This is a genomic window from Kiritimatiellia bacterium, from assembly GCA_026417735.1.
GTDB lineage: Bacteria > Verrucomicrobiota > Kiritimatiellia > PWTM01 > PWTM01 > CAACVY01.
This window is the reverse complement of record JAOACR010000009.1, coordinates 230,030-287,700: the sequence shown is the minus strand read 5'-3', so window position 1 is coordinate 287,700 and position 57,671 is coordinate 230,030. Positions and strand designations below refer to the sequence as shown.

The 57,671-nt window shown below is 68.6% G+C and carries 50 protein-coding genes (2 of these 50 running past the window's edge); 29 read left to right on the top strand and 21 right to left on the bottom strand.

Annotated elements, in window-relative coordinates; translation table 11 throughout:
- The 3 genes from N2652_04880 to N2652_04870 form a co-directional block, all read right to left on the bottom strand.
- A protein-coding gene (locus tag N2652_04880) for a peptidase C39 family protein (protein ID MCX7818531.1) crosses the window boundary here: on the bottom strand, window positions 1-441 show its 5' portion. 171 nt of this gene lie to the left of the window's left edge; the window shows 441 of its 612 coding nt (coding positions 1-441); the start codon lies at window positions 439-441; its stop codon lies beyond the left edge, outside the window.
- Between the two features lie 69 nt (window positions 442-510).
- Window positions 511-1,098, bottom strand: a complete 588-nt coding sequence (locus tag N2652_04875; protein MCX7818530.1) for a M28 family peptidase — start codon at window positions 1,096-1,098, stop codon at window positions 511-513.
- Between the two features lie 42 nt (window positions 1,099-1,140).
- Window positions 1,141-2,526, bottom strand: coding sequence for a Coenzyme F420 hydrogenase/dehydrogenase, beta subunit C-terminal domain (locus tag N2652_04870; protein ID MCX7818529.1), 1,386 nt, complete (start codon window positions 2,524-2,526; stop codon window positions 1,141-1,143).
- 270 nt (window positions 2,527-2,796) lie between these two features.
- Between N2652_04870 and N2652_04865 the strand changes: the two genes are divergently transcribed.
- The 5 genes from N2652_04865 (at window position 2,797) to N2652_04845 (ending at window position 7,998) form a co-directional block, all read left to right on the top strand.
- Window positions 2,797-3,627 carry a hypothetical protein gene (locus N2652_04865; GenBank protein MCX7818528.1) on the top strand — a complete coding sequence of 277 codons (831 nt, stop codon included), beginning with the start codon at window positions 2,797-2,799 and terminating at the stop codon, window positions 3,625-3,627.
- Window positions 3,628-3,751: 124 nt separating this feature from the next.
- The gene (rpoN, locus tag N2652_04860) at window positions 3,752-5,179 is read left to right on the top strand and encodes an RNA polymerase factor sigma-54 (protein MCX7818527.1); all 1,428 of its coding nucleotides are present in this window, start codon (window positions 3,752-3,754) and stop codon (window positions 5,177-5,179) included.
- Entirely contained in the window at window positions 5,176-5,397 is a 222-nt protein-coding gene (locus tag N2652_04855) for a hypothetical protein (GenBank protein MCX7818526.1), read from the top strand. The genes rpoN and N2652_04855 overlap by 4 nt, the downstream gene beginning before the upstream one ends.
- The gene (locus N2652_04850) at window positions 5,381-6,826 is read left to right on the top strand and encodes an efflux transporter outer membrane subunit (GenBank protein ID MCX7818525.1); all 1,446 of its coding nucleotides are present in this window, start codon (window positions 5,381-5,383) and stop codon (window positions 6,824-6,826) included. The genes N2652_04855 and N2652_04850 overlap by 17 nt, the downstream gene beginning before the upstream one ends.
- Entirely contained in the window at window positions 6,823-7,998 is a 1,176-nt protein-coding gene (locus N2652_04845) for an efflux RND transporter periplasmic adaptor subunit (protein ID MCX7818524.1), read from the top strand. The genes N2652_04850 and N2652_04845 overlap by 4 nt, the downstream gene beginning before the upstream one ends.
- Here N2652_04845 and N2652_04840 read toward each other — a convergent pair.
- Window positions 7,992-8,858 carry a polyprenyl synthetase family protein gene (locus N2652_04840; protein ID MCX7818523.1) on the bottom strand — a complete coding sequence of 289 codons (867 nt, stop codon included), beginning with the start codon at window positions 8,856-8,858 and terminating at the stop codon, window positions 7,992-7,994. The two genes, N2652_04845 and N2652_04840, sit on opposite strands and share 7 nt — an antisense overlap.
- A gap of 65 nt (window positions 8,859-8,923) precedes the next feature.
- Between N2652_04840 and N2652_04835 the strand changes: the two genes are divergently transcribed.
- The 11 genes from N2652_04835 (at window position 8,924) to N2652_04785 (ending at window position 24,551) form a co-directional block, all read left to right on the top strand.
- Window positions 8,924-10,042 (top strand): glycosyltransferase, encoded by a 1,119-nt coding sequence (locus tag N2652_04835; protein MCX7818522.1) that lies wholly within the window; start codon window positions 8,924-8,926, stop codon window positions 10,040-10,042.
- Complete coding sequence (gene crtI / locus N2652_04830) at window positions 10,039-11,505, top strand: phytoene desaturase family protein (GenBank protein MCX7818521.1); 1,467 nt, start codon at window positions 10,039-10,041, stop codon at window positions 11,503-11,505. The genes N2652_04835 and crtI overlap by 4 nt, the downstream gene beginning before the upstream one ends.
- A complete protein-coding gene (locus tag N2652_04825; protein ID MCX7818520.1) occupies window positions 11,486-12,247 on the top strand; it encodes a carotenoid biosynthesis protein in 762 nt (253 codons plus the stop codon). Before crtI ends, N2652_04825 begins: the two co-directional genes overlap by 20 nt.
- Before the next feature lie 519 nt (window positions 12,248-12,766).
- Entirely contained in the window at window positions 12,767-13,126 is a 360-nt protein-coding gene (locus tag N2652_04820) for a PadR family transcriptional regulator (GenBank protein ID MCX7818519.1), read from the top strand.
- Window positions 13,110-18,806: an MG2 domain-containing protein gene (locus N2652_04815; GenBank protein ID MCX7818518.1), complete on the top strand. Its 5,697-nt coding sequence runs from the start codon at window positions 13,110-13,112 to the stop codon at window positions 18,804-18,806. Before N2652_04820 ends, N2652_04815 begins: the two co-directional genes overlap by 17 nt.
- The gene (locus N2652_04810) at window positions 18,803-19,702 is read left to right on the top strand and encodes an RsiV family protein (protein ID MCX7818517.1); all 900 of its coding nucleotides are present in this window, start codon (window positions 18,803-18,805) and stop codon (window positions 19,700-19,702) included. The genes N2652_04815 and N2652_04810 overlap by 4 nt, the downstream gene beginning before the upstream one ends.
- Window positions 19,699-21,894, top strand: coding sequence for a penicillin-binding protein 1C (gene pbpC / locus N2652_04805; GenBank protein ID MCX7818516.1), 2,196 nt, complete (start codon window positions 19,699-19,701; stop codon window positions 21,892-21,894). The genes N2652_04810 and pbpC overlap by 4 nt, the downstream gene beginning before the upstream one ends.
- Window positions 21,895-21,952: 58 nt before the next feature.
- Window positions 21,953-22,405: a divergent PAP2 family protein gene (locus tag N2652_04800; GenBank protein ID MCX7818515.1), complete on the top strand. Its 453-nt coding sequence runs from the start codon at window positions 21,953-21,955 to the stop codon at window positions 22,403-22,405.
- Between the two features lie 129 nt (window positions 22,406-22,534).
- Entirely contained in the window at window positions 22,535-22,816 is a 282-nt protein-coding gene (locus N2652_04795) for an HU family DNA-binding protein (GenBank protein ID MCX7818514.1), read from the top strand.
- A gap of 81 nt (window positions 22,817-22,897) precedes the next feature.
- A complete protein-coding gene (locus N2652_04790; protein MCX7818513.1) occupies window positions 22,898-23,377 on the top strand; it encodes an Lrp/AsnC family transcriptional regulator in 480 nt (159 codons plus the stop codon).
- Entirely contained in the window at window positions 23,346-24,551 is a 1,206-nt protein-coding gene (locus tag N2652_04785) for an aminotransferase class I/II-fold pyridoxal phosphate-dependent enzyme (GenBank protein ID MCX7818512.1), read from the top strand. The genes N2652_04790 and N2652_04785 overlap by 32 nt, the downstream gene beginning before the upstream one ends.
- 121 nt (window positions 24,552-24,672) lie before the next feature.
- Here the strand turns inward: N2652_04785 and N2652_04780 are convergent, their stop codons facing one another.
- The 3 genes from N2652_04780 to N2652_04770 all read right to left on the bottom strand — a co-directional run bounded on the left by N2652_04780 (window position 24,673) and on the right by N2652_04770 (window position 27,436).
- Window positions 24,673-25,686 (bottom strand): aspartate-semialdehyde dehydrogenase, encoded by a 1,014-nt coding sequence (locus N2652_04780; protein MCX7818511.1) that lies wholly within the window; start codon window positions 25,684-25,686, stop codon window positions 24,673-24,675.
- Window positions 25,687-25,710: 24 nt separating this feature from the next.
- Window positions 25,711-26,784, bottom strand: coding sequence for a 3-isopropylmalate dehydrogenase (locus tag N2652_04775; protein ID MCX7818510.1), 1,074 nt, complete (start codon window positions 26,782-26,784; stop codon window positions 25,711-25,713).
- A 127-nt stretch (window positions 26,785-26,911) separates the two neighbouring features.
- A complete protein-coding gene (locus N2652_04770) occupies window positions 26,912-27,436 on the bottom strand; it encodes an adenylate cyclase (protein MCX7818509.1) in 525 nt (174 codons plus the stop codon).
- 70 nt (window positions 27,437-27,506) lie between these two features.
- Here N2652_04770 and N2652_04765 point away from each other — a divergent pair, with 70 nt between their 5' ends.
- The 4 genes from N2652_04765 to N2652_04750 are packed head-to-tail and all read left to right on the top strand — an operon-like array spanning window position 27,507 to window position 32,525.
- Window positions 27,507-28,556, top strand: coding sequence for a uroporphyrinogen decarboxylase (locus tag N2652_04765; protein MCX7818508.1), 1,050 nt, complete (start codon window positions 27,507-27,509; stop codon window positions 28,554-28,556).
- 31 nt (window positions 28,557-28,587) lie between these two features.
- The gene (locus N2652_04760; GenBank protein MCX7818507.1) at window positions 28,588-29,202 is read left to right on the top strand and encodes a LysM peptidoglycan-binding domain-containing protein; all 615 of its coding nucleotides are present in this window, start codon (window positions 28,588-28,590) and stop codon (window positions 29,200-29,202) included.
- A gap of 13 nt (window positions 29,203-29,215) precedes the next feature.
- A complete protein-coding gene (locus N2652_04755) occupies window positions 29,216-30,334 on the top strand; it encodes a hypothetical protein (protein ID MCX7818506.1) in 1,119 nt (372 codons plus the stop codon).
- 31 nt (window positions 30,335-30,365) lie between these two features.
- On the top strand, window positions 30,366-32,525 hold the full coding sequence (locus N2652_04750; GenBank protein ID MCX7818505.1) for a carboxy terminal-processing peptidase: 2,160 nt from the start codon (window positions 30,366-30,368) through the stop codon (window positions 32,523-32,525).
- 235 nt (window positions 32,526-32,760) lie between these two features.
- On the opposite strand, the gene N2652_04745 is transcribed toward N2652_04750, so the two are convergent.
- Genes N2652_04745 through nrfH form a run of 4 tightly spaced genes read right to left on the bottom strand, consistent with a single transcriptional unit; the run spans window position 32,761 to window position 35,921 of the window.
- On the bottom strand, window positions 32,761-33,738 hold the full coding sequence (locus tag N2652_04745) for a hypothetical protein (protein MCX7818504.1): 978 nt from the start codon (window positions 33,736-33,738) through the stop codon (window positions 32,761-32,763).
- Window positions 33,735-34,082, bottom strand: a complete 348-nt coding sequence (locus N2652_04740) for a hypothetical protein (protein MCX7818503.1) — start codon at window positions 34,080-34,082, stop codon at window positions 33,735-33,737. The genes N2652_04745 and N2652_04740 overlap by 4 nt, the downstream gene beginning before the upstream one ends.
- Entirely contained in the window at window positions 34,079-35,479 is a 1,401-nt protein-coding gene (locus N2652_04735) for an ammonia-forming cytochrome c nitrite reductase subunit c552 (GenBank protein ID MCX7818502.1), read from the bottom strand. The genes N2652_04740 and N2652_04735 overlap by 4 nt, the downstream gene beginning before the upstream one ends.
- Before the next feature lie 10 nt (window positions 35,480-35,489).
- A complete protein-coding gene (gene nrfH / locus N2652_04730; GenBank protein MCX7818501.1) occupies window positions 35,490-35,921 on the bottom strand; it encodes a cytochrome c nitrite reductase small subunit in 432 nt (143 codons plus the stop codon).
- Between the two features lie 297 nt (window positions 35,922-36,218).
- Between nrfH and N2652_04725 the strand changes: the two genes are divergently transcribed.
- Window positions 36,219-38,660 (top strand): DUF4091 domain-containing protein, encoded by a 2,442-nt coding sequence (locus N2652_04725; GenBank protein MCX7818500.1) that lies wholly within the window; start codon window positions 36,219-36,221, stop codon window positions 38,658-38,660.
- Window positions 38,661-38,684: 24 nt separating this feature from the next.
- Here the strand turns inward: N2652_04725 and N2652_04720 are convergent, their stop codons facing one another.
- From N2652_04720 to N2652_04695, 6 genes are all read right to left on the bottom strand, one after another.
- Window positions 38,685-39,425, bottom strand: coding sequence for a hypothetical protein (locus N2652_04720; GenBank protein MCX7818499.1), 741 nt, complete (start codon window positions 39,423-39,425; stop codon window positions 38,685-38,687).
- Entirely contained in the window at window positions 39,422-39,970 is a 549-nt protein-coding gene (locus N2652_04715) for a hypothetical protein (GenBank protein ID MCX7818498.1), read from the bottom strand. The genes N2652_04720 and N2652_04715 overlap by 4 nt, the downstream gene beginning before the upstream one ends.
- A complete protein-coding gene (locus N2652_04710; GenBank protein MCX7818497.1) occupies window positions 39,960-41,369 on the bottom strand; it encodes a pilus assembly protein TadG-related protein in 1,410 nt (469 codons plus the stop codon). The genes N2652_04715 and N2652_04710 overlap by 11 nt, the downstream gene beginning before the upstream one ends.
- A 6-nt stretch (window positions 41,370-41,375) precedes the next feature.
- A complete protein-coding gene (locus tag N2652_04705) occupies window positions 41,376-42,002 on the bottom strand; it encodes a prepilin-type N-terminal cleavage/methylation domain-containing protein (protein ID MCX7818496.1) in 627 nt (208 codons plus the stop codon).
- 27 nt (window positions 42,003-42,029) lie between these two features.
- Window positions 42,030-42,269 (bottom strand): hypothetical protein, encoded by a 240-nt coding sequence (locus N2652_04700; protein ID MCX7818495.1) that lies wholly within the window; start codon window positions 42,267-42,269, stop codon window positions 42,030-42,032.
- A gap of 85 nt (window positions 42,270-42,354) precedes the next feature.
- Complete coding sequence (locus N2652_04695) at window positions 42,355-42,522, bottom strand: hypothetical protein (protein MCX7818494.1); 168 nt, start codon at window positions 42,520-42,522, stop codon at window positions 42,355-42,357.
- Window positions 42,523-42,608: 86 nt separating this feature from the next.
- Here N2652_04695 and N2652_04690 point away from each other — a divergent pair, with 86 nt between their 5' ends.
- The 6 genes from N2652_04690 (at window position 42,609) to N2652_04665 (ending at window position 50,809) form a co-directional block, all read left to right on the top strand.
- Entirely contained in the window at window positions 42,609-43,799 is a 1,191-nt protein-coding gene (locus tag N2652_04690; GenBank protein ID MCX7818493.1) for a hypothetical protein, read from the top strand.
- A gap of 3 nt (window positions 43,800-43,802) precedes the next feature.
- On the top strand, window positions 43,803-44,909 hold the full coding sequence (gene alr, locus N2652_04685) for an alanine racemase (protein MCX7818492.1): 1,107 nt from the start codon (window positions 43,803-43,805) through the stop codon (window positions 44,907-44,909).
- 364 nt (window positions 44,910-45,273) lie between these two features.
- Window positions 45,274-47,211, top strand: coding sequence for a molecular chaperone DnaK (dnaK, locus tag N2652_04680; protein MCX7818491.1), 1,938 nt, complete (start codon window positions 45,274-45,276; stop codon window positions 47,209-47,211).
- 90 nt (window positions 47,212-47,301) lie between these two features.
- Window positions 47,302-47,592, top strand: a complete 291-nt coding sequence (gene groES / locus N2652_04675; GenBank protein ID MCX7818490.1) for a co-chaperone GroES — start codon at window positions 47,302-47,304, stop codon at window positions 47,590-47,592.
- A 39-nt stretch (window positions 47,593-47,631) separates the two neighbouring features.
- Window positions 47,632-49,248 (top strand): chaperonin GroEL, encoded by a 1,617-nt coding sequence (gene groL, locus N2652_04670; protein ID MCX7818489.1) that lies wholly within the window; start codon window positions 47,632-47,634, stop codon window positions 49,246-49,248.
- Between the two features lie 100 nt (window positions 49,249-49,348).
- Window positions 49,349-50,809 (top strand): B12-binding domain-containing radical SAM protein, encoded by a 1,461-nt coding sequence (locus tag N2652_04665; protein MCX7818488.1) that lies wholly within the window; start codon window positions 49,349-49,351, stop codon window positions 50,807-50,809.
- Here N2652_04665 and N2652_04660 read toward each other — a convergent pair.
- The 4 genes from N2652_04660 to N2652_04645 form a co-directional block, all read right to left on the bottom strand.
- Window positions 50,790-51,293 (bottom strand): hypothetical protein, encoded by a 504-nt coding sequence (locus N2652_04660; GenBank protein MCX7818487.1) that lies wholly within the window; start codon window positions 51,291-51,293, stop codon window positions 50,790-50,792. The genes N2652_04665 and N2652_04660 overlap by 20 nt on opposite strands.
- Complete coding sequence (locus N2652_04655; GenBank protein MCX7818486.1) at window positions 51,293-53,779, bottom strand: tetratricopeptide repeat protein; 2,487 nt, start codon at window positions 53,777-53,779, stop codon at window positions 51,293-51,295. The genes N2652_04660 and N2652_04655 overlap by 1 nt, the downstream gene beginning before the upstream one ends.
- A 103-nt stretch (window positions 53,780-53,882) precedes the next feature.
- Window positions 53,883-55,565 (bottom strand): nucleoside kinase, encoded by a 1,683-nt coding sequence (locus N2652_04650; GenBank protein MCX7818485.1) that lies wholly within the window; start codon window positions 55,563-55,565, stop codon window positions 53,883-53,885.
- A 20-nt stretch (window positions 55,566-55,585) separates the two neighbouring features.
- Window positions 55,586-56,260: a type II secretion system GspH family protein gene (locus N2652_04645; protein MCX7818484.1), complete on the bottom strand. Its 675-nt coding sequence runs from the start codon at window positions 56,258-56,260 to the stop codon at window positions 55,586-55,588.
- Between the two features lie 219 nt (window positions 56,261-56,479).
- Between N2652_04645 and N2652_04640 the strand changes: the two genes are divergently transcribed.
- Window positions 56,480-57,022, top strand: a complete 543-nt coding sequence (locus N2652_04640; GenBank protein ID MCX7818483.1) for a hypothetical protein — start codon at window positions 56,480-56,482, stop codon at window positions 57,020-57,022.
- Window positions 57,019-57,671: the 5' end (the start) of a D-aminoacylase gene (locus N2652_04635; GenBank protein ID MCX7818482.1), read on the top strand. The gene runs 925 nt beyond the window's last position; the window shows 653 of its 1,578 coding nt (coding positions 1-653); it begins with the start codon at window positions 57,019-57,021; its stop codon lies beyond the right edge, outside the window. Before N2652_04640 ends, N2652_04635 begins: the two co-directional genes overlap by 4 nt.

Below are 57,671 nucleotides of genomic sequence, written 5' to 3'. Positions count from 1 at the left end.
GTGAAGATCGTGGTCTTCCACCTCGACAAGCAGCAGCATCCGTGCCCCGGGCCGCCCGATGAGCCGCCGAAGCGGCTCGGCCGGTTCCCGAATCCGCTCAACCGTCAATCCCCGCTCGAGCAGACGCTCCACCGCCAGGAGATATCGGTAGAAGAGCCGAAGACCCGGCGGGCACCGCTGCAGCTGGGACCGAAACGCCGTCGGCTCGACCAGCAACGTCGCGTCGCATCCCTCATGCCGCGCCCTCCGTGCCAGCGCGGCGGGAAGGCAACCGGTGTAGAAGGGAGGGTGCGCTGCCCGCCAGATATCCAGCTCGCGCTGCTCGGACAGCTCACCGCGCCCCAGCTCGTGCAGCGCGACCATCAGACACGCCGCACCGCAAGTGAAGTCGCGTTGCTGAGCGTATCCGACGATCCGTGGCTCGCCCTGGTTCGTCGGCATGCGTGTATGCTACGCCCGGTCGTCAGTGCGCGCGAGATCTGCGCTGCTGCACCGGCCCGATGCGCGCCTTCAGTCGGGGTTCGCGGACGCCCTCTCCCACCGGCTCGCAAATCGGATGAGCGCCTCGGCCGCGGTGTCGATGCTCGAGCGACTGCATTCGACCGGTCCCTCGTTGTAGTCACCGCCGCGGCAGGGGATTCCAAGGAAGACGACGTTGTCAGTCACCTTGCGGTACACATCGCTCTCGTCAAGGTTAGCGACCGGATCGGGGCAATCCTCAAAGAGCACGTACCGCAGCCCGTTGAGAGCCTCGCGCACAAAGCGCTGCATCTGCGGCGCTTTGCATTTCTCGATGGTGATGTCCGCACCCGTCTCGACGCCGGTGACGTCGACCACCACCACCGCGTCGTTCGGCGAAACGGTTCTCGCCACCTCGTACGCACCGTCCATGCCGCGTTCTTCGCCACAGGTCAGTTCGATGCGCACACACTGCTGCGTGAGCCGGCCGCTGAAGTAGGCGGTCATCACTGCGTACACGCCCGCGAAGTTGTCGAGCAGCCCGAAATAGCGGCCGTTCTCGCGGCGCAGCCAATGACGGCGGAAACCGGTATCGGCGTGACATGAAATGACCAACGTCGCCCGACGATTCGGTCGCATCTGCGTGGCCTCCCCCGTAGGGTCCGCCTCAACGGCCGTCCGTCAGGTGCCGGCCTCGGCGGCTTCACGAGCCCGTCGTTGGGCTGCCCGTTCGCGGCGGGCGTCGCGCCAGCGGACCAGCCACAAGCCGACCGGACCGCAGGCAATCCGCAACAGCAACCTCTGCCACGGCGGCCACAGCGTGTTCAGCCGCGTGAGCAGAAACGTCAGTTCCTTCCACACCTGCGCGGGCGGGGTGGGGGGCAGCGGCATTGGGTAGCGGGGCACCGGCCAACCGAGCCGACGGCGCATTCTCAGGCGCCACGCGACGCGGTATTTTTTCTCGGTCATCATCGCCGCCTGCCCCTCGGCGGGCTCGTGTGCGGGGATTTCGAACGCGCGGATCGCGCCCTCCTCCATCAGCTCGCGCCACAGCCGTTCGCCATGCGCAGTGTGGATGAGCACCGCGGAATAGCCTTCCGGCGCCTCGTACTTCCAGCGGCCGTCCGGCCCTCGGATCCAAGGGTCGCCAACCGCGAAATCGGAAAACTCCGCCGCCGCATCCAAGCACAGAAGACAACGGCCGATGGGCGCAATGCGGGAAACGACGTTGAAAATGCCGCGCGGCGACAGCGCGGTCCGCCACTGGGCGCCGTTGTCGTACCAGATGTGCAACGTGTTGTGGGGCCATCCGCGTTCGTCGCGCTCGCGCGAGCGAATCCGCACCGGCTTCGCGCCGCGGGGGGCGAACGTTTCTGCGGCCAGCCGGATCGCCTCCCACGGCAGGTTGTAGTGGCACAAGAGTCCGATCAGGATCGGCAACCGTGGCCCCCAGCGGGGATCCATCAGCTGGCGCTTCCGAATCGCGTGGATCTGGCAGGGCAGACCGACGGCCGCGAAGGGTCCGTCTTCGTTCTGGATTTGCTGCAGCGCGGCGAGCGTCGGCGCGGTGGTGTAGCGCGACTGTTGTGTGCGCCGAAGGTCCTCCTCGGTGCGAGCGACGGTGCCAATGCCACGGGCCGGTTCCTCAGGATCCCCATCGGTGACCACGGCGCCACGGATCCGCCCGGTGCGGAGCCAGTGGATCAGCGCGGCGGTCACCACCCCGCCGCTGGACCCGTTGCGGCGCAACGTTTCATCGGTGGCGTGCGCGATCCATGCGCTGCGGACCGGCCCAGCGATCGCCCCGAACTGGTACCCCTCTCCGTAGAGCGCGCGGCCGATCTCCGGGTAGTCCACCTCAAGGCCGGAACACACCCGCACGCAGATGTTGCAGTGGATGCACTCGCGGGCGGGGTGGGGATAGCCGCCGCGGGTGTCGTAGGTGTTGACGGGACAGAACCCCACGCAGGCGCCACACCGATGGCACAGCCCCTCGCGGACGACGCGGAGGATGCCATCGGTGTCGCGATACCCATCACCCGCAAAATGTGGCAGCCGATCAGTCACGCGCCGGACTTTACGGGACAACTTTCTGGTCTGCAACAATTGCCTGGCGGGCGTTGCGATCGGTGGCCTCGCCTCTGCCCGGCCGCCGCCTGCCGTTGAATCTTGCCGGGCGTAGCGAGCCGGTGACCGCGAGGTACGACCTCCCCCGGACGCAACGCGATGCGGATTGACACGATGGATCGTTCGGGGCTATTCGAGGCTTGAACGGGCCGGGAGGCGGTGGCGCCGGCGGCGCCGGAGGGTTCGGAGCGTCGCGAAGGAGGAGCCCCGATGAAACGGATCCTTTACGTCGACCGCGATCTAACTGATAGGTTCTCGCGACAGTTCGTCGCCGCTCTGGCCAAGCTCGGAGAGATCAGCACCGTCGAATGGCTTACCAGTGAGGTGCCGGAGATGGTCAAGCGCGCGCGGGCGCAGGTTCCGTTTGACGCGGTCGTCAGCCATCTGCCACCGGCCCGTCGGTTCGCAGACGGCGAGTCCGTGGCCGCCGGCGGTCTCTCGTTCATTGGTGCAAAGATTGCGATCTACGGTCCCGCGTTCGACCTACTGCAGAAAGTGAAACGAGCCGCCGACATTCCGGTGGTCGTCTACACCGGCGCCTGTCGTGAACACATTCCGCCGGCCAAATGGGACGAGTCCGGCGTGGATGAGATCGTCGAGAAAACGAGGGATCCCGAGGAGGACGCCCGACGGGTGGCCACGATCCTCCGCGACGCATGGGCGCTGTATGCGTCGCTCCCGCCGCGGGCCGATTTTGAGTTCGAGCGCTCCGACGAAGCGCTCACGTGCGATGTAGTCGTGCGCATCAACGGAGGAGTGGGTCTGTACGTGTTGGGTCGCTTCTGGCGGCTGCTCGGGCCGTACGAGGAGGGCTTCGTGCTGACGCCGATTGGCGCGGGGGGCAAACCGGATGTGGCGCGGGAGTGTCGCAGTTTTCTCGATTGTTTGGGACTGCCGCTGGACTGCGGGCGGAAGGTCCGTCTGCGAATCGCACCGCCGGACGAGGGGGCGGTGGAGACGCTTCGACGGCTTCACCGGCTGCTGAATTCGCGATACTGGTGGGAAGCGGAACCGGCCGAGACGGATCCAGCGGGGCGCTGAGCGGCACGCCTCGCACCCGTGTCGGCCCCTGCCCTTCGCCAGAGGCAAAAAGGGCACGCGGTGAGAGAGACGGAACTGCGGCGGCTTCTTGTTCGGGGTCGGCCACGGTCCTATGATGGGGCGCGTGAGCGATCCTTCGCAGCCGTTGCTGACGCAGACGCAGGACCAACGCCTGCAGCAGGTGCTGGCGCCACAGCTGCGCCAATCACTCGAAGTGTTGCAGGCGCCGGTGCTCGAACTGCAGACGTTGATCCGTCAACATCTCGAACAAAATCCCGCGCTCGAGGAAAAACTGGAGCCGCACGAGACGATCGAACTCGAGGCACCGCCGGTGCCGGCCGCAGAGGAACTCAGCGAGGAGGAGCTGCAGCGTTGGATCGCGTATGACGAGGCCTGGCGGGAACGCTACCAGCGCTCGCGCACGTTGGGAGGGGCGCCGGCGGAGGAGGAAGAGCGGCATCAGCGCCTTCTGGAATCGCTGTCCCGGCCTGAGTCGCTGCAGGACCATCTGCTGCGGCAGATCGAGTTCTCCGAGGCGTCGCGGGAGGAGCGGGAGATCGCCCGTCTGCTCATCGGCAGTCTGAACGACGACGGCTATCTGAACGTCACGTTGGGCGAGCTTTCGGAAACCACCGGCATTCCGGTGGAAAAGTTCGAGGCGGCGCTCAGGCTGGTGCAGGATCTGGAGCCGGCCGGCATTGGCGCGCGCGACCTGAAAGAGTGCCTGCGTCTGCAGCTCGCCCGTCGCGGACTGGCGGACAGTCTGGCGGCCCGCATTGTGGAGGCGCACCTCGAGGACCTTGCCAAACAGCGGCACTTCGGGATTGCCCGCGCGCTCGGCGTCCCGGTTTCTGCGGTCTACGCGGCGGCGAAGGTGATTCAGTCGCTCGACCCGAAACCGGGGCGGGATTTCGGCGCGGAGCTGCCGGTGGAGGTGGTGCCAGACGCCGCGATTGTGAAGACCGACAACGGCTATTCGGTCGTGCTGAACCGCGAGCGGCTGCCCCGCGTGAAGATCAACCGCGAGTACCTCAAGTTGCTCGACGATCCCTCGACATCGCCGGAGACGCGGGAGTATGTGCGGGAGAAGGTCCGGGCCGGTCTCGCGCTGATCCGGAGTCTCCACCAGCGGCAGAGCACGCTGGGAGCGATCGTACAGGAGATCGCCGAACAGCAGCGCGAGTTTTTTGAACGCGGGCCGGAGGCGCTGCGGCCGATGACGATGGCTCAGTTGGCGCAAAAGATCGGTGTGCACGAAACGACGGTGAGTCGCGCGGTGGCGGGCAAGTTCGTCGAGACCCCGCGCGGCGTGTTTCCGCTGAGGTATTTCTTTTCCACCGGCTATCAGGCGGCGGACGGGCGGGACGTGGCCGCCACGAGTGTGAAGGACGCGATCCGCGCGATGATCGAGGAAGAGGACCCTGCTGCGCCGCTGTCGGACGAAGCCATTGCGCGACGGTTGGGGGAACGGGGGCTGCGAATTGCGCGGCGGACGGTCGCGAAATACCGCGAACAGATGGGCATTCCGCCCTCTCACGAGCGTCGCGCATGAGCACGACGGTACTGAACACTGCGCGGGCGGCGCCCGAGGCGCCCGTCTGCCCGCCCGATCCGGTGGCGATGCGAGACGCGCAGGCCTTCGTGCATACCGTGCTGCTGCTGGGGGCGGGATGGGCTGCCTGGAGCGGGTGGCGCTGGTGGCGGCGGCGGCCCCAGCCCTCGCCCCAGCGTCGGCGGACGGCGCGCAAACCTGATGAGCGCGCTCGCTAGCCGGCGATGGACCGCGACCGCCGCTCTGGTGCTGGCGGTTGCGGCTGGAGGGTGGACCATAGGCTGTGCGCACCGTCCGCCCGTGATGCGGCCGGCATCTGCACCGCTGCCGTCGCAGTATCTTCATGGGGGCTCCTCCGGTCCTGGCGCCGCGCCGGCACGATGGTGGGAGCTGCTCGGCGATCCGGAGCTGGTCGAGTGGATCGACCGGGTGCTCTCCAACAACCTCTCGCTGGCGCGCGCGTGGGCGCGGGTCGAGCAGGCACGGCAGGCGGTGCGGATCGCGGGCGCGGACGAGCTGCCCGCGTTGACGCTCGACGGCCTTGCGCGACGATCGCGCTCCGCGACGGTGATCTCCGGCCGCGAAACACCCCCGGCGACGTTCAGCTTTTTTTCGTTGAATGCGGCCGCCTCGTATGAGCTGGATCTTTGGGGCCGGGTCGCCGCGCAGGTCCGTGCTGCACAGGCGGAGTGGGCGGCGTCCCGCCATGACCTGGAGGCGGCGGCCATCAGTCTGGCGGCAGAGACGGCGGAGGCGTGGTGGTCGTTGCGCGAACAGGAGGCATTGCTGCGGCTGCTGCAGCGACAGGTGGAGGTCAGCGAGGAGTATCGCCGGCTTGTCGAGCTGCGGTTCGGCGCCGGACTGGCTGGCGCGCTGGAGGTGTATCAGCAGCGGCAGCAGACTGCGACGGTGGCGGCGCTGATTCCGCCGGTCCAAGCACGGGCCGACGTGCTGCGACATCAGCTGGCCGTGCTCGCCGGGGTGCCCCCTGGCGCGATGTGTCCCCCGCCGGGGACGGAGGAGGAGCTGCCCGTGCCGCCACCGGCGCCGCCCACTGGCCTGCCGGCCGAGCTGCTGCGTCAGCGCCCCGACGTCGCGGCGGCGTGGGAGCGCCTGTGTGCGGCGGATCAGCGGTGGGCGGCCGCGGTCGCGAATCGGTGGCCTGCGGTGCGACTCTCCGGCGGCGCGGGAACGCAGGCGCGAGAGATGTCGGCGCTGTTCGACGAATGGCTCTGGAACCTCGCGGCCGGGCTCACCGCGCCCTTGTTCGATGGCGGGCGCCGGACCGCCGAAGCGGAGCGGGCACGCGCGGCGCGCGAGGAGGCCTGGCACGCCTGGCGGCAGGCTGTGCTGCAAGCGGTGCGCGAGGTCGAGGATGCGCTCGCCGCGGAGCAACGCGTGCGGGAGCTCGCCGCACGTCTTGACGAACAGCGAGCGGCTGCGGTGGCGACGCTGACGGAGGCCCGAGAATCTTATCTGCATGGTCTGACCGAGTATCTTTCGGTGCTGTCCGCGCTTGACCGTCTGCAGCAGACTGAACGGGCACGCGTGTCGGTGCGGCGGCAGTGGCTGTCGGCCCGCGTGCAGCTGCACCGTGCGCTCGGGGGCGGTTGGGCGCCGACGGGGACGGGGAAGGCGGAGCAATGACGTCGATGCGGCGAATGGTTGTGCGCTGGCTGCCGGTACTGATCCTGGCGGGGGCGGGGGCGGTCGCATGGCATCTGATCCGGACCCGACCGCGGGCGCAGCCCCGGCCACAGCCGGAGCTTTCCGCGACGGTGGAGCTGCTCTCGGTGGCGCCGACGTCGCTGCCGGTGCGAATTCGCGCGCTCGGCGTGATCACGGCGGCGCGGGAAGTGGTGATGATGCCGGAGGTGGCCGGGCGGATTGTGGAACGTCACCGGAACCTGGAGCCGGGCGGCCGGGTGAGGGCCGGCGAAGAGCTGGTGCGGATCGACCCGCGCGACTACGAGGCGGCCGTCGCACAGGCGGTGGCGGCGGTGGAGAAGGCGAAATTCGACCTTGCGGTGGAGGAGGGGCGCCGCACCGTCGCCGAAGCGGAATGGCGCCGACTCGGTGCGGAGGTTCCCTCCAGCGAGGCGGGCCGGGCACTCGCGTTGCGGGAACCGCATTTGCGCGCTGCCCGCGCCGCGCTGGCGGCGGCGGAGAGCTCGCTGGATCGCGCGCGTCTGAATCTCGAGCGCACCTCGATTCGAGCGCCGTTCGACGCGGTCGTGCTGGAGAAGACCGCGGACGTGGGGCAGGTGGTGGGTCCGCAGTCGCGGCTCGCCCGGTTGGCGGACGTCGCGGTTGCGTGGGCGCAGCTGTCGTTGCCGGTCGCGGACTTGGAGTGGTTGGTGCATCCGGATTCGGACGGCGAGGGGGGATCCCTGGCGACGGTCTGGCTGGAACAGGGCGGCGGACGCCGAGCGTCGCGCCAGGGGCGCGTGGTGCGCGTGCTTGCGGATGTCGAGCCGGCGGGCCGGCTGGCGCGGGTTCTGGTGGCCGTGCCGGCCGCGCTCGTCGGCGGCGACGGTGCTCCGCCCTTTCCGCTGGGCGTGTCAGTGGAGGCGGAGATCATCGGCCGCGTGGCGACCAACGTCGTGGTGTTGCCGCGGGAGGCGCTGCGGGAAGGGGATCAGGTTTGGCTGGCCAGTGCTCAGGATCGCCTTGAACTGCGCGCCGTGAAAGTGGCGCGCCGCCTACCCGAGACGGTGCTCATCGCCGACGGTCTCCGAGAGGGCGATCGGGTGGTGCTGGGGCGGATCGCGCTCGCGATCCCGGGCATGCGACTGCGCACCGCGCCCGCCGCTCAATGATCGCGTGCGACGACGTATCGGGCGATCGCCGCCAGCGGCTCGACGGGGCCCGGCAGACCCTGCAGCTCCGCGACCGCCCGCTCGACCAGCTCGCGTGCGTCCGCCGCGGCGCGCTCCAGGCCGTGCACGGCGACCCACGTCAGTTTTCCACGTTCGCGGTCACTGCCCGCCGCCTTGCCGAGCTGCTTCGCCGTCGAGGTCGCATTCAGGATGTCGTCCGTAATCTGGAAGGCCAGGCCTGCGGCCTCTCCGTAGCGGCCGAGCGGGCCGAGGTAGGCGTCGCCATCGGCCGCGATCGCGCCCATCCGACAGGCGGCCTCGATCAGTCGTGCGGTTTTGTGCAGATGGATGCGACGGACGCGTTGCGCATCGGGCGGCGCGCGCTCGGCCGCGATGTCCTCGTACTGACCGCCGGCGACGCCTCGGCTGCCGGCCGCGCGCGCCAGCTCCAGCGCGAGCGGGCCCGGGCGCGCCGACTGCGCCAGCAGCTCAAAGGCGACCGTCAGCAGACAGTCGCCGGCGAGGATCGCGTTGGCCTCGCCGAACACCTTATGCGAGGTCGGCCGTCCGCGCCGCAGGTCGTCGTTGTCCATCGCGGGCAGGTCATCGTGGATCAGCGTGTAGGTGTGCAGACACTCGATCGCAACCGCTGGCAGCGCGGCATCCTCGCGGCGCCCGCCGACCGCCTCCGCCGCGGCCACACACAGAATCGGCCGCAACCGTTTGCCGCCACCGAAGAGGCTGTAGCGCATCGCCGCGTGGAGTCCTTCGGGCCACTCGTCCGCGCGCGGCAGGCGCCGGTCCATCTCGGCCTCCACCCACGCGCGCGTCCGCTCGAGGTATTCCCGCAGATCGAACATGGTGTCAGCATAGCGCGGCATCCGCACCGTACCAAACGGGACGTGCGCCGGAGGATCGCTCGGCCATGCTGATCGTGCTGGTGGTGGCGCTCGCGCTGCTCCTGGTGGCGCTCTGGAACGCAATCGCATGGCCGGCCGTCGGCGCGGCGGAACCGGTGGGAGAGGAGCGGGTCTCGGTGTTGATCCCCGCGCGCAACGAAGAGCGGACGATTCGCGCCGCGGTGACCCGCGCGCTCGAAGCCGACCGGGACGGCATCGTGGCGGAGGTGCTCGTTTATGACGATCACTCCGAGGACCGCACCGCCGACGAGGTCGCCGCGATCGCATGTCGCGATGTCCGCGTCCGGCTGCTCGCACCGGTTCGGCTGCCGCCGGACTGGTGTGGCAAGCCGTTCGCGTGCGCGCAGCTCGCCGCGGCCGCGACGGCGCCGTGGCTACTGTTTCTGGATGCGGACGCTCGTCTGGAGCCGGGCGCGCCCGCTCGACTTGTCGCCGAGGCCCGGCGACGCGGCGCGACGCTGCTGTCGGCGTGGCCGGCGTTGGAGATGTGCGGCTTCGCGGAGCGCGTGTTCATGCCGTTGCTGAACTTTGTCGTCTTCACGCTCTATCCGGCGCCGCTTTCGCTGAGGATGCCGCTGCGGTCGCTCGGCCTCGCCCACGGTGCCTGCCTGCTCGCCCGGCGCGACGAGTACCAGCGCACCGGCGGTCACGCGATGGTGCGCGGGGAGCTCTTCGAGGACACCGCGCTGGCCCGCGCCTGGCGCGAGCGCGGACTGAGGTCGCTGTGTCTGGACGGGCGCGGCGTGGTTCGTGTACGGATGTACGAGTCCGCGCGGGCGATGTGGAGCGGTTTTCAGAAGATCCTCTATCCGGCGTTTCGGCGGGAGGCAAGTTTCTGGGCGTTTGTGCTGCTGCAGGCGGTGGTGTACGTGGGGCCGTGGGCGGTGGCGCTGGCCGGCGCGGCGCGCGGCACGCTCCAGGCCGCCAGCGTGTGCGCCGCCGCCGCCGGTGTGCTGACACGGCTGGTGCTCGCCGCACGGTTCCGGCATCCGCTCTGGTCGGCATGTCTGCACCCGCTGGCGGTGCTGGGAATGCTGGCCGCGGCGATGGCGGCCTGGTGGCGCTGCCGGTTCGGGCGGGGTGTCGAGTGGCGGGGGCGCCGCTACCGGGGGAGGCGACATTGAGCCACGCGGTGGTGATCGGTGCCGGTCTCGGCGGGCTGGCGAGCGCGCTTCGGCTGGCGCACCGCGGCTGGCGTGTCACCGTTTGCGAGCGGGCCAGAACAATCGGCGGCAAAATGAACCGTTGGATCGGAGGGGGCGCTCGGTTCGACACCGGTCCGTCACTGATCACGCTGCGTTGGGTGTTCGATGCATTGTTCGAATCGGTCGGCGAGCGGATCGCGGACCATCTGGAATGGATGCGCGTCGAGCCGGCCGCGCAATACCGCTTCGCGAACGGACGCGAACTTGAGCAGACGGCATCGCTGCCCGGCTGGTTGGCGACAGTGCGCGAACTGGAGGGGGGCGGTGCGGAGGGGTGGCTTTCGCTGCTGGCGCTGGGCGCGCGGCTCTACGCGGTCTCCCGAACGGCCTTCTTCGAGCGCGCACCGGGCGAACCGCCCGACCGCGCGCTGCTGGCGGCGGCGCGGAGGCTGCGCTGGAGCGCGCTGGTCGGCACGTTCGACGAGCTCGTCCGCCGCCATGTTCGCAGCGCGGAGCTGCGTCAGCTGCTCTGGCGTTACGCCACCTACGTCGGCTCTTCACCGTTCCGCACGCCGGCGATGATGGCGGTGATCCCGTACATCGAAACCGCGTTTGGTGTGTGGCACGTCCGCGGCGGACTCTACCGGCTCATCGAGGTGATCGCCGCGCTCGCCAAGCGCCGTGGTGCGGAGGTCCGCACATCTGCGGAGGTGGTTCGCATCCTACATCAGGACGGTCGCGTTTGCGGTGTGGAGCTGGCGGACGGCGAACGGATCGGCACGGACGTCGTCGTGATGAACGGCGATGCGTCCCGCACAAACCGGCTGCTCGGCCGTCCGGACGCGAGGCCACCGGCCACGCGGCTCTCCACCTCGGGGTTCATTCTGCTGCTCGCGTTGCGTCGCCGGCCGGCAGGGCTGCCGCACCATCTGGTCTGTTTTTCGGCGGACTACGAGCGCGAGTTCGCGGACCTGTGGGAGCGGCGCCTCTTTCCAGAGGATCCGACCGTGTACGTGAACGCGCCGGCAACCGATGACCCGACGATCGCGGCTGGTGGCGCCGAACCGCTGTTCGTGATGGCGAATGCACCGGCCTTTGAGCACGCTGCGGAGTGGGATGCGGCGATGGTTGAAGAGGCGCGGCGCCGGGTGCTCGCGCGGCTGTCGGCGTCCGGCGTGCGGATCGAAGAGCGGGAGCTGGTGGCGCAGGATGTTTGGACGCCGCGCCGGCTTGCGGAGACCTATGATATGCCCGGTGGGGCGATCTACGGGATTGCGTCGCACGGACCACGCGGCGCGTTCCTGCGGCCACCGAACCGCGTGCGCGGGATACGGGGCCTGTACCAAGTGGGGGGTAGCTCGCATCCCGGCGGCGGCACGCCGATGGTGGTGTTGTCATCGGGGATTGTCAGCCGGATGATCCGTGAAGACACGGGCCTTTGATGCGCTTCGTCGGGCGCTGATCGTCGTGCACGTGGTGCTCACGGTCGGCGGGGTGATGTCATATGCGGGGATGGGGGGGGCACCGCCCGACGGAGGGTGGGCTGCCCCTGCGTACCTGGCGAGCGCGGGGCTGCTGGCGCTGGCGGTGACACCGCGCGCGGAATGGCCGGCGCTGCTCGGTGGTGGCGCGATCGGGTGGGTGGCAGAGGCGGCCGGAGTGGCCTGGGGGGTGCCCTTTGGCGTGTATCGGTACACCGCTGCGCTCGGACCGGCGGTCGCCGGTGTGCCGGTGGTGATGGCGGCCGCCTGGATGGTCCTGCTCGCCTATGTGCGTCAGTGGGGGCTGCGCCCGTGGACCGCCGCGGTGGCGCTGACCGCGCTCGACCTGGTGATTGACCCACTGGCGGCCGGCCCGCTCAGTTTCTGGGTGTGGGAGCGTGCCGGTCCATACCACGGCGTGCCGCTGGTGAACTACGGGGGATGGCTGCTGGTCTCCGCGGCGTTGATGGCGTGGTCATCGCGCTGGCCGTGCGCGCGCTCACCCGGCGCGCGCTGGCTCGGGCGCAGCGTGCTAGGTTTTTTCACCGCTCTGGCCGCGCTGCTGCAGCGGCCGGGACCAGCGGTGACGGGTCTGGGGCTGCTGGCGCTGGAGGCGCTGCTGGATCGCCGAGCAGCCGATCAATTTCTCCGAAACAGGCGCGCAAATTCTCCAGCGTCGCAGCGCCCTCCCAGCGCTGTCTGACCAGGCCGGTCGCATCCACCAGCAGCACGTTCGCGCGACCGGGCGCAAAGCGCAGCTGCTCGGCAATTTCGCCGGACCAGTCCAGCAGCACCGGGTGCGGCACATGCCGCCGAAACAGCGCGCGCACCAACGGCCGCGCCGGGCCCGGCACACCCGCCAACCGCGCGACACCGTGCAGCGACAGCCGCTCCCCGTAGCGCTCGCAGAGCGCCTGGATCCATCCATCCAGCTGCACAGAGCCGGGCCGGTCCGCCAGCAGCAGAATGTTCGCGGCCCTCAGTCCCGCTCCGAGCATGTGCCGGCGTCCGTGCTGGTCCTCCAGCTCCACACGCGGCACCCGCACGACGCTGGCGGCCGCCGCCAGCTGCCAGCTTGCCGCGACCAGCGCCACCCATGACCGCCGCTGCCGCATCGCGCGAAACGATACGGATTCGCGCTACGGCCGCAAGCCGCGATGCTGGACAGGCAAGCCTGCGGCGAGGTATTCTGTTTTGCATAGTACATCCAGCCAACCTCCCGATGCACACGTGGATCCCGCAGTTTCGAAAGGGGCTCGTTGAACTCGCGATCCTGCACGTGCTGCGGCGCGGCGAAACCTACGGTTATGAGATTGTGCAGTCGCTGCGCGGTCTGGACGCGCTGGCGGTTTCCGAGAGCACGGTGTATCCGGCGCTGATGCGACTGCGGGAAGAGGGCTGCGTACGGGTGCGCGAGGCGCCCTCCGTCGAGGGGCCGCCCCGCCGGTACTTTTCACTGACCAGCACCGGTCGGCTGCGGCTGGCCGCGATGAGCGCCTACTGGGACATGGTCGTGCGCGAGATCGAACATTTGCGCGAGGGCGGTCCCGGGGGGAGACCTCACCATGCCGATACCCGATGAGCTTCGCGTTCGCCTCGCTGCATGGTTGACGGAGACGATCGCCCGCTCGGGCCTCTCCGGGCCGGCGGCCGCGGAACTGCGGCGGGACCTCGAGTCGCACGTCTTCGAGGCGCTCGCCCGCCGCACTGATCATCCCACCGCCGCCGATTTGGAGGCGGTGCTCGCCGAGATGGAGCCGCCGGAGCCCCTGCGAGCCGAGGCACCGGCGCGGGCCGTTCCGCGCGGCGAACACCGCCGTTGGTGGTATCTGGCGCTGGCCGCGCTGGCACTGAACGCGGCGGGGCTCTGGTACCTCGGCCGCGGCCGCTCACCCCGCGCGTCGCCGCCGCCGCGAATCTGGGTGGCGCAACCGGCGGGCGACGGCGTCGTTACCGGCCAGATGGCGGTGGTCTGGCGATTCGATGCCGACGTGGCGGGCGCCGCCGCGGGCGCGCGCGCCGAAGGGGTTGTGCGCATCGTCCCGCCCCTGCCGGGCCGCGCGGAATGGATGGGACCGCGCGAATTGCGCTTTCAACCCGACGCAGCTTGGCCGGCGGCCTCGGCGTGGACGGTATCCCTCGCGGAACTGCCGATGGCGGCGGACGGCCGCGCGTTCGAGCCGCCGCCTCCGTTGCGGGTGCGGACCGCGCCGCTCATGCTGCTCGGGGTGGAACAGGCGGGTCTGTCTGCGGCCCGCGAGCTGACGCTGCGGCTGCGCTTCAACGCGCCGCCCGATCCCGCGGCGCTCCGCCGGCACGTGGAGATTCGCGGGTCCGACGGTAACATGGTGGACTTCGCACCGGTTGGCGAGGTCGCCTCGGCCGAGGTGCTGCTGCGCACCGGCACGCTCGCGGCCGACCGTGTGAGTGTGCGCGTACGTGCCGGCCTGCCACCGGCGACCGGCCAGCTGTCGCTGCAGGAGACGGTTGAGCAGGAAATCGCCGTCTCGGCGCGGCCGCGCCTTTCCCGGCTGCGCGCGCAGATCGAGCCCCACGGTCCCGCCCGCCTGCTGGCGAACTTCACCGCCGAGATCACCGCCGGCTCCGCGGCTGCCCACATCTCGATCGAACCGCCGGTCCGCTTCGCGGTCGAGCCGTTCGACTCCTGGGAGGGGGCCGGCCTACGCATCGTCGGCGATTTCCGTCCGGGCGCGGTGTACACGGTGACGTTTGGCGCCGGCCTAACCACGCCCGATGGGGTCGCCTTGGGAGCGCCGGAGGTGCGCCGCGTGCAGGTTCCGCACCGGCCGGCGGCGATCGAATTTTCTGCAGGCGGCCGATACCTGGCCCCCGCTGGTCCATTGCCGATACGGCTGACTGCGGTCAACCTGACCTCGTGCCGACTGGAGGCGCGCCCGTTGCTGCGGCCCAATCTCGTGTACTTTGCGCTCCGCGAAGAGGGGCGGCTGCAGGGCTCCTATACCTGGAACGTGGGTGTCGCCGCCGACAGCCTTACTGGACCGGCCACGAATCTCACGCTGCGCTTTCCGGATGTGCGCGATGAACCGCAGGAGGTGGTCGCGGATCTGCGCGATCTCGCCGGTGCGGGCGCGCGAGGCGCCTGGTTGCTGACTGCGACCGCTCGTGATCTGCCGGCGGCACACCACCTCGTGGTGGTCACTGATCTGGGCCTGACGGTGAAACGAACCCGCGACGGCGCACTGGTGTGGGTGACGTCGCTGACCGGGGCGACGCCGGTCGCGGGGGCGACGGTCACCCTGTATGGCCGCAACAGCGCGGAACTGGGGCGAGGGGTGACCGATCCTGACGGTGTCGCGATGCTCACGTTCCCCACGCCGCCCCCCGAGGCGGAGCCATTTCTGGTCACCGCCGAGTCCGCGGGTGACCTCTCCTTTTTGCGCCTGCCCGGTTCGGAAGTTCGGCCGGAGGCGGAAATCGACGGGCGGCCGTATTTGCGCGAGGGCATTGAGGCGTATGTGTTTGCTGACCGCGGAATCTACCGCCCTGGCGAGACCGCCCGCGTACATGCGGTTGTCCGCAACTCGCACGGCGAGCCTCCCGAGCCGTTCCCCGTCGCGCTGCAGGTGGTGCTGCCCGACGGCCGCCCGCTGCGCCGCCTCAACGCAATGCTGGACGCGCTGGGTGCGGCGGACTTCGCCGTCGCACTGCCGGATCACCTGCCGACCGGTGTGTACGGAATGCGACTCCAGGTGCCGGGCGCGGACGAGGCGATCGGCGCCTGCTCGTTGGCGCTCGAGGACTTTGTGCCGCCGCGGGTGGAATGCGCGGTGGAGCTGCCCGAGGGCCGTCTCTTGGCGGGCAGCGCCGTCTCCATCCGCGCGCGGGCGCGTCACATGTTCGGTCGTGCCGCGGAAGGGTTGGTGGCGGAGGCGTCGCTCATGGTGGAGCCGGCGGCGTTTTCACCCGGCGGCTACGAGGGTTGGATCTTCGGCGACCCGGGGCGCCAGTTTTCTCCTGTGCGTCTTTCGCTGGGCCGGCGCACGCTCGATGCGGACGGCCGGGCGGAGTGGTCTGCCGCCACCGGGCGCGACTGGCGGCCACCGGCGGCGCTGCGCGCAGTGGCCACGGTGACGGTGATCGAGGCGGGCGGGCGGCCGCTCAGCGCGGTGGCCAGTGTGCCGCTGGACCCGGTGCCGGAATACATCGGGCTGCGGCCCGCGCGCGCTGGTGGCCACCTCGCGCCCGGTGAGCCGCTTCGCCTTGAAGTGGCACTGGTGGCACCGGACGGCACTGCCCGCGCCCGCGATGAGACGCTGCGCGCGACGGTGGCGCGCGAGGAGTGGGCCCACGCCATGCGGCGGGATGCTTCGGGCGTCTGGTCGTGGCGCTCCGAGCGCGTGCTGACGACAGTGGCGGAGTTCCCCGTTGCGCTAACCGCGGGGCAGGGAGTCTGCGAGATTCGTCTGGACCGGCCCGGCGCCCACGTGGTCAGCCTTGCGTCGGCGGCGGGCGCGGCCAGCTCGCTGCGGCTGCTTGTCGCCGCACCTGCCAGCAGCCCCGTCGAGCGTTCGCGCGAACGCCCGGACGTCGTCGAGCTGGAACCGGACCGTTCCGCCGGATCGCCGGGCGATCGCATCCGCATCGCGGTGCGTGCGCCCTTTGCGGGGCTGGCGCTCGTCACGCTCGAGTCCGACACGGTTCTCGATCGCCGCGTGATCCCCATCGGGGATTCCGTGCACCTGCTGGAGTACGAGCTGCGGGAGGAGTACGCGCCGACAGTGTACGCGGTGGTGACAATGGTCCGGCCCGCCCGACCCGAGGCGGTGTGGTCCGCCCGTCGGGCGATCGGTGCGGTCGCGCTGGACGTGGTTCCGCGTGACCGCCGGCTGGGTGTGGACATTCGTACGCCGGAGGAAACGCGGCCCGGTACGGTGATGACGGTGGACCTGGGGGTGCGCGATGAACACGACCGGCCCGCGCCTGGTGCCGCAGTCGTCGTCGCCGCGGTGGACGAGGCGGTGCTGCGGCTCACCGACTTCACCACGCCCGACCCCTGGGCATTCTTCCATGGCCGTCGCAAGCTGGCGGTGAATCTGTTCGATCTGTTTTCCGAGCTGGTGCCGCTGCTGGCGGAGTCCACCGCCGCCCCCTCGCACCCCGCCGGCGGCGAGAGTGCCACGCTGCGGCGGCGGCTCAGCCCTGTGCGGAGTTCGCGGTTCCGGCCGCTGGCGCTTCGCGCGGACGTCGTGAGGACCGATTCGAACGGCACGGCCCGGGTCGCGTTCCAGCTGCCGGAGTTTGCGGGCCGTCTGCGCGTGTTCGCGGTCGCGTACGACTATCGCCGTTGCGGCGCGGCCGAAAGGGCCGTCACAGTTCGGCGTCCGCTGGTGGTTCAAACTTCGCTGCCCCGGTTTCTGGCGCCGGGCGACCGCTGCGCGATGGCGGTGCATTTGTACAACGAGACCGACCGGCCGCGGAGCGCGCAGGTGCGCGTGATGTCGCGCGGGCCGCTGCAGGTCGAGGACGAGGATCGCACGGTGCCGCTGGAACCGAAGGGACGGGCAACGCTGGAGATCCCCGTTGTGGCCGCGCGCTCGCCAGGTGTTGCGCTGTGCTCGGTCGAGGTCGTCGCGGAGGAGGAGCGGATCGTGGAAGCGCTCGAGCTGCCGGTGCGGCCCGCCGTGCCGCGTCATTCGCTATCGTTTGCGGGCGTGCTGGCGGGCGGCGAGAGCGCGCGAATCGAGCCGCCCGCGGACTGGCTGCCCAACTCGCTTGAGGCCGGCCTCTGGTTCGGTGCGCAACCCTCGCTGCGGTTCAGTGCCGCACTCGATGAGCTGCTGCGTTACCCCTACGGTTGCCTCGAGCAGACCGTCAGCGCCGCGTGGCCGTGGCTGGCGCTCCCCGATCTGGAGCGCGCCGCAGATGCTGGCGCGCTGCCGTCCGCCCGCAGCGCGGCGGAGATTGTCGCCGCCGCGATTGAACGCGTGCTTTCGATGCAGACCGCCGACGGCGCATTCCGCGAGTGGCCGGATTCCCCCCGGTTGGCGAACTGGAGCGGCGTGTACGCGGTGCATTTTCTGCTCGAGGCTCGCCGCGCCGGCCATCTGGTGCCGGCCGACCGGCTCGATGTGGCATTGGACCGCCTGCGTGCTCGCCTCGACGCCGGCGGTCCGGTCGACGCCACCCCGTCCAACCCCGCCTGGCAGGACCACCAGGAGATCCGTGCCTACATCCTCGAACTGCTGGCGCTCGCGGGTCGGCCGGAGGCGTCATGGACCGCGCGGCTGCTGGAGCTGGCCCACTCGCTGCGCCCCTCCACGCGAGCGCATTTGGCGGCCGCGCTCGCCCTCGGCGGCCGCCCGCGCGACGCGCTGACGCTGCTCCGCACCGTGGAACCGCCCGCTGGGATCGAGCGCAGCGCCATCCGCCGCGTCGGTGGCTGCCTCAACTCGCGCGTGCGCGATGCGGCGCTGCTGTTGGGCGCCTGGACACGACTGGCGCCCGATGCCGCCGAGGCGGCCGCGTGGGCGCGCCGGCTCACCGATGCCGCCGATCAGGGCCGCTGGGCAACCACGTTGGAAAATGCCAGCGCGCTGGTCGCGCTCGGCCGTTGGATCGCCGCGCAGCCGGCGCCGACGGAGGGGCTCAACGCGGAGCTGTACTCGGGCGGGTCGCTCGTTGCGCGCACCGAGAGCGCCGACCAGCCCGTCCGCTGGTCCTCCAGTGACCCCGCCGCAGTGCGTCAACTGCGGCTGCAGAACCACGGTCCAGCCCGCTGCCACTACGGCGGCCGTCTTTCGGGAGTGCCTGCGCGGCTCGCGGAGACGAGCGAGGACGACCGCGGTCTGATCGTCCGCCGGCGGTGGCTGCGCCCCGATGGCACGCCGTGGCCGGGCGGCCCGCTCCGACAGGGCGATGCGCTGGTTGTGCGGATTGAGCTCGCCGTGGATCCGGCGCTCGCGCCGCTCGAGAACGTCGTCGTCGAGGACCTGTTACCGGCAGGGCTTGAGATCGAGGACGCGGCGCTCGAAACGGCGCGGCGGCTGCCGTGGCTTGGCGAACGGCGAAACTGGCTGGCCAGTCGCGAAGCGCGGGACGACCGGATGCTGCTGTTCAGTGAACCGCTCACCGCGCCGCCGGGCTCGCCGGCGACCTGGCACTACGCGGTGCGCGCGGTGACACCGGGCCGGTATGTGGTGCCGCCGATCCGGGCGGAGGCGATGTACGATCCGGCGATCCGCAGTATGCACGGCGGCGGCGAACTGGAGGTGCTGCGATGAACCGGCGCGGTCGCCAAGTTCGCTGCGCCGGGGAGCGCGGCGTCCATCGGTGGGAAGCCGCGCGGGTGTTGGCGTCCAATCCTTGGATGCTGATCGCGGCGGCGCTGGCGTGCGGGCTCGTCGCGGCGGCCACCGCTGACGCCCCCGAAACGGCAGATCCCGTCGGTGCGGCGAACGCGTTTCGACCGCACGAACTGATCCGCGCAGCCCGCGAAGAGCCGCCCGCGCCCCGTATCGAGTATCGACTGCTCTGGCCTGAGGCCGGCGAGCCGCCCGAAGCGCTCGCCGCGGTGCGCGCGGCCGTATGGCGCGCATGGGCTGAAGACCCGCAGGGGGCCGGCGTCGTGCCGCCCCCGCCGCCGCCCGAGGAGGTGGGCCGCGCGATGGCCCAGCTGGCCGACCGTGTGACGGAACATTTCCAGGCGCTCCGCCGCGCGCATCCGCAGATGCCCGGCCCCGGCCACGACGTGCGGCGGGTGGACATGGTCGCCCGCGTCGAACCGTGGCTTTCCGTCACAGTCAGGCGCGAGTGGTTCTTCGGCGGTGCGCATCCGAACCGGCAGATCCGGCACTTCGTTTTTGATCTGGACACCGGCCGCGAACTGACGGCCGGCGATCTCTTCGGCCCGGCCGGTCGCGAGGAATTCGCGCGTCGCGTGCGGCGTGCGCTACTGGCCGAACGTGCCGGTTCGCCGGACGCGTCACCGGAAAACGCCGGCCTGTTCCCGGCTGTGGTGATCGCGCCCACCAACTTCTGCGTGGACCACCGCGGCTTCGCCGTGACGTTCAATGAGGGGGAGGTTGCGCCGCGTGCGATCGGGCCGATCACGGTCCGTCTTTCCCGCAGCGAGTTGGAGGACCTTCTGCGCGGCGCGGCGGGAGAGGCGCCGCGATGAGCCCGCGCGCCGCACGTGGCGCGGTGGCCGGCCTCGCCGCAGCGTTGCTCGCCACACCGTCGGCGCTCGATGCGATCTGGCCGCCGCCGTTGGAGGCGCTGCGAGCGGCACCCACCGCGACGGTGCTGCTGGACGTGCGCGGGGAACCGCTTCGGGTGCGGCTGGGACCGGGCGATCTCGACTGTCGGCCCATCGACGACCTGCAGCCGGACGACTGGATCGTGCGCGCGATCGTCGCAGCGGAGGACCGGCGGTTCTGGTGGCACCGCGGCGTGGACCCGATCGCGATTGCGCGAGCGGCGGTGCAAAACCTCCAGCACGGACGCATTGTGTCCGGCGCCTCGACGCTGTCCACGCAATTGATTCGCTTGGTCGAACCGCGTCCGCGCACCTGGCTCACGAAGCTGGTGGAGGCGATGCGCGCGATGCAGTTGGAGCGGCGGCTCGGCAAGATGGAGATTCTGCGGCACTACCTGAACCGTGCGCCGTTCGGCGGCAATCTGGTGGGCGTGGAGGCCGCGGCGCGGCGATACTTCGGCAAGGGTGCGCGCGAGCTGAGTCTGGCGGAGGCGGCGATGCTCGCAGGGCTGCCCCAATCGCCGGCGCGACTGCGGCCGGACCGCCACTTCGAGCGCGCTCATGCGCGCCAGTGCCGCGTGCTTGAGCGGATGCGCGCCAACGGCGTGATCACGCCGGACCAGTTCGCAGCGGCGCGGGCGGAAGCGCTTGCGATCCGCCGGCAGATCCGTCCGTTTGTCGCACCGCACTTCGCGGAGATGGCGCTGCGCGGCGCGCCGGCCGGCACGGTGCGCACCACGCTCGATCCCGCCCTGCAGACGGCGCTCGAGGCCGCGGTGAAGCGGCACGCGGAGCCGCTGGGCGCGATCGGTGTTGACGGGTTCGCCGCAGTCGTCATTGACGTGCCCGCCGCGGCAGTGCGCGCGCTGGTTGGCTCGCCGGACTGGAATGCGCCCGGCGCCGGCCAGCTGAATGGCGCCACCGTCCGGCGCAGTGCAGGTTCCACGCTGAAACCGTTCATTTTCGCGCTCGCGATCGAGCAGGGCAGGCTCACGCCCGCTCGCATGCTGGCGGATGAGCCGCGGCGCTGGCCCGGGCTGGAGCCTTCCAATTTCGACGGCGCCTACCGGGGCCTCGTCTCCGCTCGTGAGGCGCTGGTGCTGTCGCTGAACCTCCCCGCACTCGAGCTGACCGCGATGGTCGGCTTGGAGCCCCTCGCGGCAGTGTTTCGTCGCGCGGGGCTCTCCGCGCCCGGCAACGACGTGGCTCGGTACGGTCTGGGTGTCGCGCTCGGCAGCTCGCCGGTCACCCTGCTGGAGCTCGCCAACGCATACGCGGCGCTGGCGCGCGGTGGCGAATGGCGGCCGTTGCGGTGGCGGGAGGACCAGCCGCTCCTCAGCGGCCGTCGGGTGGTGAGCGACGCCACCGCGTGGCTGATCGCGGACATGCTCACCGGCGAGGAGCGCTCGCTGGAGCTCTGGCGGCACAACGCGGAGGCCCGAACGCCGCGCATCGCGTGGAAGACCGGCACCTCCGCGGGTTTTCGTGACGCGTGGGCGGTGGGCTACAACCCGCGCCACGTGATCGCGGTGTGGTGCGGCCGCTCCGATGGCCGCGGTGACCCGCACCTTGTTGGCGGACGTGTCGCCGCACCGCTGGTTGCCGAGATGTTCCGCGTGGCCGACCCGGCGCGGGACTCGCCGTGGTTTCCCCGGCCTCCGGAGGTGTGCGAACGGCCGGTCTGCGCGCTGAGCGGCTGCACACCGGGCCCTTGGTGCGGCGAGCTTCGTGGCGATTTCGCAGTGGCGGGCGTTACGCTCGCGGAGCAGTGCGACGTCCACAGACCGGTTTTCGCCGGGCGGCCGCTTCGAGGCGAGAGCTCGGCGGTACGCAAGGCGGTTGGGGCGCCGCCCCAGTCAGGCGGGCCGGGACCCCGCATTCTCTCGCCGATGCCCGGCGAGGTGATTCGGCGGCTCGGTGTTGCGGGCGAGCGGCTGGCGCTGACCGCTGTGGCGCCGGGGTCCACCGGTCTGTGGTGGTTTGTCGGCACGCGGCCCTTGGGCCGAGCGCCGCCGGGGCGGCCCCTCTTGTGGACGCCCGAGCCCGGTATGCATCTGCTGATCTGTGCGGACGAGGCCGGCCGTGCCGCCCGCTGCGTGATCCGCGTGGAGTGAGCCCAGCCGCAGCTTGCGGCGCTTGCCGACTGCGGTTTTGCGGCCGATGATGGCGTCGATGTCCACCCGAAGCTCGCCAGCGTTCAACATTACGATCGTCGCGGGGCTGATTGCCTGGACGCTGGCGCAGGCGATCAAGCTGACGCGGGGCGGTCTGGCGACCCGCCGGCTCGACTTCCGATTGCTGTTCAGCACCGGCGGAATGCCGAGTGCGCATACGGCGATGGTGTGTGCGATGGCGACCTCCGTCGGATTGCGGGAGGGGTTTCACAGCCCGGTGTTCGCGCTTGCGTTGGCCTTTGCGGCGGTGGTGATGTTCGACGCACAAAGCGTGCGCCACGCAGCGGGCCAGCAGGCAAGACTGCTGAATCAGATCGTGGACGAGCTGTTCCGCGAGCATCGCCTTTCCGAACACAAGCTCGCCGAACTGCTCGGGCACACCCGACTGGAGGTGTTTGCGGGACTGCTCATGGGTATCCTCGTAGCGCTGGCGGTGCATTACTGGTGGTGAGGGCGGGCGGAAACGCCGCGAAAGGGGGGGCGCTCAACGGTTGGCGATTGCATTTTCAGTCATGACCGCTATGATGAGGACCACAGGGTTAGGCCGCAGCACCGCGGCCGAGGACAGAAAGGGACGGACATGCCGAAGATGACGAAGTCGAAGATGCTGGCCGAGATCGCCGAGGCGGCGGGCATCACCCGCAAGCAGGCCGCGGCTGCCGTGGACAAGCTCGTCTCCCTCGCTTACAAGAACGCGAAGGACGGCTTCACGATTCCCGGACTGGGCAAGCTGGTGCTGGTCAACCGCAAGGCGCGCATGGGGCGCAACCCTGCGACCGGTGAGCAGATCAAGATTCCGGCGAAGAGGGTGCTGAAGTTCCGCATCGCGAAGGCCGCGAAGGAGGCCGTGCTGGGCAAGTAGGTCGGGCGACCAGCACACCCATGGAATCGCGGCCCGGCCCGGGTCGCGATTCTGTTTTGCAGCCCGGCGCGGGAGAGGACGATGGATCCACTGCTGAAGTTGTTGAAGGTACGCGCGCGGGAATCGGTGGAGAATCTCGCCGCAATGCTCGAGCTCACCCCGGAGGAGGTGCGCGCCCGGATCGCCGACTACGAGCGGCGCGGCATCATCCGCGGCTACCGCGCGGTGCTGAACGAGGAGTCGCTCGAGGAGGACAAGGTCGTCGCGGTGATCGAGGTGAAAGTGGTGCCGGAGCGCGAGGGCGGTTTCGATCGCATCGCGCAGCGCATCTGTCGTTTTCCGGAAGTCGTCTCCGCGTACCTGATGAGCGGCCAGGCCGACCTTCTGCTGTTCATCGAGGGGCCCGACCTGCGGACCGTCGCGCGGTTCGTCAGTGAGAAGCTCGCGCTGATCCCGGGGGTGACCTCAACGACGACCTCGTTCATGCTGAAGACGTACAAAAGCCACGGGTTCTTGATGGACGCGCCCGATGAGCACGAGCGCCTTTCGATCTCCCCCTGAGCGCGTTGCCGCGCATGTGCGCGCGCTGCCGCGCTCTGGTATTCGCGATTTTTTCGACATCGTCAGCACGATGCGCGACGTGATCAGCCTTGGCATCGGCGAGCCGGACTTCGACACGCCCTGGAGGGTCCGCGAGGCGGCGATCTATGCGCTGGAGCGTGGCGCGACACACTACACCTCGAACCTGGGGCTGCTGCGGCTGCGCCGCGCAATCTGCGAGTTCGTGCGCCAGACCTACGGCGTCGAGTACGACCCGGAGACCGAATGCATCGTCACCGTCGGCGTGAGCGAGGCGGTGGACCTCGCGGTGCGCGCATTGGTGAGCCCCGGCGACGGCGTGATGTTCCACCAGCCGTGTTACGTCTCGTACGAGCCGCTGGTGCGGCTGGCGCACGGGGATCCGCTGCCGGTGCCCACCACCCGCGAGACCGGCTTCCGGCTCACCCGCCAGTTGCTCGAGGAGCACACCGCGACGCACGCGCGGCTGCTGGTGCTGAACTTCCCGAACAATCCAACCGGCGCCGCGCTGGACCGGACCGAGCTTGAGGAGGTTGCCCGTTTTGCAATTGAGCGCGACCTGATCGTGCTCACCGACGAGATCTACGGCGAGCTTCGCTACGAGGGCGAACCGGTCAGCATCGCGGCAATACCCGGCATGCGGGAGCGCTGTGTCTTTCTGCACGGCTTTTCGAAGGCGTTTGCGATGACCGGCTTCCGGCTCGGTTTCGCTTGCGCGCCCGCGCCGCTGGTGGAGGCAATGATGAAGATCCACCAGTACACGATGCTCTGCGCCCCGACGCTGAGCCAGGAGGCGGCGATCGAAGCGCTGAACGAGCCGGAGCGCGATGTCGCGCCGATGCGCGAGGAGTATCGCGCACGGCGCAACTTTCTGCTGCACGCGTTCAGCGAGATTGGGCTGCCGGTGGTGGAGCCGCGGGGGGCGTTCTACATGTTCCCGTACGTCGGCCACCTCGGGCTGAGTTCCCGCGAGTTTGCGCTGAAACTGCTCGAAGAGGAGCGCGTCGCGGTGGTGCCCGGCGATGTGTTCGGCCCCACCGGCGCCGGTCATGTGCGATGTTCCTACGCGACCGCGATGGACGATCTGCAGGAGGCGGTGCGTCGCATCGGCGCGTTCGTCGCGCGGCTCGCACCGGTGTGCCGGCTCACCGTCTGAACGATCCGCCTCGCCGCGCGCGCCATCCTCTTGTGGCACCGTTTGAGGCGGTCTGACTGCCGGGGTCCCCCGCGCCTCGAACGACCTCGCCGGCCGCCGGAATCGGGCCGACGCGGTCGGTTCAGACCAGTCCTCGCCGGATCATCTCCTCTGCGATCTGGATCGCGTTTTGTGCGGCGCCTTTCCAGATGTTGTCGCCGCTGCACCACATCGCCAGGCCATGGTCGGTGCTCGGGTCGCGTCGGATGCGCCCCACCAGCACGTCGTACTGGCCCGACGCGGCCACCGGCATCGGATACTCGGCTTTCGCCGGGTCGTCGACCACGCGCACGCCCGGCGCTCTCTCCAGCAGCGCCCGCGCCTCGGACGGTTCGATCGGGCGTTCGAACTCCGCGTGGACCGCGATGCTGTGGCCGTTGAACACCGGCACGCGAACGCAGGTGGTCGAGATGCGGATCGAGGAATCGCCCAGGATCTTGTGGGTTTCGCGCCGCATTTTCTGCTCTTCGGTGCTCTCGCCCGAGTCGTCCTTGAACGAGCCCACCGAGGGCAGCAGGTTGAACGCAATGCGGTGCGGGTACACTTGCGGCGCGGTGGAGCGGCCCTCCGCCCACGCGCGCGCCTGCTCCTCGAGTTCGCGGATCGCGGCGCTGCCGGTCCCCGAGACCGCCTGGTACGTACAGGCGACGAACCGCCGCAGTCGCGCGGCGCGGTGCAGCGGCGCCAGCGGCATCAGCGCAATGATCGTGCTGCAGTTCGGGTTCGCGATGAACCCCTGGTGCGCATCGAGCGCTTCCGGATTGATCTCCGGAATCACCAGCGGAACCCGCGGGTCCATCCGAAAGTCATCGCCGTTGTCGATCACGATCACACCGCGACGAACCGCTTCCCAGCCGAGCGTCTGCGACGCGCCTTTTTCGCCTTCGGTGCCAGCGAAAAAGGCGAACTGTGCGCCGTCGAACTCGGCGGGCTCCGCGGCGCGCACCTCGACCGGTTCGCCGTCAATGATCTCGGTCCGGGGCCGCCGGGCGAGCACCTTCAGCGAGCGCACCGGGAACTTTCGCGCGCGCAACAGCCGTACCATTTCGGCGCCGACCGCGCCGATGCCCACCACCACCACATCGTAGGCTCGCATGGGCGTCTCCTTGTGGTTGTTCGATCAGGTGCCTCCGGACGCGACGTGAGCGGCGACCATGTCGCCCACCTCCGTGGTCGTGTAGCCCATCCGGCCGGCGGCCAGACTCTTCAGCTTGTGCCCGGTCACGTACATCACCGCGCGTTCGATGCCGTCTGCGGCCGGTTCTTCGCCGAGATGGCGCAGCATCATCCCCGCCGCGCAGATCGCCGCGAGCGGATTGATCACGTTCTTGCCGGTGTACTTCGGCGCGGAACCGCCGATCGGTTCGAACATGCTGACGCCTTCGGGATTGATGTTACCGCCGGCCGCAATCCCCATACCGCCCTGCGTGATCGCAGCCAGGTCGGTGATGATGTCGCCGAACATGTTGCCGGTGACGATGACGTCGAACCACTCGGGGTTTTTCACCATCCACATGCAGGTCGCGTCCACGTGGTAGTACTCGCGTTTGATGTCGGGGAACTCCCGGGCGCCCATCTCGTGGAACGCCCGCTCCCACAGGTCGTACACGTAGGTCAGCACGTTCGTCTTCCCGCACAGCGCCAGCGTCTTGCGCGGCCGCCGGCGCGCGAGCTCGAACGCGTACCGCAGACAGCGGTCCACTTGAAACCGCGTGTAGATGCTGGTCTGGATTGCCACCTCGTGGGGTGTGCCGCGCAGGCTGAACCCGCCGGCGCCGCAGTACAGGTCGCCGGTGTTTTCGCGCACGACCACGTAGTCGATGTGCTCCGGCCCCTTGTCCTTCAGGGGGCACTCGACGCCCGGGTACAGCTTCACCGGTCGGAGGTTGATGTACTGGTCCAACTCGAATCGCAGGCGCAGCAGGATGCCCTTCTCGAGGATTCCAGGTTTCACGTCGGGGTGGCCGATCGCGCCCAGCAGAATCGCGTCGCTGCGGCGCAGCTCGTCAAGGACGGAGTCGGGCACCAGCTCGCCCGTGCGAAGATAGCGGTCGCCGCCCAGATCGTAATCGCGGAGGTCCAGCCCAAACGCGAAGCGTTTCGCGGCCGCCCGCAGCACCTTCACCGCCTCGCGCACGACCTCCGGCCCCGTGCCGTCTCCGCCGATCACCGCCACCTTGTAGGTCCGACTCATGTTCGCCTCGTGTTTAACCGCGCGCGCCGGCGCGCAAAGGCGGAGTATTCTACCGGCCGGCCGGCCGATTTCAACGCGGTCGACCGGCGTCGGGCGGTCGCGGTCGGCCGGCGCTACGGTGGACTCATCACCCGGGGGGCGGAGGGCGGGTGACGGCATCCCCCAGCACCGCCCGCCGCTCCGCGGCCGGCCACTGGCCAAAGGGGCGCACGGCCAGCGAGACGTTGGCGAATCGGGGATCCAACGTCACCTCGCGCACGACCCATGGCGGCAGCGCGACGGCGTCCGACGCGCGCCGAAGTTCCACTTCCGCGAGGATGAGACCACGGTTGGCACCCTCGAACACATCCACCTCCCACTGGCGGCCGCGATAGCGGCGGCGGTAGCGTCGCTTCACTACCGGTGCGCTCGCCGCCGCCAGTCCGAGCAGCTCGCGGCCCAGCTCCACCGGAATCTCCGCTTCGATCTCCGTTCGCGCCGGTCCCCGCCGGTCTCGCTTCACGGCCAGCCATGCCCGACCGCCGGCCATTCGTACGCGCGCAATTCCGCCACTCTTCAGCCACAGGTAGACCTGTCGGATCCGCAGCGGCCGAGCGCGCATCGGTACCGCCGTCGGCCGGGCCACAAACTTGCGCTCGATCTCCACCGGCATGCGATCAGATTGACGCCTGGGCGGGTGACGGGCAAGCTCGCTTGATCGTTGGCGCGGCGGACGTGCGACGATGGCGGTGACCCAGGCCGAAGCGATTGACCGGTTCGTTCAGACCGTGCGCGGTCGCGACCGCGATGCGCGGCTGGTTGCGTGGATTGTCGATTCCCCCTGGCTGCCCGGTTGGATCGGTGCCGACACGCTCGATTTCTTTTTCGACGCGACCGTCTGGATGCGCGCCTATGAGCGTGCGCAGTGCGAGCTGGACGGCTCCGTGCTGATCCCGGGCGGATGGATCGAGCTGGGGATGGCGGCGGAGCCCTCCGGTTTCGGCGCGCCGGTCCGCTGGAATCGATGTGAACCACCCAACGTGCTGCCGCATCCGGCCGGCCTCGAGGCGCTCCGCCGCGTTGATCCGCCCGACCCCGAATCCGACGGCCTGATGCCGGTGATCTTGGCGATGTATGAGCAGCGGCTGCCCGCGATGACCGCCGCCGGCTTTCCGCCCCGCATTGCGGCGGCCCGCGGTCCGCTGGCGGTGGCCGGCCATCTGCTCGGCATCACGGAGCTCTTGCTGGCGACGCAGACCGAGCCCGATGCGGTGCGCGACCTGCTCGCGCGCACGACCGCGCTGTGTATCGCGTGGCTCCGCGCCCAGCTCGCCCGCATGGACCGGCCTGTCGGCGTGCTGGTGCTCGATGACCTCGTCGGCATGCTGGGACCGGCGGATGCGGAGACATTTGCGTTCCCTTTTCTGCGGCAGGTGTTCCGCGCGTTCCCGGACCTGATCCACCTTTTTCACAACGACACCCCGAACCCCGAGGTCTACTACGGCCTGCGCGACTGCGGCGTGGATGTGTTCAACTTTTCGCACGAGGTCGACCCGGCCGACGCCCGTGCGCGAGTGGGTCCGGACATCGTGCTGATGGGCAACCTGCCACCGGTGGAACTGCTGGTTCGCGGGGCTCCGGAGGAGTGTCGCGCCGCGGTCCATTCGCTGCTGGACCGCTGGTCGGAGCTGGCGCCGTGGGTGCTCTCCGCCGGTGGTGGTGTTTCGCCCGGCACGCCGCTGGCCAACCTTCGCGCCGTGATCGAGGCCGCCGGCGTCGCCGGGACGGCTTGAAAAGGGCTGCGGGTTCGATACGGTTGACCGGATGAGCGAACCCGACTTTTTTTGCGTCCGATGCTGGCGCGTCGTCGCGGCGGGTGCGCTGGCGGTCGCCGCAGGATGTGTGACGTACACGCACCCCGATGACATCGCGGCGATGCAGCTTCGGCATCAGGAGGACTTGCGCCTGTTGCAGGAGCAGATTCGCACCGTTCAGGGTCGCGTCGAAGGCGTCGAGATGGAGGCGCAGCGTCTTGCGGGCGAGGTGGAGGCGCTGCGGCGCGCCCTCGCCGCCTCTGCGGACGGCGGCGCGCGGCTTCTCCAGCCGAAGCTGCAGGAGCTGGAGACGCGACTGGCGCGGCTGGACGCAGCGCGCGAGCAGGACCGGCAGGCGATCGTTGACGAGCTCAGCAAACGGATGGCGGAGGCGATCCGCCGCGCGATGGGAGGCGCCGCGCCCGCAGCGGCCAGCAGCCGTTCGCCCGCACGGCGCACGCCGGGCCCGACGAGCGGCTATGAACATGTCGTGCAGCCGGGCGAAACGCTGTCCGCGATTGCTGCGGCCTACGGCGTGAGTGCCGCGGTGATTGCTCAGGAAAACAACATAGCGGACCCTTCGAAGCTGCGTGCGGGCCAGAAACTCTTCATTCCGGAGCGCTGAGGATGCGCCGCTGGTGAATGCCACCTCCCCGATGTGGTTTCTCCGCAAAGAGAGTGGCGCGGTGTACGGGCCCGTCGCGGAGGAGACATTGCAGCAGTGGGCCCGGGATGGCCGCGTGGCACCAGAAGACTACGTTTCGGCCGACCAGGTGAACTGGGTACCGCCCTTCGAGATCGCGTCGCTCGAAATGGTGTGGTTCGTCGAGCTGCCGGACGGTCTGGAGTACGGGCCGGCGCACCGTGCGGCGATCGAAGAGCTGGTGGCGGAGGGCTCGCTTGCCTCGCCAGTGCGGCTGCGGCATGCAACCAGCGGGGAACGCATCGTGCTGGGCGACTCGGGCGTCGAGGCGGCGCCCCCCTCAGCGGCTGAGCCGGTGCACAAAGGGGACACGCAGCGGATCTCCGATCTGGTGACGGCGGAGTCGCCACCGACAGACGCCGTGGCGCCGGCGCCCCAGCCCGCGGCGGCGACGGAAGGGGCAGGCGAGCCCGAACGCACGGTCGGCTGGCGAGCGCTTGCGCTCGAACGCGATCGCTGGGAACAGGAGGCGCTGAAATGGAAGGGGCTCTACGAGCGAACCCTCGCGCGCCTGGAGGAGCAGACCGCACGCGTCGAGGAACTCTCGCGCGCCGCAGAGCAGGACCGGCTGGCGTTCGACGCGGAACGCGAGGAGCTGCGGCGCCGGGTTGAGGAGCTGGCCGCAGAGCTCGACCGCGCCGCCCGGGCGGGCCGTCCGGACGCGCAAATCGTCGAGGCCTACCACGAGCTGGTGCGCAACTACGATGTGCTCGCGGCGCAGCTCAACGCGAAGGGGGAGGGTGAGCGCCGCCTCCACGAGGAGCTGGCCGCGCTGCGCGCGGAGCACGAGGCCGCGCTCGCGACCGCTGCGGAACGCAGCCGCCGCGAGCGCGAGCTCGCCGAACAGGTCCAGCGGCGGCTGAGTGAGCTCGAACGCGCGCACCTCGAACTGGTCCGCTCGTACCGGGAGCTGAACGACCGGTACATTCGGTTGCGCGATTCGGTCCCACCCACGCCGGAATCCGCGCATGCCACCGGCGCTGCGCCCGAGGCGACGACGCCGGCGGCGGAACCCCCGGCCGGCGGCACCGGCCGGCTCAGACTCTGGCGATGAGTCCCCGCGGTTCGAACCTCAGGAGTGCACGATGAACTTCACTGGACGCCTCCTCCATCGGCGCATGAGCATCGTGGTGGTGCTGCTGTCCGCCGCGTTCGCCGGCGCGCAGCCCGCCGCACCGCCCGGCAGTTCGGAGGACATTGTCGCGACCGGCCGCAAAGCGGCGCGCGTGTTGGCCGCGCTGCTGCCTCGCACGCACCTCCAGCGCATCGAGCTCGATGACACCATCGCCGCGCGCGCGTTCGAGCTGTTCGTGGATTCGCTCGACTTTGACCGCACCTGGCTGATGGCCTCGGACGTGGACGAGTTCCGCCGCGACGTCGCGCAGCTGGACGACATGCTTCGCGCCGGCGACCTCTCTTTCGCGTTTCGCGTGCACGAACGATTTATGGCGCGGATGCGGGATCGCATTGAGTTCGTGAACCGCCTGCTGGACCAGGGCATTGTGACCTCCAACCGGGATAGCTACGTCTGGCGCCGCCGCGATGCGCCGCGGGCGGCCGATACGAACGAGTGGAACGAGCTATGGCGGCGGAAGGTGACGAACGAGTACATCTCGCGGCTGGTCGCGGTCGAGCTGGCGCGATCCGGCGTGACGAACGGCGCGGCGACCAATGCAACCGCCGCCGCGGCCGGCAACACCCGCAAGGTGGAGCCCGACCTCGCGGATGTCGAGGGTGACCGGCGCGATCCCCACCTCACACCGGAGGAGTTCATCCGCCGGCGGTACCGGCAGTTTCGCACCGTGCTCGAGGACAGCGACGAGGAATCGTTGATCGATCGCTTCCTGTCCGCATTTTCTCAGGCCTTCGACCCGCACTCTGAGTACATGACGGCCGCCCGCACTGAAGACTTCGATATTTCGATGCGGCTGTCGCTGGTTGGCATCGGCGCGCAGCTCAGCAGCGAGGACGGCGCCGCGAAGATTGAGCGACTGATTCCCGGCGGCCCCGCGGAGCGCGATGGCCGGTTGCAGGTGGGGGACCGCATCATTGCGGTGGGCCAGGGCGACGAGGAGCCGGTGGATGTGCTGCACTGGCCGCTCTACAAGGTCGTACGACTGATTCGCGGCGAGAAGGGCACGCGGGTCACGCTGGTCTACTGGCCCGCTTCCGACGTGTCGGGTGCGACGGAGCGTCGCATTACGCTGGTGCGCGACGAGGTGAAGCTTGAGGAGCAGGCCGCGAAAAGCCGGGTGCGCGAGGTCGAAGGGCCCGGCGGCCGCCGGTACCGATTCGGCGTGATTTCCCTGCCGGAGTTCTATGCCGATTTCAAAGCGCGCGGCGGCGAGGCGCGACGGTCCGCGACCGATGTGCGGAACCGCCTGCAGGACCTCATGCGGCAGGAGGTGCAGGGCATCGCGCTGGACCTGCGCAACAACGGCGGCGGCTCCCTCCCCGATGCGATCGAAATCGCCGGCCTTTTCATTCGCGGCGGCCCGATCGTGCAGGTGCGCGATGCACGCGGCGTGCAGGTGCTCAGCGATCCCGATCCCGAGCTGGTCTACGGCGGACCGCTAGTGGTGCTCGTGAACCGGTCCAGTGCGTCGGCCTCGGAGATCGTCGCCGCCGCGCTTCAGGACTACGGCCGCGCAGTGATCATTGGCGACCGCAAGACGCACGGGAAGGGCACGGTGCAGACCTTGCTGCCGCTGGACAACCGCAATTCCGCGCTCGGTTCGCTCAAGGTCACCACCGCCGCGTTCTACCGCATCGCGGGGGGGTCGACGCAGATGCGGGGGGTTGCGCCGGACATTGTTCTGCCCTCCTTCCTCGATGCGATGGAAATCGGCGAGGAGTTCTTGCCCCACGCCCTCCCCTGGTCGGTGGTCGATCCCGCCTACTATGCGGTGCTGCTCGACATGGTCCCGCCGCTCGATGTGCTCCGTGAGCGCTCCGAGCGCCGCCGGGCCGAGTCCCCCGCTTTCCAGGTGCGCGCGGAGCTGATTGCGCGGTTCCAGCGGCGGATGAACACGGCGGAGATCTCGCTGAACTTGGCGGAACGGCTGGCGACCGCGCGCGCGGACCGGGAGTTGGACGAGGCGCAGCGGGCCGCGAGTCGTGCCGGCAGCGAAGAGTCGGATGATGCGGCCGACCTCGTGCTGCAGGAAGCCCTCCAGGTACTGCTGGACATTGCGCGCTGGCGCGAAGTCAGCCGGTCCGCAGAACCGGTGGCTCGCGCACCCTGATCTGTGCCGGCGGGCTCCCGCAACCCGCACCCGAGCGCTTCGCCGGGATCGTTCGTCGCGGGCGGTTCGCGCCACCTGTGGCACTGCGATGGGTTGCGTCCACTGCCGGTCTGCGCGGCAAGTACCGCGGACCTGTACGCCGTTGCTCGAATCACCCGACGGCGGGAGGCGGGTTCCGCAGGCGGCGATCTTCATTGGCCAGTGGGGTGTGACGCGTGCGGACAACAGCGGCGCGTCAGCGCGGGTCTCGCGAGGCGGCCGCCCGAATCTCGTCCGATGGAAACTCCAGCCGCACCAGCGGTGGATTGCGACCCTCCGTGGTGAGCAATGCGGCATCGCCATCGGTCGTCCACGCGATCGCCTCCCGACGGCGCAACCAGCCGCTGCGGGGGTCCGGCAGCGACACGCGCCGCCAGACAGCCGTGCAGATCGATGACCAGTCCTCGTTTTGGGGTGCAGTCCAGAGCCACGCGTCTGTGTAGGTCAGGATCAGCAACCGGCGGTGGACGGGATCAAAGTCCATCGCGGTGGGCTGCGCGCCGAGCAGGCCGGTCACGCCGTGTTCGAGCACGCCGGCCGGCCCTGGCCAGGTTTGCAGTTTCGCGAGCGGCCGTGCGGTGGCCACCGCAATCTGGCCAGTCCACGGGCCGGCCGGCAGCGGCACTGTGTAGAGGCGGGGCGGTACATCGCGTTTGCTGAGCAACAACACCTCGGCTGTCGCCTCGTCCACCGCGACGGCCTCCACGTCGCGCGGGCCATCCGGGAACCGGACCTGCAGTTCAAGCGCGGGTGTCACCGCGACCGTTGCGGCGCCGGGGCCGCAGTGCGGTTCCGGTACCGTCCAGAGGGTAATGTGCGGGCGCTGGCCGAGGTTGTCGCCACAGTCGGCGATGAGCAGCCAGGGGTGACCGTCGTGTCGGAACGCCGCGAGGTCTTCCCAGTCGTCATTACGGGCGGGGGCCACCTCGATGCGGGCGAGCACGCTGCCGTTGGTGCCGGCCGCATACAGCATCGGCGGGTTGCCGCTGTCGTTGATCGCCCAGATCACATCTGGCCGACGTCGCGAGGCCGCCAGCCCCGAGATTTCGCGGAGCTCATCGTGTGCGAGCGTCGCGAGCATCGCCGGCAGAGGCTCGGCCCGCACCAGCGCCGGGATCGTCACCGCCAACTTGAGCGCGAAGCGATGACGCCGGACATGCGCTCCGGCGCTCACGGCGCCGGCGGCAACGGTGTGGCGCCCGGCGGAAGGCCCGGCAGCGTCGGCATCGCGGTGGAGGGTGGAGTGTTCGTTGGCTCGCCGCTGACGATACCCGACACCGGCGTCACCACGATATTCGTCGTCGGCTCTCCCGCGGGGGGTTCAACGACCGTTGTGCGGCGCACCGCCGGGGCGCCGGCCGCGGTCACCGCGGGCTCCTCGTACACAGAGCGGACGGACCCGTCCTGAAGGACCTCGCGGGAGACCAGCCGCTCACTACCTCCCTCGTCCACCGCTTCGCAGCCGAGCGAAATCAGCGCCGCGCCCAGCGTACCGATCAAGTGTGGCGCGCGTTTCACGGTTCTTCTCGAGTACCGGCCCTCGCGTTGCCGATACCACCGCGTAACAATATCTGCCCCTGGCGCGCCAAATCAATCGCCTCGGCGAGAATTCGGGCGGCTTCCTGGGGCGCGTGAAACCCCATCGAATTCTCCGCATTCACAAAGTCCAGTCGCCATTGCGCCGAACGCTGGTGCCGGCGGGCGTCGGCGATGGCGGGAGGAGGCTGTGGGGCCGTGGACGCCTCCCCGAGGTCACGGATCAGGGCCGCGACTGCTTCCATCGCGCGGTCCATCAGTGCTTTGGTGCGTCCCTGGATGATGTCGACGCGCGCGGCCATCTCGGCCTCATCCACCGGGTGACAGGGCAGACAGGCGCGGCGGACGTGCAGCATCGGACTACGCACGTGGTGATCGGTGACCTTCATCGCGCCGTCACGGAGATAGGGCATGTGACAGTCCGCGCAGGCCACACCCGCACGCGCGTGCACCCCTTGATTCCACATTTCGAACTCAGGGTGCTGGGCTTTCAGAACCGTCGCGGTGCTCACCGCGTGCACCCAGTCGACATGGCCGACGCGGTCGTAGTAGGCCTCGATCTGCTCGGCCTTCAAGCCGTCATGCCAGGGGAAGGTCACCAGCCGACCGTCACCCTTGAAGTAGTACTCCACGTGGCACTGTGCGCAGACCATCGAGCGCATCTCCTGCCGCGAGGCTTCGCGGTTCGGGTCGTAAACGCCCTTGCGGCCGGCCGCGCGCCACCGTGCGATGCTGGGGGCGGAGGGCACCTCCGCATCGGACGCGGCGAGTACCGCAATCCCCTGCAGGAACGCGGGGTGCTGCACGCGCAGTGCCATCGTCCTCGGATCGTGGCAGTCAACGCAGGTGACGGGGTGGGAGACGAGCTCCCACGCCTGCGTCAGCGGCATTCGGCAGACGTTGGTGAAACCGACAAAAAGGTCACCGCCCCCCTGCTGCCGGTAGACGTGCGCCATGCCGCCGGCGTGGCAGTGGAGACAGGCGCCGGGCTGCCGGAACTGCCGTGTCCGCTCGCTCAGTTTCTGGTCGGCCAGCGAGTACATGTGCCCGCGGTCCTCCCGGTAGTCCACACCGAACGGATAGCCGGCAAAGATCGTGCGCAGCAGGGGATGCGCCTCGAGATGCGAAAACGCCTCACTGCCGCCGTAGCGGGTGCGATTGGTGTCGGCGGTGCGGCGCCAGCCGTCGTACTCGCGGGGGAAATTCCGCCCCCAGACCGCCGCATCGAGTGTGCTGTCGTCCAGCTCGACCAGCCGGAGGACCGTCTGTCGCGCCTCAAGCTTCCGGTGGTGAATGTTGATGAGCAGCGCCGTCACGGCCGCGGTCGCCGCGGCGGTGAGCGCGACGGTGAGCAGAACCGCAGGGGTGGAGGTGCGCATCGGGGATCTCCTAGTCGAGTTCGAAGTGCCCCGCCGAGCGGTGACAGTCGGTGCAGCGGGCGGAGCCAAGTTCGACGTCCACGTGCCCCGCGACCGGGCCGGCCATGTCACGGTGGCACCGTATGCAGTTGTGCTGCAGTGCCCGAAGGTTCGCCGGTCTGATGCGAATCGGCTCGGGAAAATTGCCGAGCGTGAACGCGACCGAGTGGTTCCAACCGTTCCGCGCCTTTGCCAACCACTTTTCGACCGCGCGGTCCGGCAGGTGGCAGTCGTTGCAGGTCGCCACTGCATGATGGCTGCCCCGCAGCCACGATTCGAATTGGTCGCGCATAATGTGGCAGTTCACGCAGGCTCGGGGGTCATTGCTAAAGTACGAAATGCCTTCCGCATACCAAAACGTGTAACCGCCTACACCGCTGAAAACGCCAAGACCGAGAGCCACTGCTGGCGATCTCCACCACCCTCGTGTCGAGGCTTTGCGCTTCGGGGTGGTCGCAGGACCGGTCACGGACGGATCCACCGCCGAAAGCCTACTCTGCGCGAGCGGTAGAGTTCAACTCTTTCAAGTGCCGCCACTGACGCGAGCGGATCGCCGCCGAATCGTCCGGATGCCGTGCGCGAACATTCGGCATCGCAGGGGTCCGCGGCGTCCCGCTCCCCTCCCGGTTGAACTACGGCGCAGGGTGTACCAGTATTCCCGAGGGACGGGTGGCACGCGCGCCCGGCGGAGGTTTCGGCGATGGAACGGCTTCCACTCTTTTGGCGCAGGGGGGCCGCAGTGTGGATCACGATCGCCGCCTTTCGCGCGCCCGCCGCCGAATCTCCAATTCTCCTTACATTTGAGTCAGATGACGCCGTCGAGCTGCCGTACCGTGAACGGCACGGTACCACGCTCGCGATTGTGGATCGGTATGCGACGGATGGGCGGCGGTCGCTGCGGTTCGAGACGCCGGCGTGGAGCAATGGTTTGCCCGAGTGGCCGTCGTTCGAGTTCCGCATTACGCGCCGCGACTGGCGCGGGTACGACCGGCTGGCGATGGACATGGTCAACCCCGGCACTTCGGCGGCGCGGCTGGCGATGTTCATCTCCGATTCGACGGTGCCGTTCCGGCAGGGGCTCTATCACGAGTGGGTTGTGCCGGCGGGCGCGTGGCGTCGGATTGAAGTGCCGCTTGCGAAGTTGCCGGCGGGGGTGGACCGCGGCGACATCACCGTGCTGCACATGTTCGCGACGCGTCCACCGGCCCGCTGGGAACTCTACCTCGATCGCGTCGTGCTGCTGCGAGCCGGCGAAACCTCGGTGCCCCCCTCGGCCGCGTTTGCGCGGGAGGTGGCCCCGCTTTACCGCCGGCGACTGGATGCGGTGGCGTTGCGTCTGCAGCGGCTGCGCGATGCTCGCGATGCACCGTGGTTCGCGACACTCGCCGGCGAGGTGAACCAATTGCGTGAGGAAACCGACCCAGGGGCGGCGGGGCGCCATGATCCCTCGCGCTGGCTGGAACGGCTGGACGCACTCGATCTGGATGTTGCGCGCGCGGAACGTCTGGGCGGGCTTGCGGCACAGGAGGCCGCACCTTCTGCGGATGGCGCTCTGTTGGTCGCATTGGCCTCCTCAATGCAGAAGGTACTGCCGCGAGGTGTCGGCATGGGTGTGGAGCCCGCCGCCGCGATTGAACTGCACGCGGCGCGGGGCGAGGCGGAATCCGTGCAAGTGATCGTGACGACGCTCGGGCAGAACCTGCTGCGTCAGGTCGGGGTCTCGGTGGGGGAGCTGAAGTCGGCAACCGGCGCGGTGCTCGACCCGGCGCGGGTGGACCGGGACGTTGTGGGCTACGTCCGGACGCGGGAACTCCCGCCCTACGGCGCGGAGCACGTGGGGTGGTGGCCCGACCCGCTGCTGAATTTTCTCGGTCCGGTGGAGGTGGCACCCGGCGATCTCCAGGCGTTCTGGATCCGCGTTCGCGTGCCTCGTGACCAGCCCGCCGGCGTCTACCGCGGCACGTTGACGGTCACCGCCGCGAACGTGGCGGCGCGATCGTTGCCGTTCGCAGTGCGGGTTCGCGACTGGACGGTTCCCGCCGTCAGCCCGCTGCCCCTGGCGATCACGTTCGGCCCCCACGACCATCCGCTGGAAACCACCCGCTCCGAGCAGACCCAGTGGCGGCGGGAGGCCGACTACCCCCTGAATGTGTGGCATCAGCGCCGAGAGAGCTGGGCGGATTTTCTGGCCGACTACTTCATTACCTTCGACAGCCTCTATCACACCGGACAGCCCGCGTTCGATCTGCTCGTGCGGCTGCAGCAGCAGGGGCGACTCGGCCGCTTCAATTTGGGATACTGGTCGTACTGGGAAGACTCGCCCGATGCAGAAGCCCGTTGGCGCACAAACACGCTCGCGCGGCTGGTTCGTGCCCGCGACCGCGCGCGGGAACTGGGGCTGCTGAACCATGCCTACGTGTATGGTTGTGATGAGGTCGATCGCGACCACTTCGGGCGTGTCGAGCGCGCCGCCGCGCTGCTGAAACGAGAACTGCCTGGCGTGCCGATCTTCACCACCACCTACGACAACAGCTACGGGCTGGATTCGCCGGTGAAGTCCGTGGACTGGTGGTGCCCATTGACGTCCCGGTACGATCCGGAACGGGCGGCGCGGGCGCGAGAAACGGGCCGACAGGTGTGGTGGTACATCTGCTGTGGGCCGCACCATCCGTACGCGAACATGTTCATCGAATACCCGGCGATCGAGGCACGGCTGCTGATGGGGGCGATGACCGCGAAGTACCGGCCGGATGGGTTCCTATATTATCAGATCAGCATTTGGAACTCGCGCCGGCCGATCACCACCGGCCCGTTCACCGACTGGGATCCGCGGAGTTGGACCACCTACCACGGTGACGGTTCGTGGACCTGCGTTGGTCCGGGCGGTGAACCGGTGCCGACGATCCGGCTCGAGAACTTCCGGGACGGGCTCGAAGACTACGCCGCCGTGCTCGAGCTGGAACGACGGCTGCGCGAGCTCGACGGTGGAGGCGTTGCCGCTGTGGCCCGAGCCGCGCTCACGGTGCCGGATGACCTTGTCCGCTCGCTGAAGGAGTTCTCCCGGGAGCCGGCGCGGTTGCTCCGGTGGCGGCGGCGGCTGGACGATGTGATCGAGACCCTGCCGGCGGTCGTAGGTCGATAGAAGATCACTGCGATGCGGTTGCCGTCAGGGCCGCTCGCCGCCGCCGAGAAGCTTGTGGAGCCGCAGCACCGAGCTACCCCCTTCCTGAGGGGAGGTGATCACGGCGCACAGCTCCTGTCCTCGCCGGAACAGCAGCGGCGGAACGTCCGGCTCCGGCGGGATGACAGGATGCCAGCCGGCCTGGACCAGATCGTCCGCCAGGCGGGCAGCCGCGACAGGCGCGGGCAGCGCGGAGCGCCCGAGCTGCGCGGCGAGATGTGCGGTCTCGTCCGCGACGAACAGCACCGTGTCGAGCGCCGGGGCGGGCGGAAGCGACGGGATCGGGTTGCCCGTCGGCGGACGCGCGGAAGCAAGAAATTCCTCCCGCGACTGTGTCAGCCGCACCACCAGACATTCGCGGGGATGCCCCAGCGGGACGATGAGCCATCGCACGACGCGGCGGCTGTCCACTGCGATTCCCCAACCGATGACCTCGCCGTGCATCGCCCACACGTCCGCGCCCATGGTGCGATAGGCGTCGACCAGCAGCCGCTCCGCCTCGGTTGCGGGCAACGTGACGCCCAGCACTTCCAAGTCTGCGCGACCCTCATTGATGCGTATCCGCGCGGTGTGTGCGCGGTTCCATCCGGGCTGGCCGGCCGTCGTGGCGCCATGCGCGGACTCACCGCGCAACCAGTACACTCGGCCGATCGCCGACGCTGCACCGCAGAGGGTTGCGCCGGCGATGAGGACCGCGACCCCCCCCCGGGCCGGCCGCCTCTTCATTCCAGGCCCCGCGTCCAGACGAGGGTCGCCTCGGATTCGAGCCGGATCGTGTCCGCCCGATAGAGGAGATGACGCACCACCGGCAGCAGCGGGACCGGCCGGCTCTGGGCGGACGCGCGGACCATCTCGAACTCCTCGATTGGCTGCTCGGCGAACTGGAGGCGGCTCACACGGTTGCGGGGCAGCCGGGCATGAAGGTCGCTCGGACGCGCGACGGGCAGCACGAACTGCCGCAGCACGTGGCTGGACCCGATCACGGGGGCGTCGTCCCGCGAATGACGGCGGCGATCGCGCCCCTCGTCCCACTCCTGAATCCACAGGCCGCTCGGCATCATGGACTGATAGGTGTCGCTCATCGCGTACTGGGCGGCGAGGCCGCGGGCTTCATGGATGGTGTCCAGATGCACGAGTGCGAGCCGGCCGATCTGGATCAAACCGGCAACGATCACCATCACTGCGACCAGCATGATCGCCAGCTCCAGCAGCGCCTGGCCGCGCTGTGTCGCCCGGCTTCGCCGCGGTCCGATGGGCGCATCAGTGGCCACGTCGAGTCCCTCCGGAGCCACCACGGCCGGGGCCGCCGCGCACTCGGCAGCGGTCGCTGTTGTGTTCCAGCCACTCGATGCCGGTCTGCCGGAACGAGAGCTGTTCCCAGGTGCGGAGCTGCTCACAGTACCAGCAGCCCGGCGTCAATCCGTCGATCCCGCGCACAACGTACTCGGGCAGGTGCTCGCGGATGTGCGTGGACCACCCCGGCCGGCTTCCACCGCCACCGCCGCTGGCGGTGTCCACCGGGATCAGGCGTACTTCGCGGTAGGCGGGCAGCACTAGTCCATAGCGGTTCGGCCGCTCGCCATCCTCGAGCGTTCCGAACGGTTTGGCCGCGGCGGTCCACACCACCCAGCGGGAGGCAGCGCCGGGCGTCGCGCGGTCTGACCGTGTTTCGATGCGTACCGCGGCGTCTGCGCCGACGTAGTCGTACTCGGGTTTCACGGTACCGCGGAAAGGGAAGTCGTTCGGAATCAACGAGGTCCATGGCCGCCACCGCACAGGGTCATACGCGTACCACTGTGCAGAGACCCGGGCGACCGCGGAAGTGAGGGGCCGCCCCGCAAACTGTTCAAGCATCTGCAGCACGATCCTTCCGCTCGGCCCGCCGATCATCGGCAGGTCATCCAGCGTCGTCACCCGGGTCAGCCCGAGGCCGAAAAACTCGGAATTGATCGGCATCGGATCGCGGATCAGCGGCAGGGGGTCCCACTCGCGCCAGCTCATGTAGGAGCGCAATGTCGAGTAGGCGTGATGGTAGAACCAGCACCAGTCACTGGAGGCGATCGCGTCGTAAAAGCTGGGGTTCAGCAGCAGGTGGTCGCCGCGATAGTCCACGTAGTAAAGCGCGTTGTCCGGCCACGCGACAACCCCCTGCGCTGCGAGCACGCGCAGCATGCTGCCGTAGTTGTCCCACGCGGTCGGCGGAGAGGGAGCATTGGTCCATGGTTGGATCGGAAACTGGTTGGGGTAGTCGCGGATCACCTGCTCCGCGTGACCGGCGAGCATCGCGGTGAACTCGGGGTTGTTAAACATCCGGTTGTTTTTGGCGGCGAGCTGTGCGGCCGCCAGCGCGGTCGCCGGCCCGACATAGCACAGCCGTGCCGCGAGCTCGCCGAGCAGCTCTGCTTCCGGGAAGCGGGTCTGACCGCGTGCGATCCCTTCGTGGATCGCGACCGCCTGCAGCACGTTGAGCTGCCCGATCAGGTTCAGCGTGAGCCCCTGCCATCTTGCCGCCGCCAGCGCAGCCGCGTCGCCCGCGGTTTGTGCGCGCAGCTTCACGGAGATGATCTTGTGGACATCGAAGTTCCAGAGCACCACGAGCGCGAGGATCACGCAGATCATCAGCAGGTAGATCAGCGTCTGCCCCGCGCGGCATCGTCGGCTCCGGCGCATGGAGGCTCACTCCTCGAGATACAGCGGGTAGTGCTTGTCGCGGACGATGAACTCCTCTTCGAGCCCGCTGCGGAGGTTCACCCGGCCACCCGCATAAAACGTACGCACCAACGGCCATGTCAGCTCGTACCGTTGGTGCGCCGAAGCCATCAGGAGCGTGTCGGAGCCGGGTCCCTCCACATAGTGGATGTCATCCCAGTTTTCGTAGTCCAAGATCGCAGGCAGGTCCCCCCACCGCGTTGCGCCCAGGTACAGCGGAATCCGGGATCGTTCAACCGCCGCCTGAGGGGACGTCGGATCGCTGGCGAGCGCAAGGCTCCACACCCGTTGCACGCGTCCCGGTCGCGGATCGCGGACCAGCGTCGCCAGCCCCCCACCACGCTGAATCTGGGGCTCGACGATTCGTCCCGCGTTCGGGATCGCCGCTGCGCGGGCGACCTTGTAGACCATGAAATCGTTGAAGCCGACACTCCGCGCCCGAGCTGCGGCCGCGGCGGTGTACGACAACACTGCGCGGCCGGCGTACAGTTGCGAAATCTGAAACGCGCCCAGACAAATCAGGCAACCGATCGCGATGACGACCAGCGCCTCAATCAACGACTGCCCGCGACGGGCGCGACGGTTCGGGACCATGCTTCGCCCCCTCGCCGGGCGCGGAACTCAGTTGCTGCGCGACCCGTCCCGGTCGAGATCCTTCAGATACTGGTGCGAGCTGACGTCCATCGCCGCATCTTTCGCGGCCGAATCGCCGCCCAGCTCCTCCACCGCGCCGGCGAACTTCTCCCGGATCGTGTCGCTGAAGATCGCCACGATCGCGATCGCGGCCAGCGCGACGATCACAACGATGATGATATACTCAGTCAGCGCCTGGCCTCGCTTCTTCAACCGACGGCTGTTCATCGCTGCATCCTCCGGGGTTGCCCCCGCTGTCCACTCCACGCTACCCCCTTTTGCGACGGTTGCCAATCCTCTAGGACCGTGTCGCTCAGGGGTACTCGGAGCCGACCAGATCCATCACGCGGCCGCCGTATTCCCGAAACGTGAACAACAGCAGAGCGAGCATCAATAGCACCAACATCAGCATCGCCGCCATTGCGACGAACTCCACCAACGCCTGACCACGCCGCTCGAGTTGCTGGCGGACACCTCGCATGGTCCGGTCGCTCCGTGATATAAGACGCACTGCGCGGGTAGGATATTGCAGACCTTGGCCGTCGGTCGAGGTCGAGAGGTACGCCGATGAAGGCTCTGAAAGTCGGCCCATGGATCGCGCTGGTCGCCGGGGTGGTGACGGCGACCGCGGCGCTGCGCATTTGCCCCGCGTGCGGACATGAGGCTGGGGCCGAGGATACGCAGTGCGGTCATTGCAAAGCGGCATTGCCGCCGCCGGCCCGGGCGCCCGCACAGCCCGTTACCGGCGTTCCGGCCGCTGTGGCGGAGACCTCCGCGCCGCCGTCGGCCGCGGGTGCACCCCAGCTCCGCAACGAAGTTGTCGCCGAGCAGATCGCGACCGCGCGCCGTCTCGCGGAGCAGGGGGCGGCGTGGGGAGCAATCCTGTTTGCTCGAAATGCCGCCGCGATGCTCGCGATTCAGGGCCCGCAAACCGCCGAGCAGCGTGTTGCGCTCGCCGCGCTGATCCGGGATGCGCGACGTCGGCTCGTGCGCGCGGAGCAGCCCTGTCCGGTGTGCCGAGGCACGGGCGCTCAACGCATGAAGGCGCTCACGCTGAAGGGGGAGGTGGTGGATCAGGTGGTCGTCGGCGGCAAGTGCGGCTACTGCCGCGGCCTCGGCCGGGTACCGGCGCGGACCCCGGATGACCAACTGGCCAACGAGGAGGCGCAAGCGCTGCAGTCGTACGCGGCGGAGCAACAGAAGCGGGGACTTGAAGAGGTCCGCGACCTCTGGTTGCCGGCGGGGCTGTGGGAGACACTCAGCCCCAAACAACAGGCAGCGGCCCGCCGGGCCGCCGGCGTGGTGTGTGAACGTTGTCACGGGTTTGGGTCGCAGTCCTGTGCCACCTGCAATGGCGCCGGCATTTCGGGATGCGGCAACCAAAACTGTGCCGGTGGCACCGAAATCTGCCCCGACTGCAACGGCCGCGGCCGGTCTTCCGGGACACGGGGAGCAACCGCGCTGCAAACCCGATGCGAAACCTGCAACGGGACCGGCAAGCGGACCTGCACCGAATGCACGGGCAAGGGATTCGTTGAGTGCTCGAAGTGCGCCGGTCGCGGCGAATCGGTGTGTGCCGCCTGTCGCGGCACAGGCGAGGGCAGCCCCTGCTCCAAGTGTCAGGGAGACGGGACGATTCCCTGCAGTCGTTGCAGCGGCTCGGGACGGTATCGCGAGGCCATCTGCGCGTCGTGCGACGGCCGCGGCGCATCGTTGTGCAAATCCTGTAACGGCGCCGGCCGGGTATCCCGCCGCTGAGCAATGGATCCCTCCTGGGTGGAGATTGACGCGGCGGCGCTCCGCGACAACCTTCGCGCGATCCGTACCGCGCTGCCCGAACGCACGGAGGTGATTCTGGTCGTCAAGGCGGATGCCTACGGGCATAGCGCGCGGGAGGTTGCGCGGTTGGCCACGGAGGGAGGTGTGCGGTGGCTGGCGGTCGCACATGCGGCCGAATTGAAGGAGGTTCGCGCAGCGGCGCCCCGGGCGCGGCTGCTGGTGCTCGGCCCGATCTTGCCGCATCAGACCGCGGAAGTGCTGCGGCGCGGCGCAACGCCGATCGTCGCCGGTCTGGAGCATGGCCGTGCGCTCGCCGCTGAGGCCCGCCGCCGCCGAAAGCGGTTGACGGTGCACTTAAAGATCGACACCGGTATGGGCCGGATCGGGTTTGGGTGGGCCAGCGCGACGGAAGAGATTCGGCCGCTGTTCGGCGAGCGAGGCCTTTTCATCGAGGGCATCTGCACGCATTTGGCACGAGTCGAGGCCGGAGAGGGTGATCCGGCCGCGGCGCAGCTGCAGCGATTCCGGGAGATTGTGATGGCCGCCGAGTCGTTCGCGGGCCGGAAACTTTTTCAGCACGTCTCGAGCAGCCGGGCGGCGCTGCTGCATCCCGAGTGGGATTTCGATGCGATCCGGCCTGGACTGATTGCCTATGGGTATGGCGCGGCCGACCCCACCGGGCGGATCGTGACGCGCCCGGTGTTGCAGTGGAAATGCCGGGTTGTCCACGTGCGCCGGGTGCCCGCAGGGACGCCGGTCGGCTACTATGGCACCTACGTAACGCCGGCGGCAACAACCCTCGCAGTGGTCTCCGCCGGTTATGCGGATGGCTACCTCCGCGCGCTCAGCAACCGCGCTCACGTATTGATTGGCGGGCGCCGCTGCCGGGTGGTCGGGCGGGTCAGCATGAACTGGATCACTGTTGACGCGGGCCTCTACGCGAATGTACGACCCGGCGACGAGGTGGTGCTGATCGGTCGGCAAGGGAACCAGGAAATCTGGGCGGACGAGCTGGCCACGTTAGCGCGTACGATTCCGTACGAAATCCTCGTCGGCATTCGCGCAACGATTCCTCGCCGCGTCATTTGAAGCCCGAGATCCAGCGCCCCGGAAACCACCGGCTGGGATGCCTCAAACCGCCGGGTGGATGTCCCGCCGGCGGGCGGTCGGCGCTGTGAACGGAATTGCTGGAGATTGAAACAGCCCGCCGAACATCCTCCCCGTGAGGAGCCAGATACCGAGGGGCAAATCGTCACAGCTTGCAGCGAACGATGTGTGCCAGAATGGCCCGTGGCCTCATCGCCGTGGCAAAAAAGATAATTCCAAACAATTTGGGATTAGAAGTTTACGGTTTATTCTTCGCTGGATTCCCGAGATTGGCATGTGTTTTGCTGCGAGGAGCAACGCCTGCGAGTGCCGGCGAGAACGGTTGGAGCAGGCAGGAGATTTTGTCATGTCGAAGGTTCTGGGCATTGATCTGGGCACGACGAACTCGTGCATGGCGGTGATGGAGGGCGGGCAGCCGGTCGTAATTCCGAACGCGGAGGGCGGCCGGACGACGCCCTCGGTGGTGGCCTTCACCAAGAGTGGCGAGCGACTGGTCGGGCAGGCGGCGCGCCGCCAGGCGGTGACGAACCCGAAGAACACGATTTTTTCGATCAAACGGTTCATGGGCCGCCGCTACGACGAGGTGCAGCAGGAGATCAAGCTCGTGCCCTACGAGGTGGTGCGTGCACCGAACGGCGATGCGCACGTGCGGGTGGGGGATCGGGTGTACTCGCCGCCAGAAATCTCCGCGATGATTCTGCAGAAGATGAAGGCAGATGCGGAGGCGTTTCTGGGGGAGAAGATCACGCAGGCGGTGATCACCGTGCCGGCCTACTTCAATGACAGCCAGCGGCAGGCGACGAAGGATGCGGGCCGCATCGCCGGGCTCGAGGTGTTGCGCATCATCAACGAGCCGACCGCCGCGTCGCTCGCGTACGGGCTGGACAAAAAGAAGGACGAGACGATCGCGGTGTACGACCTGGGCGGCGGCACCTTCGACATCTCGATTCTCGAGATCGGCGAGGGTGTGTTCGAGGTGAAGGCGACCAACGGCGATACGCATCTGGGCGGCGACGATTTCGACCAGGTCATCATCCAGTGGCTGCTGCAGGAGTTCCGTCGCGAGCAGGGCATTGACCTCTCGAAGGACCCGATGGCGCTGCAGCGGCTGAAGGATGCGGCGGAGAAGGCGAAGTGTGAGCTGTCGACCGCGCAGCAAACGGAGATCAACCTTCCGTTCATCGCGGCCGGCAGCGATGGCGAGCCGAAGCACCTGAACGTGACGCTGACGCGCGCGAAGCTCGAGCAGCTGGTGGATCATCTGATCGAGCGCAGCGTCGAGCCGGTTCGCAACTGTCTGAAGGACGCCGGGCTATCGTTCTCGGACATTGACGAGGTGGTGCTGGTGGGCGGGATGACGCGCATGCCGAAGGTGCAGGAGCGCGTGAAGGCGCTGTTCGGCCGCGACCCGCACAAGGGCGTCAACCCCGACGAGGTGGTGGCGGTTGGCGCGGCGATCCAGGGCGGTGTGCTGAAGGGCGAGGTGAAGGACGTCCTGCTGCTTGACGTCACGCCGCTGACGCTCGGCATCGAAACGCTGGGCGGTGTGTTCACGCCGTTGATCGAGCGGAACACCACGATCCCAACGCGCAAGAGCCAGATCTTCAGCACCGCGGCCGACGGTCAGACGACCGTCGAGATCCACGTGCTGCAGGGCGAGCGCAAGATGGCGGCGGACAACAAGACGATCGGGCGGTTCCTACTGGACGGCATTCCGCCGGCACCGCGCGGTGTGCCGCAGATCGAGGTGACCTTCGATATTGACGCGAACGGCATCCTGAACGTGTCCGCGAAGGATCTCGGCACCGGCAAGGAGCAGAAAATCACGATCACCGCCTCCAGCGGGCTCGATAAGGCGGAGATCGAGCGGCTGGTGCGCGAGGCGGAAGCGCACGCTGCGGAGGACCAGCGTCGGCGCGAAGAAGTCGAGACGCGCAACCAGGCGGACTCGCTGGCGTACTCGACCGAGAAGGCGCTGAAGGAGTACGGCGACAAGCTTTCGGCGGAGGCAAAACACCGCGTCGAGGATGCGGTGAAGCGACTGCGGGAGGCGATCGATCGCAAGGAGGGCACCGAGGCACTCCGGCGCGCGATGGAGGAGGTGAACCGGCAGATGCAAGCCGCCTCGACGGAGCTCTACTCGCAGGCGCGGCGCACCGGCGCCAGCGGCGGCGCAGCGGGCTCCGGTGGCGCCTCGGGCGGCGGCGCCAGCGCCGGTCGGCGAGAGCGCGACGACGGCGTCATCGACGCGGACTTTACGATGGTGGACGACAAGAAGCCGTAGCACGGCTTTCTGCAGGCGGCGGGTCAGAAGGGGTCCGGGCCCGTGCGCCGTCGTGCAAGGGAGACCCCGAAAGAAGGAGAGTGACGTCGCATGAAGATTCAACCGCTGGCGGATCGGGTTCTGGTGGAACCGATCGAGGAGGCGGAGCAGAAGAAGGGTGGGATCATCATCCCGGACACCGCCAAGGAGAAGCCGACCACCGGTAAAGTTATTGCGATCGGTACCGGCAAGATTGACGAGAAGGGCAACAAGATCCCCTTCAATGTCAAGGTCGGCGACAAGGTGCTGATGCCGAAGTACGGCGGCACCGAAGTGAAACTGGACGACAAGGAGTACCAGATCATCCGCGAGGAGGACATCCTCGGGATCGTGAAGGACTGAGGCTCCGGCACGTCCTCAACCGAATAAGGAGAGTTCAACATGGCAGCGAAGCAACTGAAGTATGATGCCGATGCGCGGCAGGCGATTCTGAGCGGCGTTCAGCAGCTCGCCCGCGCGGTCGCGGTGACGCTGGGGCCGAAAGGCCGGAACGTGATCCTGGACAAGAAGTTCGGGTCGCCGACGGTCACGAAGGACGGTGTCACCGTCGCAAAGGAAATCGAGCTGAAGGACCCGTTCGAGAACATGGGCGCGCAGATGGTGCGCGAAGTGGCCAGCAAGACCAGCGATGTCGCCGGGGACGGGACGACCACCGCGACAGTGCTGGCCGAAGCGATCTATCGCGAGGGGCTGAAGAACGTCACCGCTGGTGCGAATCCGATGTCGCTGAAGCGCGGCATTGACAAGGCGGTCGAGACGGTCGTCGCCGAGCTCAACAAGATGAGCAAGAAGGTAAAGGACCGTTCGGAGATCTGCCAGGTGGCGACGATTTCCGCGAATGGCGACACGACCATCGGTGAAATCATCGCCGACGCGATGGAGAAGGTCGGCAAGGATGGCACGATCACGGTGGAGGAGGCGAAGAGCATCGAGACCACGCTCGAGGTGGTCGAGGGCATGCAGTTCGACAAGGGCTACCAGTCGCCCTACTTCGTCACGAACACCGAGACGATGGAGTGCGTGCTCGAGGACGCCTACGTGCTGGTCTACGAGAAAAAGATCTCGAGCCTGCAGGACTTCCTGCCGCTGCTGCAGAACGTCGCGAAGAGCGGCAAGCCGCTGCTGGTGATCGCGGAGGAGGTCGAGGGCGAAGCGCTCGCGACGCTGGTGGTGAACCGGATCCGCGGTACGCTGCAGTGCTGCGCGGTGAAGGCGCCGGGATTCGGTGACCGCCGGAAGGCGATGTGCGAGGACATCGCGATCCTGACCGGTGGCCGGTTCATCAGCGAGGATCTCGGCATCAAGCTCGAGAACGTGCAGCTTTCCGACCTCGGTCGTGCGAAGCGGATCGTTGTGGACAAGGACACCACCACGATCGTTGAGGGCGCCGGCAAGACCTCCGAGATCAAGGCGCGGATCGAGCAGCTGCGGAAACAGATCGAGGAGACCACCTCGGATTACGACCGTGAGAAGCTGCAGGAGCGCCTCGCGAAACTTGCCGGTGGTGTCGCGGTGATCAGCGTCGGCGCGGCGACCGAAACCGAGATGAAGGAGAAAAAGGCGCGCGTCGAGGATGCGCTGCATGCGACCCGCGCCGCGGTCGAGGAAGGCATCGTGCCGGGCGGCGGCGTGGCGATGGTGCGCGCGGCGGCGGCGCTCGAGTCGCTGAAGCTGTCGGGCGATGAGGCGGTCGGCGTCGAGATCGTCCGCAAGGCCTGCGATGCGCCGTTGCGGCAGCTGGTCGCGAACGCCGGCATCGAGGGCGCGGTGGTGCTCGAGGAAGTGCGCAAGGGCAAGGGCGCCTATGGCTACGACGTCGCGAAGGGCGAGTTCGTGGACATGGTGAAGGCGGGAATCATTGACCCGACGAAGGTTGCCCGGACCGCACTGCAGAATGCCGCCTCGATTGCGGGTCTGCTGCTGACGACGGAGTGCATGGTGACCGAGATTCCGGAGAAGAAAGAAGCTCCGGCCTCCTCGGGCGGCATGGACTACTGAGCCGCGGCAGAGTTCGAGAACATGCAACGGGCGCCCGCAGGGGCGCCCGTTCTTGTTTCCGTGCTGGACTGGCGCGAAGATGCGCGCGGAATCGCGGGCCGTGAGCGCGTCGATTGTTCTGGCCACGATCAACGCGGGGTACGCCCATACCTCGCTGGCGCTGCGGTGTTTGCGGGCGAACCTCGGCCGTTGGCGGGATGCCGCGGAGATTGTCGAGTTCGACGGACGGGCTTCGCCCGAGGCGGTCGCCGCGGCGCTGGTGGCGCGCGCGCCCGCGGTGCTGGCCTTTGGAGTTTTCATCTGGAACGCCGGGGGGGCAGCGGACGTTCTGCAACGGTTCCGCGAGAAGTGCCCGACGGCGCGCGTGGTGCTCGGCGGTCCGGAGGTCAGCCACGACGAGCTACCTCCCCCCCTCAGCGCGCTGTCGGACTGCATCGTCGCGGGCGAGGGGGAGGACATCTTGCCGGAGGTGTGCGCCGCGTTGCTGGGCGGCTCGCCCGTGCCCCACCTTGTGCGTGCCCCGCTTCCGGACCTCGCGCGCCTCGAGGGGCCGGAACCCGAATATACCCCCGACGATCTGACGCATCGCATCGTCTATCTGGAAAGCAGCCGGGGGTGTCCCCACGCGTGCGCCTACTGTCTGTCCTCGACTGCGCCGGGCGTTCGGTGGCGACCGATGGAGGCCGTGGAACGGGCATGGGAGAAACTGCTGCGGCGGGGAGCGCGGCGACTGAAGATCGTGGACCGGACCTTCAACGCTGATGAGCAGCGCGCGGCGCGGCTCCTGCGACGGTTGGCGAGCGCACTACCGGCAGACGGGTCGGTGCAGGTGGAAATGACCCCGGAGCCGCCGGGGCCCGAGCTGTATGCCGCGATGGCATCGTTTCGCCGAGGCGCGCTGCGGGTCGAAGTGGGAGTTCAGACGTTGACGGCGGCCGTCGCGCGCGGTGTCGGCCGGCAACCGGCAGAGCGGCTGGGGGAAGCGGTGGCGGCGATGCATCACACGGGGGCGGTGGTGCATGCGGACCTGATCGTGGGATTGCCGGGCGAAACACCCCAATCGTTCGCGGAGAGTTTCGACCGTCTCGTGGCGCTGGGACCGGACGAGCTGCAGATCAACTTGCTGAAGCGGCTGCGAGGAACGCCGCTCGCGCGGGATCCGGCGTTTCATGCGATGCGCTTTGAGACCACCCCCCCATACACCGTGATTGAGACGCCGAGCTGGCCGGCGCCGCATCTGATGGCGATGCGTAGGTTCGCGCGCTTCTGGGAGCTCTGCTACAACCGTGGACGCTTCCGGCGGACGCTGCCGCTGCTGTGGGAGGGGGGAGCGTCGCCGTTTCGCGAGTTTTTCGAATTCTCCGAACGGTTGCATCGGCGGTTTGGCCGCTGCCACGGTATTCCCCGCGACGATCTTGCCCGGATGCTGATCGAACACCTCACCGGCGGTGCGCGCCTCGCGAGGGATGTGGTGTTGTGCCGACTGGCGCAGGACTACGCGGAGCGCGGCGGCCAGTTTCCCGCCCGGCGCTTCGCCGACATCACGGCCGGCGCGGAGTGACGCTGTGCGATGCCCTTCGGCGGACCGGCGCTGACCGTGCGCGCACGGAGGGTTCGGGCAGCCGAGGAATGACGATGGAACTGAGCGCCGCTCCAAGCATGGCAACCAGCGGTGGCGCGAGCAGAAGCGGCCACTCGGCGCGAATGGCCGGCGTGGCGTCGATCATGCGCGAGATCCGGCCCAGTTCCATCAGTTCGAACAGGATCGTGAGTGTGTTGAGCCGGACGGCTCCATGGCGCACCGGTGCGCTGCCCAGCGCCAGGAGGTTCACCACAACCGTCCAGAGCAGCAACAGCGTTTGTGCGAGCGGCCGGATCCGAAGCGTGCCTAAGAAGAGCTGCGATCCGTGATGGATGGCGGAGGCGGCGAGCGCGCCGTTCGCGAACGTGGCGGCCAGAACCGCCGGCAGCGGGCGCATGCGGCGCCGCCGACGTCGCGTGTGGCGCAGCAGAACATCGCCGGTACTGGGCGCAGGCAGCGACATCAACGGAGCCGCTCCACCTCGGAGCGGAGGTTGTCCGGCGCAGTCCCTTCCTCTTCCGCCGGCCGCGGCAGGGGTGGCGTCGGGGGGAGCGGACCCGCCTCCGACGAGCGCGGCTTTGCGGGTGAGGGCGGGGGGGGGCGCAGAGGTTCCTTGACGGGGGCGGGCGGGGGAGGCGTAGCCGGCAACCATCCGATCAGCGAATGGCCGAGGTAACGTTCCAGCCGCCCCCGCAGCTCGAACCATCGCTCGGGCGGGTAGCCATCCCGCCCGAGGTCCAGCAGCGTGTCTCGTGCCAGGTACATGCGTCCCGCCATCGCAGCCGCCTCCGCCTTCATCGCACGGCCCAGCATGTGGGGATGGTGGGTGAGCAACCGTACCACCAGATTGGAACCCGTCTCGCCGAAGTCCGGTTCGGTGCGCTGGTAGAGAAGGGGATGGTCACCGGCGACGGCGTGGCCGAACGCGGTCTGAATGAAGCCGACCCGATAGTACAGGGCCGCGATCTCGAGGTTCAGTGCGGACGCCTCTTCCATGTTGCTGCGGCCGAGCTGTCCGATGTCGCCAAAGGGATAGGCGATCACCGCGGCGTCCTCCGGCCGGCGGAAATGTTCGATCAGTGCCTGATGACTCTCGCGGTATTCGCGAACGAGACGCTGGCGGAATTCCGTGACCGATTCGAGCCGCTGGTGGGACGGCAGCCAGAGACGATTGGCAAGCGGGGGACCCAGCTGGCCCTCCGCATTCACGATTGCGGGGCGATGAGCGTCGAGCGCGTGACTGCCAAAGTGCCAGCGCCCTTCGCGCCCGGCTTGCTCCAGCGCCGGCCAACTGGCGATAAAGGGGTGACGTTCCTTCACGAAGCCGACGGGTACGTGCATCGTCATGGGGACATCCAGCCGGGCCGAGAGTGGCGTGCCATGCCGAATCGCATCGCGTCGCGCGTCGTCCCAGGTGATGCAGGCCAGACGGGGTGTGCGGCCGCCGACAAACGCGGCACCCCCGCTCTCGAGGAGCCCGGGGATCTCATGCGCGGCGACAAAGCGATAGCCCGCCGCGCGCAGCGCCTCGACGTGTGCGGTGATCTGTGACACCGAGGGCACTTCGCTCCATTCGCTTTCTCCAGCGCCGTGGTAGAGGAGCACGGCGACCGCACCCCGGCGGCCCGCCTCCTCGAGCCGTTCGAGCGCGGTGATCGCGTCCGCGTGACGCTCCGCGGCGAGGTGAAGGCGCGCTTCATAGTAGGCGAGGTAGGGGTCGCGAGGATTGAAGGCGACGATCCGTTCCCACCATTGTCTTGCCTCATCGAATTGGGCGAGGCCGAGATGGGCCTCGAACAGCACGCGAAGCGCTCGCAGGTTCCGGGGGTTGAACTTGTCCAGCACCCGTCGAGCGACCTCGCTGGCCTCCGCATAGCGGGCCGCCTCGATGAGCGTCTCTGCGATCAGCAGTTCGACGTCCGGATCGGGGCCGTCCCGTGCGAGCGCATCGTTGAGGATCGCAATCGCTTGGTCGTACCGTGAGGGCCTGTGATCACGTGCGGCGAGCGTCGAGAGATACTCCGCGCATCGCAGTGCGCAGCGCCGCCGTGCGTACGGTGTCGTTTCGATCTCCGCCAACCGGCGGGTATGACGGAGCGCCTCCTCCAGATCGCCGCGACGGCGTGCGGCCAGCGCGAGCGTGCGCGTGGCCAGCAGGTGATCCGGGTGTTCCTGCAGGAACGCGCGAGCCTCCGCAATCGCGGACTCGTCGCCCGTGTCGTGGATGCGGGCGCAAACTTCACGAATCCACGTATCCGGATCGTTCGGTCGCTCCTGGCGCACCTGCGCCCAGAGTCGGGCGGCCTCGGCGTAGTCGCGGTGCGCAAACAGCGCGGCGGCCATCTCGCGGCGGAAGTCGGCGCGGTCGGGGTAACGCTCGCACAGCTCGCGGATTTCCGCGAGCGCTTCCTCCACCCAGCCCAACCAGCGGCGCAGTCGGATGCGCTGAAACCGCGCGTCGAGATCAGCCGGCGCCACCTGCAGCGCGCGGTCGTAATGAGTGACGGCCTCCGCAAGACGCCCCATCGCGATGGCCAGCTCGGCGAGCCACTTGTTGGGTTCGGGGCGATGGCTGGCGACGCTGCGGCATGTTTTCCAGAGAGTTTCCGCGCGCTGGGGTTCGCCGGTGCGCCAGTACAGCAGCCCGAGCACCTCCCACAACCGCAGCTGCTCGGGCGTTGCCCGCAGTTCCTCCTCCAGCTTCGCGATCGCGCCGGCCACGTTGCCGTTCTCGGTGAGACGAATCGCGTCGCGAATCGCCGGCGGGTCACCCGAGCGGGCAAGGAGGGGGCGGGTTGGCGGCCGCACCTCACGTTCGACGATGGACGAGGGTTCTGGCGGGGGCTGTCGGTAATCGTCCTGGGGCGCGGCAGCGCGCGTGCGGAGCAGCAGCACAGCGCCAACCGCCGTCCACCGCCCCCTCCACCCCATCCTCGGCCGCGGCCTCACCGCGGAAGCTCCTTTCCCGGTTTGGCGATGTGCCGCTCGCACACCCCAGCGACCAGAGTACGCGGGAGGCGGGGGCGAGCAAGCGCAACGTGGCCGGCCCGCATCAGCGGTACTGAAACGCGCTGCGGCCGATGAACTCGCGGAGGATCGACGTCGGCGGCACCGGCCCGAACGGCAACGGCAGGAAACTGGCCAGAAATGCGGTCAACCGGCGCGCCTCCGCGTACTGCGGGTGATAGGGCTTCACCTCGTTCAGCAGGGGCTCCACGAGCGGCTTCAGCACCGCCAGCTCATAATCCAGCGCCGAGTTGAACGCGGCTTCCGCCTGGTTCTGATAGGGAAAGATCCACCGCTTTTCGCCGCGCCGCACCGACGGCCACAGGTCGAGCGTTCTCAGCGCCGGATGGCCCCGGAACTGATGGTCGCGAACAATACGCCGCAACAGACGGTTGTCAGTGGTCGCAATCCGGTTGTTCTCATCGAGGTTGAGCTGCGTCAGCGCGCTCACGTACAGGCGGAACACGTGTTCCCGCGGAATCGCCGCGCCGATCCGCGGGTTCAGGCAGTGAATGCCCTCCAGCAGCACGATTTCGTCCGGCTCAAGACGGAGCGCTCGCCCCGTGGGCTCGCGTTGACCGGTCTTGAAATTGAAGAGCGGCATTTCGATGGTTTCTCCCGCCTCCAGCCGCGCGGTGTGCTCGTTGAACAGTTCGAGGTCCAGCGCATCGATGTGCTCGAAGTCCGGCTGGCCCGATTCGTCCCGTGGCGTCAGCTCCCGGTTTCGGAAGTAATTGTCGAGCGAGATCGCCACCGGCCGCAGCCCGTTGACCCGCAGTTGAATCGCCAGCCGTTTCGCGAAAGTGGTCTTGCCGGAGGAAGAGGGACCGGCGATCAGAATCCAGCGCGGAACCGGCCGGCGTTCCGCGATGCGGTCGGCGAGCCGGGCGATCGTCTTCTCGTGCAGCGCTTCCGCGATGCGAATGATCTCATCCGCCTGGCGGTCGGCGATCAGCCGGTTCAGATCACCCACCGTGCGCAGTCCGAGAATGCGTCCCCATTCCTTGTGTTCCGAAAAGATGCGAAACAGCTCCGGCTGCGGTTCGAACGGTGCCAGCGCCGGGGCGTTGTCGCGGTCCGGGAACAACAACACAAACCCTGGCGGGTGAGGAATCAGATCGAAATGCCGCAACGCACCCGTGCGGCTGGCCAGCACGCCGTGCGCGAGGTCGGTGAAGCCGTCGCAGTCGTAGACGACGACCTTCGGTGGATTGCGAAAGCGGAGCAGGTCGGCTTTGTCCTGCTGGCCGGCCGCATCGAACCTTCGAAGGGCTTCCGCGAACGCAATCTTGCGGCGCTCGATCGGCCGATTCATGGCGGCAAGCTCGCGCATTCGGTTGCGCAACCGGGCGATCACCTCGGGGGAGGGAGGGGTGCCGTTCACCTGGAACGAGCAGTAGAAGCCGGGACCCAGGGAGTGCTCGACCGCGAACTTCGCGGAGGGGTAGAGCTCGCGCACCGTTTTCGCCAACAGGAACGCGACCGAGTTGCGATAGATGCGCCAGCCAAACCGGTCGCGCATCGTCAGCAGCGTGACGTCACTGTCCACCTCCAGCGGATAGGAAAGGGTCACGACCTCGTTGTTCACTAGGGCCCCGAGCCAGTCCAGATCGTCCGGCGGCCGGTGTCGGGCACACAGCTCGCCGACCGGCGTGCCGACGGGCACGTCGACGGGCTCATCGCCCTGCACGCGCACACGGACGAACAGAGAAGCGGACGTTGATCTCATCGTTTCGCGGCAGAGTGGCGCTACTTGATGCCGAGGCCTGGGTGGGTCAGTCGGCCGGCGGGCGTGAAATTGCGGTGCCACTTGAGGTCCCAGATCATCGTCAGATCCACGCGCTCCGCATGCCCGTCGCAAAAACTCACCGCGATTCCCTTACGGTGGCGGTTCAGGATCCAGTTGCTGGCTCCATCCAGGTTCGCCGGCCAGGAGACGGCGCTGATCGGACCGGTTTCGTACCATGCGCCGTCGGTGAACGCGGGCGTCCGGGACTCGGTCTGGGACATCAGCGTGTAGTCGTTTGCGCCGGGTGTGCGGTTCGCCACGTGGGTGTTCACCGCGAGGCTGCCGACCCAGCCGTTGAACGTCCAGGCCCGGTCCACCGAGCCGCGCGCCGGATTCGGGCGAACGGCGTTCGGGCACAGCCGCACCTCCGCCCGCTGCCCGACGCCCAGGATGAGGTCGAGCGAGGCCATCCAGTGGCCGGACGCATCGGGCTGGATCGTGCGGTTATTGTTCTGCGCGGCGAGCTGAATCATCGCCTTTGCGTGCTGACCGCAATTGTTCACGCAGTGCATTTCGCGGGCTTTCGCAATTGAGTTGGACAGCGTCGGCAGCAGCATGCCGGCCAGCACAGCGATGATCGAAATCACCACCAGCATCTCCACCAGCGTAAATCCGCTCGCGCTGCTGCGTTTCATCCTGCCAGCTCCACGCGCTCTGCCGCCAGAGCACTCTAACATCCGGCGGCGCTCGCGTCTATGGGTCCGTGGCCATCCGCTCGCGGCCGCGACAACGTCGGGACGGCGTTCTCGACGAGGAGCAGGAGGCGTTACCGTAGAGGCGGAAAGGCGCTTGACGCGCCGCCGGCCCGACGCGCATGCTGGGCCGGCACTGATGCGCATGGCGGTTCACATTCGATGACCGGCTGGATACTGCGCGACAACGACTGGAACGTGCGCCCCCCCGCGGCCGCCTGCGCCGTCTGCGGACGGCGCTTCGCGGACGGAGAGAACATCCTCTCGCGGCTCGAGTTCGACGCCGGGGCCGGCCACCGCCGGGCGGATCTCTGCCTCGCTTGTGCGGGTGCTGCGTCGGACCGTTGGGTGAGCGCGTGGCGAACAGTCTGGCGCTCACCGCCGGCGACGGCCGAGCCAATCCAGCGAGAGACCGCGGAGTCGCTGCTGCGGCGTCTGATCGAGTCGCGCGACGAACGACATCTGGCCGCGATTTTCGTGCTCGCGGTGATGCTGGAGCGCAAGCGAGTGCTGGTGGAGCGCGACGTGGAGCTGATGGAAGGGGGCCGTCGCCGCCGCATCTACGAGCACCGCCGGACTGGTGAGGTCTTCACGATCGTGGATCCCCCCCTGCATCTCGACGATCTCGAGCGTGTGCAGCTGGAGGTGGCTCAGCTGCTGGAGGGGGGCGATGCCGCCGTTCCCGCGACCGCCGCGTCCGGATGAGGTTCGACCTGCTCATTCGCGGCGGCCTCGTCTGCGACGGCAGTGGCGGAGAGCCGGTGCGGGTGGATGTCGGCGTGCGAGGGGGCCGCATCGAGGAGATCGGCGACCTCGCGCGGGCAGATGCGGCTGAGCTGATCGACGCGGAGGGGCGCATCGTCAGCCCCGGTTTTATCGACGTTCACTCCCATTCGGACGTCAATTTGCTGGTCGATCCTCGCGCAACCAGCAAGATCGCCCAAGGCATCACGACCGAAGTGATCGGCAACTGCGGTGCCTCCGCTGCGCCGCGGTTTGGGCAGCGGCGGTTGCCCGCCGATTGGGAGGCGCAACCGGTGCCGGCGACGTGGCGGCGCATGGCGGAGTATCTGGCGCTACTGGAGACCGCCCGCCCGTCGGTGAACGTGCTGGCGCTGGTTGGCCACAACGCGCTGCGGGGCTGCATCGCCGGTTACGACGCGCGCGCACTCGACCCCGCCGAGAGGGAGGCGCTGCTGCAGGAACTGACTGGCGCACTGGAGGAAGGGGCGGCGGGGGTGAGTTTCGGCCTGGCCTATTCGCCGGGCATGTTCGCGCCACCGGAGGAGCTGCGCGCGGTCGCTGCGGCGGCGGCGCGGCGAGGCGCGATCGTCACTGTCCATTTGCGCAGTGA

Excerpts from the sequence above, each read along its gene's own strand:
- N2652_04845 (MCX7818524.1), top strand. The coding sequence starts at position 6,823 with ATGACGTCGATGCGGCGAATGGTTGTGCGCTGGCTGCCGGTACTGATC.
- N2652_04720 (MCX7818499.1), bottom strand. The coding sequence starts at position 39,425 with ATGAAGAGGCGGCCGGCCCGGGGGGGGGTCGCGGTCCTCATCGCCGGC.
- N2652_04645 (MCX7818484.1), bottom strand. The coding sequence starts at position 56,260 with ATGAAACGCAGCAGCGCGAGCGGATTTACGCTGGTGGAGATGCTGGTG.
- groL (MCX7818489.1), top strand. The coding sequence starts at position 47,632 with ATGGCAGCGAAGCAACTGAAGTATGATGCCGATGCGCGGCAGGCGATT.
- N2652_04695 (MCX7818494.1), bottom strand. The coding sequence starts at position 42,522 with ATGCGAGGTGTCCGCCAGCAACTCGAGCGGCGTGGTCAGGCGTTGGTG.
- N2652_04660 (MCX7818487.1), bottom strand. The coding sequence starts at position 51,293 with ATGTCGCTGCCTGCGCCCAGTACCGGCGATGTTCTGCTGCGCCACACG.
- N2652_04640 (MCX7818483.1), top strand. The coding sequence starts at position 56,480 with ATGACCGGCTGGATACTGCGCGACAACGACTGGAACGTGCGCCCCCCC.
- N2652_04690 (MCX7818493.1), top strand. The coding sequence starts at position 42,609 with ATGAAGGCTCTGAAAGTCGGCCCATGGATCGCGCTGGTCGCCGGGGTG.
- N2652_04820 (MCX7818519.1), top strand. The coding sequence starts at position 12,767 with ATGCACACGTGGATCCCGCAGTTTCGAAAGGGGCTCGTTGAACTCGCG.
- N2652_04780 (MCX7818511.1), bottom strand. The coding sequence starts at position 25,686 with ATGCGAGCCTACGATGTGGTGGTGGTGGGCATCGGCGCGGTCGGCGCC.
- N2652_04710 (MCX7818497.1), bottom strand. The coding sequence starts at position 41,369 with ATGCGCCGGAGCCGACGATGCCGCGCGGGGCAGACGCTGATCTACCTG.
- alr (MCX7818492.1), top strand. The coding sequence starts at position 43,803 with ATGGATCCCTCCTGGGTGGAGATTGACGCGGCGGCGCTCCGCGACAAC.
- N2652_04855 (MCX7818526.1), top strand. The coding sequence starts at position 5,176 with ATGAGCACGACGGTACTGAACACTGCGCGGGCGGCGCCCGAGGCGCCC.
- N2652_04725 (MCX7818500.1), top strand. The coding sequence starts at position 36,219 with ATGGAACGGCTTCCACTCTTTTGGCGCAGGGGGGCCGCAGTGTGGATC.
- dnaK (MCX7818491.1), top strand. The coding sequence starts at position 45,274 with ATGTCGAAGGTTCTGGGCATTGATCTGGGCACGACGAACTCGTGCATG.
- N2652_04850 (MCX7818525.1), top strand. The coding sequence starts at position 5,381 with ATGAGCGCGCTCGCTAGCCGGCGATGGACCGCGACCGCCGCTCTGGTG.
- N2652_04750 (MCX7818505.1), top strand. The coding sequence starts at position 30,366 with ATGAACTTCACTGGACGCCTCCTCCATCGGCGCATGAGCATCGTGGTG.
- N2652_04835 (MCX7818522.1), top strand. The coding sequence starts at position 8,924 with ATGCTGATCGTGCTGGTGGTGGCGCTCGCGCTGCTCCTGGTGGCGCTC.
- N2652_04840 (MCX7818523.1), bottom strand. The coding sequence starts at position 8,858 with ATGTTCGATCTGCGGGAATACCTCGAGCGGACGCGCGCGTGGGTGGAG.
- N2652_04790 (MCX7818513.1), top strand. The coding sequence starts at position 22,898 with ATGGATCCACTGCTGAAGTTGTTGAAGGTACGCGCGCGGGAATCGGTG.
- N2652_04800 (MCX7818515.1), top strand. The coding sequence starts at position 21,953 with ATGTCCACCCGAAGCTCGCCAGCGTTCAACATTACGATCGTCGCGGGG.
- N2652_04770 (MCX7818509.1), bottom strand. The coding sequence starts at position 27,436 with ATGCCGGTGGAGATCGAGCGCAAGTTTGTGGCCCGGCCGACGGCGGTA.
- N2652_04810 (MCX7818517.1), top strand. The coding sequence starts at position 18,803 with ATGAACCGGCGCGGTCGCCAAGTTCGCTGCGCCGGGGAGCGCGGCGTC.
- N2652_04815 (MCX7818518.1), top strand. The coding sequence starts at position 13,110 with ATGCCGATACCCGATGAGCTTCGCGTTCGCCTCGCTGCATGGTTGACG.
- N2652_04775 (MCX7818510.1), bottom strand. The coding sequence starts at position 26,784 with ATGAGTCGGACCTACAAGGTGGCGGTGATCGGCGGAGACGGCACGGGG.
- N2652_04865 (MCX7818528.1), top strand. The coding sequence starts at position 2,797 with ATGAAACGGATCCTTTACGTCGACCGCGATCTAACTGATAGGTTCTCG.
- N2652_04705 (MCX7818496.1), bottom strand. The coding sequence starts at position 42,002 with ATGGTCCCGAACCGTCGCGCCCGTCGCGGGCAGTCGTTGATTGAGGCG.
- N2652_04650 (MCX7818485.1), bottom strand. The coding sequence starts at position 55,565 with ATGAGATCAACGTCCGCTTCTCTGTTCGTCCGTGTGCGCGTGCAGGGC.
- N2652_04765 (MCX7818508.1), top strand. The coding sequence starts at position 27,507 with ATGGCGGTGACCCAGGCCGAAGCGATTGACCGGTTCGTTCAGACCGTG.
- N2652_04795 (MCX7818514.1), top strand. The coding sequence starts at position 22,535 with ATGCCGAAGATGACGAAGTCGAAGATGCTGGCCGAGATCGCCGAGGCG.
- N2652_04760 (MCX7818507.1), top strand. The coding sequence starts at position 28,588 with ATGAGCGAACCCGACTTTTTTTGCGTCCGATGCTGGCGCGTCGTCGCG.
- N2652_04735 (MCX7818502.1), bottom strand. The coding sequence starts at position 35,479 with ATGCGCACCTCCACCCCTGCGGTTCTGCTCACCGTCGCGCTCACCGCC.
- N2652_04875 (MCX7818530.1), bottom strand. The coding sequence starts at position 1,098 with ATGCGACCGAATCGTCGGGCGACGTTGGTCATTTCATGTCACGCCGAT.
- N2652_04785 (MCX7818512.1), top strand. The coding sequence starts at position 23,346 with ATGAGCACGAGCGCCTTTCGATCTCCCCCTGAGCGCGTTGCCGCGCAT.
- pbpC (MCX7818516.1), top strand. The coding sequence starts at position 19,699 with ATGAGCCCGCGCGCCGCACGTGGCGCGGTGGCCGGCCTCGCCGCAGCG.
- groES (MCX7818490.1), top strand. The coding sequence starts at position 47,302 with ATGAAGATTCAACCGCTGGCGGATCGGGTTCTGGTGGAACCGATCGAG.
- N2652_04700 (MCX7818495.1), bottom strand. The coding sequence starts at position 42,269 with ATGAACAGCCGTCGGTTGAAGAAGCGAGGCCAGGCGCTGACTGAGTAT.